The organism is Emergencia sp. (assembly GCF_048465375.1).
GTDB lineage: Bacteria > Bacillota > Clostridia > Peptostreptococcales > Anaerovoracaceae > Senimuribacter.
Map to the genome: position 1 here is coordinate 1 of NZ_DBFWLQ010000009.1, position 42,160 is coordinate 42,160.

Below are 42,160 nucleotides of genomic sequence, written 5' to 3' on the forward strand. Positions count from 1 at the left end.
AGCTACAAGAACACCAAGGCTCTGAAGAAGGGAACCAGATATTACTACAAGGTTCGTGGTGTCAGGACCATCGACGGAGACAAGGTATTCACCAAGTGGTCAACCAAAGCGATCAGAACTGCTAAATAACAGAAAAACGTATTAAATCAGGGAGCTGTTGCAACACAACAGCTCCTTTGTTTTGCTATAACATAGGAAATATCGTCCGAAGGGAGAATTCCTGTATGTTTCAAAGAACGTACTTTGCGAAAAGTCGCCCCTTGCGGGCGACATGTGGAAATAGGAATCTTTGATTCCTTCATGGCCCCTTTTGTTACCTTTGGGTTATGTTTCCGATGATAGGCTGCTTTCATTGATTTATTCTGATCAAGGTGATATAATGGGGGCATTGTTCTTCGGTTCTGCCGTAGGAAAGATTGAGCTATAGTTACAGATACTGAGGGGAAATATGATAAAAAAAGCACGGAAAACCAGCAGCGATAAAAAAAGAAAAAGTAAAGATTGGCAGATAAGTATCATCAGCACCTTGGTGCTGATGGTTTTTATGCTCATTTACCTCGCGATGACGATTTACAGTTCCAATAAGCTTTCAGAACAGATGGAGACCATCTCTGAGCACCCCTTTGAAGTGGTTATTTCAGCGGGAGACTTGGAGATGCAGGTCACGGAGATGCGGCTTCGCATGGAGCGTCTCACCTCCCATAGGGGTGAGGAAGATATACAGATGGTCGAAGGAACCATTCCCAAATTATATGGTAGTGCAGATAAGACCTTGAAGCGGGTCGAGGATTTGTATCTGGGAGATGCGGAAGATGTAGAAGAATTAAAAGAAACCCTGACGGAGCTGCAAAAGGAACAGAATGCTTGTATAGCATTTGCCTCATCAGAAACATCGACGGTCAATGCCATTGAGAAGTATGAACAGAAGAATCTATACCCCTTGTATGAACGGGCTGACAAGCAAATTACAAAGATTATCTCTGTGGCGGAAGAAAGAAAAGTACAATATGGCCAGCAGGCAAGCCATCTTCGGTCACAGACCTTAGTGGGTTCCCTTATTTTGGTCTTTCTGATGATCGGAGCTTTGCTGCTCACGCAGTATATCATGTATAAGCAGAGGCGGGAATTGGCCCGTAAAAGCGGCTTGTTTGACAACCTGTCGACGATTATCGATGATACTTTCATCATTCGAGATGCTGAAACGGAAGAACTGAGCTACGTAGCCCTCAACATTGAAAGGGTTTTGGGAACAAAAGTAACAAAAATGGAAGACATTTATTGGCGGCTGAAACCGGAGGAAGTAGAGGAAATCAGGTCTGTCGTTTTAAATCCGGACTTTCAATCGCCATATACGAAAACAGTTGAATTTGTCCGCCCTGATGGGGAAACACGCTGGATAACGGTAAGCGTATATCGGACAGAGAATCTGAAGCAGCCCTCATTGATCAGTTTTTTCTCTGATTGCACAGAAGATGTTAAATCGCGGGAGGCACTGCAGGATGCTTTGCTGGGAGCGGAGAAAGCTAACATAGCCAAAAGTGATTTCCTCTCTCGTATGAGTCATGAGATCCGCACGCCATTAAACGCAGTAATCGGTATGGCGTCTATTGCGGCCGCATCTATTAATGATTCTGACAAAGTGGAGGATTGTCTGACGAAAATCAATTTTTCATCAAAACACCTTTTATTGCTGATAAACGATATATTGGATATGTCAAAGATCGAAAGCAAAAAAATGGTACTCCACAATGAAACCTTTGACCTGTTTGAGACAGTGAATACCTTTATTTCAACCGTTTATCCTCAGGCGAAGGCGAAGAAAATTCAATTCTCTGAGACCATCGAGGACTTTGGAGCACAGAGGAGATACATTGGGGATCCGCTAAAGATTCAGCAGATTCTGCTGAATCTCAGTTCCAATGCCCTTAAATTCACGGCAGAGGGGGGAACCGTCAGTTTGCAAGTATCCCGCGTCGTTGCTAAGGCTAATACAGATGTGATAAGGTTTGTACTTTCAGATACTGGAATCGGAATGAATGAAGAGGAACTGAAAAATATCTTTAAACCCTTTGAACAAGCCAACCCATCTATTTCAGGCCGCTTTGGCGGTACAGGCCTGGGCATGTCCATCACAAAGAATTTGGTCGATCTGATGGACGGAAAAATTACCATAGAAAGTGAATCCGGAGTGGGTACAAGTTGCATTGTAGAACTTCCTTTCCAGCACAGTGAGGAGTCATATACAGAACCGGATTTTGCAGGCCAGAGTCTGCATGCTCTGATTGTTGACGATGAACAGGAAGTATGCGAACAGACAGCAGCTTTGCTGGATACCATCAAAATACAAGCAGAATGGGTGCTGACCGGGCAGGATGCAGTGCGGAATGTCACCTCAGCACACAGTAAAGACGAAGATTTTGATTTCTGCTTGATTGACTGGAAAATTCCAGATATGAACGGTATTGAGATAACCAGATGCATTCGTGAAAATGTGGGATGGGAACTGCCCATTGTAATGATTTCTGCCTATGATTACGAAGAAATAGAAGAGGAGGCGAGAACTGCCGGTGTCAATGGGTTTTTGACCAAACCCCTTTGCAGATCATCCGTATATGCTGCGATTAAAAATGCGCTGAACAAAGAGAAGCAGAACCAGTTAACGACCGGAAAAGAGGAAGGTCAGTTAAGCGGTAAGCGTATTCTGGTTGCAGAGGATAATCTCCTGAACCAAGAAGTGCTGACGACGTTATTAGAGATGAACGGCATGGAGACAGAGTGTGCTGAAAACGGCCAGCAGGCTCTCGATTCGTTCCTAGCTTCAGAGCCGGGATATTACGACGCCATTTTGATGGATGTGCAGATGCCGGTTATGGACGGACATCAGGCTGCAAAAGCCATTCGCCTATCTGCCCATTGTGATGCGCAGAAGGTGCCGATTATTGCTACTACGGCTAACGCCTTTAGTGATGATATATCAGCTGCATTGTCGGCAGGAATGAATGGTCATGTCAGCAAGCCGGTAGAAATCGGGCCATTATGTGATTTATTGACAGGATTACTCGCTGAGAAAAACTAAAATCGTAAGGAAGAACTCTCAATCGTTGACTAACCCTTGTAAAATGTGGTATCCTAAAAGATACAAACTACCTCGCCCCATTCGGCGCAGGAGACGAAAGGAATGATTTGAAAATGACAGAGAAAAAGGGTACTTATTACATTACCACCCCAATCTATTATCCAAGTTCCAACCTTCATATAGGACATACCTACTGTACCGTCATGGCGGATGCCATGGCCAGATTCAAGAGGCTATCAGGCTATGACGTCAGATTTTTGACGGGTACAGATGAACACGGACAGAAAATCCAGACCATAGCAGAAGAAAAAGGCGTAAGCCCGCAGGAATACGTGGATGGCGTCGTTGCCGGCATCAAAGATCTGTGGAAAACAATGGAAATCTCTTATGATGATTTCATCAGGACCACAGAGGATAGACACGTAGAGCGAGTACAGGCCATATTCAATAAAATGTACGAAAAAGGCGACATCTATAAGGGCGAATACGAAGGCATGTACTGTACCCCGTGTGAATCTTTCTGGACAGAGAGTCAGCTAGTAGATGGCTGCTGCCCGGACTGCGGCAGACCGGTGCAGAAGGCAAAGGAAGAAGCCTACTTCTTTAAACTCTCCAAATATCAGGACAAGCTGATTGACCTGTTGGAGAATACCAGTTTCCTGGAACCGGAGACGAGAAGGAATGAAATGCTGGGCTTTATCAGGCAGGGCCTTGATGATCTGTGCATCTCCAGGTCCACTTTCGACTGGGGAATACCGGTGCCAATCGACGAGAAACATGTAATCTACGTGTGGCTTGATGCCTTGACCAACTATATCACGGCGCTTGGTTATCCTGATGACCCTGCGTTATTTGAGAAATACTGGCCGGCTAACGTCCATCTGGTCGGCAAAGAAATCGTCAGATTCCACTCCATCATCTGGCCGGCTATGCTGATGTCCCTTGATATTCCAATCCCGAAGCACGTGCTGGGTCACGGCTGGCTGCTGTTGGAAGGCGGTAAAATGAGTAAATCAAAGGGCAATGTAGTTGATCCGGTTAAACTCATCGACAGGTATGGCATCGACGCCCTCAAATACTTCCTGCTCAGAGAGTACACCTTTGGACAGGACGGCGTATTCACCAACGAGGTGATGTTGAAGAGAATGAATTACGATCTGGCTAACGACTTGGGAAATCTGGTGTCGAGAACCACTTCCATGATTGAGAAATATTGCGGCGGCATTGTACCGGAATCCCACGGAGAGGATGATTTTGATAAAGACCTGAAGCAGATCGCTACTGGCGCAGCAGCAAAGGTAGAGGCGCAGATGGACAAATTCGCATTTAATATGGCCCTGGAGGAAATCTGGATCGTGGTCAGAAGAGCAAATAAATATATCGACGAAAAGGCACCTTGGATACTTGCCAAGGACGAAGAGAAGAAGGCGGATTTAGATACCTGCCTGCACAATCTGGCAGAATCCTTACGAATCATCTCGATTCTGATTCATCCGTTCATGCATACCACATCGGACAAGATCAGAAAACAGATGGGACTCTGGTATGCAGACGTCGTCTGGGAAGACGCCTTTGCATTTGACATGATGTACCAGGAACAGGTGAAGAAGGGCGAAGCCATCTTCCCGAGATTGGACATCGAAAAAGAACTCGAAGAACTGGATGCAATGCAGAAAGAAGGCCAGGAACCGGAAGAAGAGAACATTCCGTTGGAACTGAAGCCGGCAATCGAGTATGACGATTTTGACAAAATCGATTTTAGAGTCGGGCTGATTGAAAAAGCGGAGAAACACCCGAAGGCAGACAAGCTTCTGGTATTCCAGATCAAGATGGGTACCGAAAGACGGCAGATCATCTCTGGCGTAGCAGAAGACTTCAAACCGGAAGAGTTGGTCGGGAAGAAGGTTCTCATCGTAGCCAACCTGAAGCCAAGAAAGCTGAGAGGACTTGAATCCAAAGGCATGATTATGTTTGCGGAAAATGGTGACAGGTGTGAGATTATGACTACTGTTGCGGAAGACGGCGTTGTGGTCGACTAGTATATAGAATGCAATAAACTTACAGGGCCTGCTTTGTTCACAGGCTCTGTTTTTAAAAGGAGAAAAACATGTTATTTGACTCTCATACACATATCAATAACGAAAACTATACTGATGAACAGCGGGCAGCACTGATCAGCGAAATCGCCGCCTCCGACGTATCCTATGCCATGGATATCGGTTTTGATCTGGCTTCGTCCGTACAGGCGGTCAAAGACGCCGCCGAAAACGACTGGTGTTACGCTGTAGTCGGGTTTCACCCTCACGATGCCAAAAATCTGGATGACATGACTTTGGAACTGATCAGAGGGCTGGCGAAGAAAGACAAAGTGCAGGCTATCGGCGAGATCGGTCTCGATTACTATTACGATCATTCTGAGCGGGATGTGCAGCGTTATTGGTTCCGCAGGCAGATTCAGCTTGCCAACGAGCTGAAGATGCCTATCGTGATTCACACCAGGGAGGCCGACCAGGATACCATGGACATCCTCAAGGAAGAGGGCGCTTTTTCTGCAGAGAGGCAGAGCTGGTTCCCGAAGCGCAAAGGACCTGACGGCGCATTGCTGCCGGACAGCCGGGTTCTGCTTCACTGTTTTTCCAGCAGCAAAGAACTGGCAAAGCAGTATGTGAAGCTGGGTGCGACTCTGTCCATCTGCGGGCCGGTGACCTTTAAAAACAACAGAAAGACCCGTGAGGTGGTAGAAGAGATTCCCATTGAATTCCTTCTGGTGGAGACGGATGCACCCTATCTGACGCCGGAGCCGTTTCGCGGCAGACCCAACAAAGCGCCCTACGTGGAGTATACGGCGCGTAAGGTGGCGGAAATCAAGGGTATATCCTACGAAGAAACTGCTCGCATCACATGTGAGAATGGGAAATCCTTTTTCAATATAGGCAGATAAGCCTTATAATGGTGTAAGAAACAAAATAAAGGCGCGCCGGCGATCGGCGGCCTGACAAGGAGGTACGTATGTTAAAGAAAGACAAATTTGCTCTCGATAAAGAGGCCTGGTGCAACTTAAACCAGCCCGATTGCCAAGAGGAAGAGGCTGATATCGTGATCTTTGGAATTCCTTATGACAAGGGAGTCAGTTACAGGGGCGGCGCGGCAGAAGGACCTGACTGCCTGAGGCAGAATGCGTTCACATCGACGCCATATACCGAAAGACTGCAGTCAATAGAAGCGCTGAGAGTTCACGACGCGGGCAATTTTTGTGGAGAAGACAGAGATGAAATGTTTGCAGAAATTGAAGATTATGTGGCAGAGCTGGTTCGCAAAGGAGTCAGATTCTCCATGATCGGAGGCGATCATTCCGTCACGATTCCCGTGGAACGAGGCGTCAACAAAGCTCTCGACGAGGAGTTTGGCATCATCCATATCGATGCTCATTTTGATCTCTGCGACGCGCTGTACGGCGATCAGCTGTCTCACGGCTCTACAGAGAGAAGAGCGCTGGAGATGAAAAACATCAGCGGAACGGAGAACCTCTATTTTATCGGAATTCGTTCTATTGAACCAGATGAATATGAATTCAAGGCCAAAAACAATATGCAAGTGAAAACCGCCTACGACTGCTTCCGCGACAGTATTGAGTTCGTAGCTGCAGATTGTGTCGCAGCCATGAGCAAATTTGACAAGGTCTATCTGACCTTTGATATCGACGCGCTGGATCCGGGATATGCGGCAGGCACGGGAACGCCTCAGTTTGGGGGCCTTACGCCGAGGATGTGTCTGACGCTGTTAGAGACGCTGTTCCGCAGCCTCAATATTATCGGCTTCGACATCGTAGAGGTGGCGCCGGCGCTGGATCCGTCCCTGACCTCCATGTTTGCAGCGAGAAAACTGCTCACAGAAATGTGGGGCTTCTGGGCGGAAAAAATGGGAAAGCTAAAATAATCTCTTCCTTGTATTCCTCTGTAAAATCATGTATGATTGAAAGAGCGGGATTTTATAATTAAAGGATTTAGCATGGAAGATTACTTAGACGATTTATACTTGCTTTTTTCAGGGGGAGGGAGTTTCTTTCTTCTCCCCCTGTGTTGTGTAAAACAAGTGCGTGAAAGAACACCAGGACAGATAGTAACAGAAGAATTTAGTTTTTCAAGAAGACTTCATAAAGACGGATTGACAGAGAAATACCATGTCCTTCTCGGATTAGACGGAAAAGAGCTCTGCCTTGCGGCAGAGGAGGTACTGGGCATTGAGAGCTTGGATAAGTACCGCTTTACCATACTTGAGGAACCGGTTTTGAACGAGAGAAATCGTTACCTGAAGGCTGTGATTCAGAATTGGTCAGAGGCGTATTTTTTTGATGCCGCCTTTCTTTTGGAGCCTTCTTTTTTGTATTCAGAAATGGCGAAATTGGAGGCTGAAAATGAAATGGCAGACAGCTAGAAATGGCAATGAAATTTACGCGTTGGATAAAGAAAAACTTGTTGCGATGGTTCTGGATCCGCAGGTCAGTGAAATACCAGAGACAAAGGACAACATCAGAGGAATTTCCTTCTATCAGGATAAGGCAGTCGTCTTTTACCAGACTGAGGGGAACGGCTCAGGGCGTATCGGCGTTTTAATGGCTAATGAACCGAGTATTTTATATGGCATCATGGCAGAAGAAATTCTGGATGAAATAGAAGAATTGAGCAAAGAGGCGAAGGAAATTGCGCCCGGAATGTGGGTGATGAAGTGTGATTAGACTGAACGAAAGTGAATATACAGAAATTGTCAACTACATGCGGGACCACTTCGGCATCGACTTGAGCAAGAAAAAAGTCCTGATTGAGTGCAGGCTCGCAAAACCACTAAAAAATCATGGTGTAGAATCTTTTAAGGACTATATGGATTTGGTAAAGAAAGATAAAAGCGGACAGGCGGCGGTGGAAATGGTGGACTGTCTTACGACCAACTATACCTATTTCCTCAGGGAATCCATTCATTTTGACTTGCTGCAGGAGAAGATACTGCCGGATATCTTTGACAGGAACTGTCTTGACCTCTGCAACATCTGGTGTGCGGGTTGTTCTACAGGAGAAGAGTGTTATACGCTGGCGATGGCTATAGCGGATTATCTGGATCAAGGACGCGGTCCGCTGCCGAAAATCAATATCAAAGCGACGGATATTTCCAATGCGGTTCTTCGTAAGGCGGAGGAAGGAATTTACCCCATTCGGGAACTAGAGAGACTGCCAAAGCGGTGGAGAGAAAAATATTGTAACGAAGTGGGCGAAAAGAGTTTTCAAATCGACCGCCGTCTTCGCAGCTGGGTCAGCTTCCGAAAAGAAAACCTGATGCAGCCAGAGGGGGCGGTAAAGTACGATTTGATCTTCTGCCGCAATGTGATGATTTATTTTGACCGAGAAGCGAAGGGAAGACTGATAAAAAAATTCGAAAGCTGCTTGAAAGCAGGCGGCTATCTGATTCTGGGTCATGCAGAGCTTCTCTCACGAGGAGATACAAAACTAGAGCCGGTCTTTCCGGCGGTATATCAAAAGGAATAAAAGAATTAGGAGCGCATATGGACGAAAAAATTATGATTGTAGATGATGCCATGTTTATGAGAAGGGTCATACGAAAAACTTTAACGGAGATGGGTTACCAACATATCCTCGAGGCGCAGAATGGAGAAGAGGCCCTGGCACTGTTCAGAGACCATCAGTTGGATCTGGTCATATTGGATATCACCATGCCTGGAAAATCCGGCATAGAAGTGTTAGCGGAAATCCACGATGAGAATCCTACCTTGAAAGTCATCATGTGTTCGGCAATCGGGCAGGAGATGATGATACAGAAAGCGTTAGAAGCAGGTGCGGTGGATTTTATTGTAAAGCCATTTAAAAAGGAAGAGTTCTGTAAAGTGATTGATTACCACTTAGCTTAGGAATGAGAGGATGTCTTAGATGAAGAATTGGATAAAGAACCTGAAGATTGGAAAAAAATTGATGGCGGCCTTTACTGTTATCATTGTGTTATACAGTGCTACGGTGGTGATTGCAGGCATGAACATCAGAAGCTTGTCAGATAACATGAATGATTTATATAGCGGGCCTTTTGCAAATGTCGAAGTATCACAGGAGATTCGCTATGATTTGCAGTACAACAGGCACAGCCTTCTGCTTCTATCTACTACATCGGAAGCTGATGTAAAGACAAAGCTTGCTGATGTGAAGGAAAAAATTGCTGAAATTGAGGAGAACATGGAGAAACTGTCTACTGGTTACGTCAGCGGCAAGGATAAGGTTGAAGAACTGCTGGCAGAATATAAAAAACTGTCAGTGCCGCGGGATAAAATCATTGATTATTTACAGGAGGGCAACAAACGGGCAGCACTCGATGTGTGCCTCAATGAATATGAAGAACAGTCAGCTGTCATCACGAGTCTGCTGAAAGATGTCGTTGAAGTATCTTCTGACGATGCGGCAAACACTTTGGAAGGCACACAACAACAAAATACCCGCGTACTGATCGTATTGATTGTGGTTTCTGTCATCTGTATTTTCGGTACCATTGTTCTCTGTGCAGCCATTACGCGCAGCATTGTCAATCCAATCAAAGAGTTGAAAAATGCATCGGCTAGTATTGCCAATGGAGATCTGAGTATCGACCTCTCTTACACCAGCGAAAACGAACTGGGACAGCTCTGTGAGGATATTCGCAACACAGCGGCCGCGCTTTCTCTATATGTATCTGAAATACGAAAAGGTATGGAAGCCCTCGGCAACGGGAAACTGAATTACCGAAGCGAAGTGGAATTCGTAGGGGACTTTATCGCTGTAGGAAATACGATGAATGAAATCGGTTCGCTTTTACGAGATGCCCTGGGGCAGATTGCAGGCAGTGCGGAGCAGGTGTCCAGTGGAGCGGAACAGGTGTCCAGCGGCGCACAGGTTCTTGCCCAGGGAGCTTCAGAACAAGCCAGCTCTATCGAAGAACTGGCAGTGAGCATCAATGAAATTGCTGAAAACGCAAAAGACAGCGTAGAAAAATCTGAGAAATCCAGTGAACTGACAGAAAAGGTTTCCAAGAAAATTTATGACAGCAATGATCAGATGACCGTATTGACAGAATCCATTTATGAAATCAAGGAAAACTCAAAAGAAATCACAGGGATCTTAGAAGAGATTGAAAATATCGCCTTCCAGACCAACATCCTGGCTCTGAACGCCTCAGTTGAAGCGGCAAGAGCTGGAGAGGCCGGCAGAGGTTTTTCTGTCGTCGCCGGCGAAGTGAGAAGATTGGCAACCAAAACCACAGAAGCTGCGCAGATGACAGCGGAACTGATCGAGCGAAATGCCAGCGTGGTCAACAAAGGCATCACCATTGTAAATGGAACGGCGGAAAGCCTGACCAAGTCGGTGGAAGGTACGAAGAATGTGACGAAGATGGTTAATGAGATAGCTGAAACCTTTACACAGCAAGCAGACGCCATCGTACAGATTAGGAAAAACGTGGAACTGATCTCAGATATCGTGCAGGGCAATTCAGCGACGTCTCAGGAGAGCGCCGCCGCCAGTGAGGAACTTTCTGCCCAAGCCCAGCTTTTGAAGACATTAGTAGAGCAATTTGAAATATAAGGGAGTTACATATGAAAAGTTATGCGGATATGGACGAGACATCGGCAGATATATTAAAAGAACTAGGCAATATCGGTACAGGCAATGCGGTTACCTCGCTTTCACAGATGATGGGCACTCCCTTTGACATTTCTTCACCGTCGTTGCATCTGGCACAGGTACAGGAAATTTACACTCTGTTGGAACAATCCCAGGAAGTAGAAGCTGGAATTCTTGTAGAGATGAAAGGGGAGATAACAGGCCAGTTTCTGTTTCTGCTCAATGAGAGTTTTACCAATATCATATTAGACGAGATTCTGGGCGGCGGCGAAAGAAATATTTTGGAACTGGACGATTTGGAACGTTCACTGCTCAGCGAACTGGGCAACATCATGTGCGGCTCTTACATCAGAGCCCTTTCAGCCCTGATGGATATGGAAATCGATGTTTCTGTACCAGACATCTGTGTCGATATGGGCGGTGCTATACTCAGCGCCCCTCTGTCAAGGGTTATGAGTAAAAGTGCTGAAATCCTATTGATAGAGAATCAATTTCACATTGACCACCGCTCTTATTCCGGACGTATCTTGTTTTTTCCAGATCCCGAGTGTTTGGAGCCGATTTTGGAGAAGCTGGGGATTGAGATGTGATGGATAAAATATTGGTACAGATAGGAGACGGCAATACCGCATCGGCTGGTCAGACTTTGGTCAGCTATGCGCTAGGCTCATGTATTGGTGTCTGTCTTTATGACAACAAAGCGCAGATAGCGGGAATGGTTCACGCGGTGCTCCCTTCGAAAAATGACAGTCTCGAAATGAAGACGTCACAGCAGTATCGATATGCGGACCAGGGCATCAAGCGGCTGATAAGCCAGATGTGCGTCCATGGAGCAAAGAAATCACGGCTGACGGCAAAGCTGGTAGGTGGCGCCCAGATGTTTCAGACTATAAACTATGAATGGGATATTGGCAAGAAAAATGTAGAGATGGCCAAAAAAATTCTTGCCGCTGAAGGGATTCCTCTTTTGGCGGAAGATACCGGCAGTGATTATGGAAGAACGGTCTGGTTTACGGCGGAAGATGGCAGAGTAAAGGTGGAAGCGGCGAGACATGCTTCGATTATATTATGATGACGGAGGTACGAAATGGATGATAAGAAAAAGCAGATTGTAATGGTTGTAGACGATAGTCTTCTGATATGTAAGCAAGTAAAAATAGCACTGAAAGACGAACCATTTTTTATCTGCGAAGCGCATACCGGCAGTGAGGCGGAGGAGATGATCGGGCAATATCAGCCTGACTTGATTCTCCTCGACGTGGTTCTTCCGGATACAGACGGATATGAGCTGTTTCACAAGCTGAAAGAGCAGGATCAAAATGATGCGGTCATTCTGTTTCTGACCTCAAAAGCGACCGATGAAGACGTCGTAAAAGGCTTTACCATGGGAGCTTGTGATTATATTAAAAAACCATTTGTGCCAGCGGAACTGAAGTCCAGAGTCGTGACACATCTGCAGATGAAAAAACAAAAAGATGAACTGAATCAGCAGAACAGAGAACTGCGCACAAATATGGAAAAACTCAACTACATGGCCTTCCGAGATGGTCTGACGGGACTCTATAACCGCAGATATGTCATAAGTGAACTGGTGGAAGACATGCGCGATATCAAGAGAGAAGAATTGAAGAATGTGGTGATACTGACGGATATTGATGACTTCAAAAAAGTCAACGATACCTATGGACACGAGGTAGGGGATACCACCTTAGTCTGCATTGCGAATATTCTGGAAGGCGCCTGCCGTAAACATCGAGTCATTCGCTGGGGCGGAGAAGAATTTTTGATCATCCTGCTTGCGGTTACGGAAGAGGAGGCCTTTGAAATCAGTGAGCAGATCCGTAAAGAAGTCGAACAGTTCAAGTTTTTCCATGAAAACGGAGAATTTTCGTGTACCGTGACTTTGGGACTGCATGCATACCACGAATCAGAGGGTATAGAGAACAGCATTAATTTTGCGGACAAGGCTCTCTACGAAGGAAAGCGCAGAGGTAAGAACTGCAGTATCTGGTATGAAAAGATTTAATAAATGGAGAAATAGATGAGTTATTTTGATGAAGACGCCCGCGAAATGCTGGAAGTCTATTTGCTGGAAACCAGGCAGCTGACCGAACAGTTGAATAACTGTCTGATGGAGGCAGAGAAAAACAATCGGTTTGCGGAGGAAGACATTCATGGCATCTTCAGGGTCATGCACACCATTAAAAGTTCTTCTGCCATGATGGGACTTTCGCAGCTGTCCTCCCTCGCTCATAAGCTGGAGGACATCTTTGCTTATTACAGGGAAGAAATCGGAACCATTGAAAATCCAGAGCAGGGAATTTTTGACCTGATGTTTCTGGCTGCCGATCACATTTCAGCAGAGATGGAACGAATGGAGACAGAGGATTACGAACCTGCCGATATCAAGCAAATAGTGGAGCAGGCGGAGGCATATTGGGAAAAGTTCTGCTGCAGTCATGAAAAAGAAGAACTGCCAGAGGAACAAGCACCGGAACCGCAGAGCTGCAGTTATTTTGGCGATAAATCAGGAACTGTGGTCAACGTGATCTTTGAGCAGGGCTGTCGGCTGGAAAATGTCAGAGCCTTTATGTTGGTTAGACAAATCAGCGGATTGTGCTCTGAGTTGGAGACCTACCCTCCTGATTTGGAGCAGGCTGGCGTAAGCAGTGAAATCATTGGAAAACAAGGACTCTTTGTTCGTTTTATCAGTGAGCAGAGAGAAGAAGTCCTGGAGGTGATGGAAAAAGGTCTCTTTGTCAATCGCGTCATATTGATAGCGGACCAGGAAGAGGCGGAGGCTTCTGCGGAGGAGTCTGAGCCGCTAGAGGCACAGCCTAAAAAATTGCAAGAAGTGAAAGAGACAGAGTTCCTGGATGTAAAAGCGGAGAAGCTGGACAAAATGCAGAACCTTTCCTGTGAGATGGTCATTCAAATGTTGGTCTTAGATGAAGCGCTTAGAAAAAATGGACTGGAGGATCTCAGAGAGGGAACTGCCCGCCAGATCAGTCAGCTGATCAGCGAAATGGAGCGAACCACCATGGAAATGCGCATGCGGCCGATCAATCGAATCGTACCGAAGCTGCGCAGGATTCTCAGAGATATCTGCCGAGACGAGGGCAAAGAGGCGGAACTTATCGTAAACTGCGGCGATATAGAAGCGGATAAAAGTGTTGTAGAATCCTGCTCAGAGGCGTTGATGCATCTGATTCGCAATGCGGTAGATCATGGAATCGAGACTGCAGAGGTACGCCAGGCCTTAGGCAAGGAAAAGAAAGGCAGGATTGTATTTCAAGTGGAGAGTACTGTGGGGGAACTGGTGCTGACGCTCAGTGACGACGGCTGCGGGCTGGATGATGAGAAGATTCTCAATAAGGCTAAAGAGAGAGGCATGTTAGTAAAGCCGGAAGCGGAATACAGCAGTGAGGAAATCCACGAACTGATTCTGAAGCCTGGATTCACCACCAATGAAACGGTCAACGAGTATTCTGGCAGAGGGGTGGGTCTCGACGTGGTAAAGAACATCATGGAAGAAATTGGTGGACACCTGCATATTGAAAGTCAGCCAGGCGTTGGCAGCAAATTTACCCTGATAGCGCCGCTGACGTTATCCACTGTAGAGAGCGCCTGTTTTCAAATAGGAGACTACCATTTTTCGATGCCTGCCCGGTATGTATTCAATTTTATGGAATACAGAGAAAAGAAGCGGCAAATTCGTCAGATTGACGGGCGCTCCTATATTCTTTATGACGGCAGAATGGTCCCTCTGATCAATTTGCGCAAGGTCTGCGGAATAAAAGAAGAAATTCCTGATGATTCTATCGTAATCTATGTCAAGGACAACAGATTAGAGGGATGTCTGTTAGCCGACGTAATGCATGAACAAAAGCGAATCGTAGTCAAATCTCTGCCGAACCTTCTTGGGCGCGATTTTCGAAAAAACACCGGAATCGGCGGCTGCAGCATAATGGGCGACGGCGATATCTGCGCGGCCTTAGACCTGGAGAACCTCATTGTAAACTTTGAAAAGGAGGGGGCATATGAATAGCGAAAACAACAGAGAACTACTATGCATCGCTGGCCAGGAGAAGAACTATGCCCTGGAATTAAAATGGATTGCGGAAATCTATGCGGACGTGCATATTTCTTCGTTCCCATGCCTTCCTCCTCATTATCTAGGAATGTATAATTATAAAGGGCGCATTATTCCTGTCATCAGACTGGAGGAGGGCGAATGGAGAGTGCTCGTGATCGTCCGATGCGAAGAGAGCCTCTTTGCCATGGCGGCAGCGAGAGAACCGTTTATCATCAGTGGAGATGCATTAGAGGAAATCGAGTCTCTGCATCCGGAGTCATTGGCAGGTCTTTGGCTTGAAAAGACATTGTATCAGATGGAGGGCGCGTTAGTTTCGCTGCTGGATATCCCCGGTACGGTGGAGAAAATTTTGTCAGAAAATGAAAATGTATAGGATGAAGCTGTTATGACTAGAAGATCTGGTCATAGCAGTTTTTTTATTGTAAAGACAAAGAAAAAACTTGACAAGAGAACGATTGTTAGCTAAAATGTAAAAAAGAGAACAAATGTTAGCTAAACGGAGAGGGGGCTTAGAATTTGAAGCGAAACACAAAAGAAGCTATTTTACTTGCGGCACTGCACCTTTTTGCGGACAAAGGCTATGACGGCGTCAGTGTGCGCGATATTGCAGAAGCAGTCGGCATCAGACAGAGCTCACTGTATAAACACTATGAGAGCAAACAGGATATCTTTGACCATATCTTGATTCAGATGGAAGTGCAGTATCAGCAGATGACACAGGAAGTGCGCGCACCACAGGGTGACATGGCGGCTGTAGCATCGGCATACGAGAGGATTACGACAGAAGAATTGAAAGCAATTGCCAGAGGCATGTTCTTTTACTGGACCGAAAGCGACTACGCCTCCCAGTTTCGTAAGATGCTCATGATTGAACAGTATAAGAGTGAAGCGAAGAGCCGCCTCTATCACGAATACCTGACAGAAGGCCCTTTGAAATACATGACGGAGTTATTCCGTTTGCTGATTGAAAGAGAATGTTTCATACAGGAAGACGAAGCGTTTCTGGCTTTAGAGTTTTATTCGCCCATCTTCTTTCTGATGAACAAGTATGACAGTGGGGCGAAAAGAGATGTGCTGATTACACAGTTGGACCAACATATTGAACACTTTGCGGACCATTATAGAAAGGATTAGCGATGACAGTACAAAAACCATTTCACTTAGAAGAATATTTGACAGCGGGGGTTGAGAACATCGTAAAGGGTGCAATCAAAGCTACACTGCGGGATCCTCAGGAGAGTGCCTTTATGGTCTCCTTTGCTGCGGCAAGCAAGAAGGCGGCCGGTCGGCGCGGGCAGTGGGCAGAGAAGGGCGAACATATTCCTCCCTTTCTCATCGCCAGCATCACCAGTGCCTGTAATTTGCACTGCAGCGGATGCTACGCCAGAAGCAATGAAAGCTGTATAGATGAACTGCCGAGCTGTCAGCTCACAGCGGAAGAATGGCTGAATATTTTCCAGGAAGCAAAAGAGCTGGGGATCAACTTCATCCTTTTAGCCGGCGGAGAACCTTTTTTACGGAGAGATATCATTGAAGCAGCGGCAAAAGTACCGGAAGTCCTTTTCCCGATTTTTACCAACGGTACGCTGCTGGATGAAATCTATCTGCAGCTTTTCCAGCAGCACAGAAACCTCATCCCCATTTTCAGTATCGAAGGAGACCAGAATATAACAGATCAGAGAAGAGGGAAGGGTACCTACGATAGGCTGCTTGCAGCCATGGAGCAGATGAAACGACGCCATCTGCTCTTCGGCACTTCTGTTACGGTGACCACCGCAAATAAAGAAACTGTGACCTCACCTGCTTTTCTGAGCAGATTAACGGGACTTGGCTGTAAGACGGTCATTTATGTGGAATATGTGCCAGTGACAGAAGAGAGCAGGAATCTGGCTTTTGGAGATGATGAACGGAACTGGTTTGAAGAGCAGCTGGCAGATGTGAGAGGGCGGCATCCAGAGATGGTGTTTATCTCCTTCCCCGGAGATGAGAAAAGTTCCGGCGGCTGTCTGGCAGCGGGCAGGGGATTCTTCCACATCAATTCCCACGGCGGTGCGGAGCCCTGTCCTTTTTCACCGTACTCTGACATCAATGTCAAAGATACTTCTTTGAAAGAGGCTCTCCATTCCAGATTGTTCACCGTTCTTCACCAGCAGGACTTATTGACAGCAGATCATCAGGGCGGATGCGTCTTGTTTGAGAAGAGGGAAGAAGTGGAACGACTCCTGGCCCAGTAAGTTTCTCCTCTTTCGACACCTGCCTTCGACAGCAACCCCCATGTTGCCTATGATAGAATATGTGAAAATCAAAGGGAACAAAGGGGAAGAAATATGGAATTTGTAGGGAATCAGATTAATTTCAAAACCGTGTTAGCCACTTTGACAGTGGCTTTCTTTATTGGTCGGATCAATCTGTTCGAAGGAACCTTTCCGCAGGCGGTGGCGCTGATTACCGTCATGGTGGCGGTATCAACTGTATACATATATTTAGTGCCGGTCATTGCCATCGCGATGCTGACTTATGGGGGAGTCATCTTAAATCTCTATGGCGATATGATGGCTATGATTTTTTGCGGGATATTTTTCCTGTTTTTTCATAATCATAGATTTACAATAAATCAGAGGACATCAGTAGCAGTGGCGGCAATCATCGTGTGCAATTGTGCTTATTACGCCTATGGACATTTGATCTATCTCTTGAGCATTGAAACGATGATCAAAGAGGCGATAGCCGTCATCGTCTATATCCGTGTGTTCAACACCATCGCGAGGATTCTCTTTGTGGGTAAGAATCCGATGCAGATTGCAGAAGAAAAAGTTGGACTAGCCTACGAGATTTTTGCGATATCGCTGATAGGGGCCATCGGTGCACAACAGGTGGTCTTTCCCCTGTGGTTACTGGTTATCGTGGTGATTCAGTATTGCAAGGGAATTCAGCCAGCCATGGCCGCAGCCGGCATTGCGGCTGTTTTCTGGCAGTGCCAGCACGTGGATCATGGAGAACTCTTCATCGCCCTCTTTGCGGGGATGCTCACCGGCTGGTTTTTGGCCTCACTGATTGACGGAAAATACCGAAAAACGATGTTAGCGCTGACGATTTTTGCCACCATTGCCGTATCAGCCAGCGATCAAATTTATGGGGCCGCGGCTGTGATGGCTTTATTTATCGCTGTACCCAGCAGCATCATCACCAGGTTGTGGTGCATCGGTGAAGAACGGTTTTGCCAGCAGTCGGCTACGGGGGCAGACCTGAAACTAGAAGCCATTAAGCGGGATTTGATGAAAAAGCGGGAGGTCTTTCTCAGTCTGAGCAAGCTGTACAGTGCGGGGATGGATAATAAGCAGATTGTCTCTTACCAATTTGACGGCATGGCCAGGACGGTCAGCGAGCTGATGACGGATTTAGACGGTCGAGGAGCATCATCAGCTGAAAAAAACGCGCCTCAGATTTTGGTGGGCAGTGCATCTTATGCTTTCGAGGCGGTGTCAGGGGACAGTTGTCTTTCTTTCTCCTTCGGTAAAAATAAACAGGCTCTGATTATCAGTGATGGTATGGGGAAGGGCAGTCGGGCGGCCACAGAAAGCAAGCTGGTGGTTACGACGCTTTCCAAGCTGCTGGCGGCAGGCTTTGATGTGGACATCGCCATGAAAACAGTCAATGCGATTCTGATGACGGGAAACAGCGCGGAGATGTTCGCTACAGTGGATTTAGCCATTATAGATAAGGTGACCGGCAGAGCGCAGATTTTTAAGATGGGCGCTGCATCCACCTTTGTAAAACATAATGGCAGTGTATCTATGTTGAAACGGCCTGCGCCGCCGGTGGGGATTGTCGACGGACTGAAGCTGGAATACATCGACGTGAGACTGAAGCGGGGTGACCTGCTGATTATGGTCTCGGATGGTGTTACTGACTGCGACCGCCGCGACCCGGACGGCCTCTGGCTGAGAGAACGTCTGACAGAACTTGGCAGCCGCGACCCGGATACGGTGGCGGAATTAATCGTCAACAAAGCGGCGGAAAAATATGGAATTAGGGAACGGGACGATCTGACCGTCATGGTGGCAGCTATTTAAGCTGCCGCTTTTTTCTTGTCCAATGTTGCTGAGTTTGGTAAAGGACAGTTTACCGTGGTCTTTCTTCTTGTTTACCTTGACAAGAACGTAAATGTCGTAGTAGAATAAAATTACAATTGAATGTAGGAAGGTCCCCGAACAGGGGTTAAAAGAGAAGCAAGTGAGAGACTTGCACGGTCACGCCGCTGTGAAGACGTAGCCACATCTCAACAATGTCACTGGGAAACTGGGAAGGCGCAGATGTGAGTGTTTGATGTCTAAGTCAGAAGAACTACCTGAATACAGCCAATTTGCACAAGGTTACGAACGATGGCCGGGTGTGAACACGCATGGAAACCCAGAAGCAGTGTCATTGCTGATGGATTCCAGCGAGACGCCTGTCTGTTTCGGACAAGCGTTTTTTTAATGGTCCTGCCCCAATTTTCACAGAAAATTGAAGGGAAGTCCTTATTCTTTAACGCGCCAGCCTGTGGCTGGCTAAGCGTTAGTCGTAAAATGCGTGAATTTTTGTTTATTCATGAAAGGAGAAAAAATGACAAAAAGGCAAAAACTGACTTTATCAATTGTTTCAGCGCTCTCTGTTGCATTCGGACTCGTGCCGACGGCAAGTGCGATGCACATTATGGAGGGTTATTTACCAGCGACGCACTCTCTGGTATGGGGGATTATCTGTGTTCCCTTTGTGGTATGGGGGTTTATTTCCATCAAGAAAACCCTCAGTGAAAATAGAAAAGCAATTACTGTTCTGGCCATGGCTGGAGCATTCATATTCGTTATATCGTCACTGAAGATTCCCTCTGTTACAGGAAGCTGTTCTCACATGACGGGAACGGGTCTCGGCGCGATTTTGTTCGGACCTGCTTCTGTCAGCATCCTGGGAATTATCGTATTGTTATTCCAGGCGATTCTGCTCGCCCACGGTGGTTTGACTACATTGGGAGCAAATACTTTTTCCATGGCCATTGCAGGACCATTCGTTTCCTTTGGCGTGTATAAGCTCTGTGAGAAGTTAAAGGTCAACAAGATGGTTTCTGTATTTTTAGCGGCAATGATCGGTGACATCTTTACATATTGTGTAACAAGCATTCAGCTTGCTGTCGCTTATCCGTCCGAAGTAGGTGGTGTCATGGCTTCTGCCGTGAAGTTCCTGGGCGTGTTTGCCCCGACACAGCTGCCACTGGCAATCGTTGAAGGAATTTTGACCGTGGTCATCGTCATCGGCTTGGAATCTTTTGCAAAACCTGAGCTGAGATCCATCGGATTCATAAAGGAGGGCAGATAATCATGGAGAAGAAGACTAAGAGCAGAAAAGGACTGGTCATCGTCCTGCTGGTTATCGCCATACTCATCGCTGTCATCCCTTTTTTTGCACTGAAGGGCGCGGAATTCGGCGGTTCTGACGATGCAGGAAGCCAGATGGTGGCGGAAATTCAGGGCAGTGAATATACGCCTTGGTTCGAACCGATTTTGGAACAGTATCTAGGGGGAGAAATTCCCGGTGAAATTGAAAGTCTGATATTCTGTCTGCAGACAGGTATCGGCGTGGGGATTGTGGCCTTTATCATGGGCCGTTTCTACGAGAGACATAAATGGAAAAAGGATGAAGAGGTAGAAAACAGTGATAGTCATTGATAAGCTCTGCTACTTATCAAAAATCAGATATGTTAACCCAGCTGAAAAGTTTGCCTTCGCGGTGCTGACTCTCATATTCTGTATTGTCAGTCGTTCCATCGTGATGGGACTTTTCATCATGGTTCTTAACAGCTTTCTGACCATAAAAATCGGCGGAATCTCAGCCAGGAGGTACGGCAATCTCATGCTGGTACCTCTGGCTTTTCTGCTTCTCAGTACGGCCGCCATTATCGTCAACGTATCAAAGCATCCTCTGGACGCCTTTGCCCTGCAGATTGGCAGTTGGTTCCTGACCGGCAGCTGGGATTCTGTCTTACACGGTCTTCAGCTGATTGTGACAGCCTTAGCGGCAGTTTCCTGCCTCTATTTCCTGTCGCTGAATACGACCATGACGGACATTCTGTCTGTCTTGCGAAAGATGCACTGCCCGGCTCTGCTTTTGGAACTGATGCTCTTGATTTACCGATACATCTTTGTCCTGCTGGATGTAGCTTACTACATTTCCACATCCCAGAATGCCAGGTTGGGACACAAGGATCTTCGTACATCGATCAAATCTTTCGGCGGCATGGTGCAGGCTCTTTTCATCCGAGCCATGAAACGCTCAAGAAACCTCTACGATGCTATGGAGGCAAGGTGCTACAGTGGAGAAATCAAAGTGCTGGAGGAAAATCACGACGTCAGCAAGAGAAACATCATAATGATTGCAGTATTTGAACTCGTTCTTTTAGGGTTCACCGTATTTATAAAATTGCAAGGATAGGAGTTCTGATGAAAGATATCATCATCAAAGCAGAGGAGTTATACTTTTCCTACGACGACGAAAAGAGCTATTCTCTCAACGGTATGAGTTTGGAAATTGAGAGAGGGAAAAAGGTAGCCTTTATGGGGGCTAACGGAGCAGGGAAATCCACTTTTTTTCTATGTCTCAACGGCATTCACAGGCCTGCCGGCGGAACCCTGTATATTGATGGAGAAGCTGTTGATTACAGTAAGAAGGGCCTTTTGAACCTGAGGAGCAAAGTAGGCATCGTCTTTCAGGACCCGGACAATCAGCTCTTTTCTGCATCAGTATTTCAGGAAATCTCTTTTGGTGCTTTGAACGTCGGCATGAGTGAAATGGACGCCAAGGAGGCGGTGGAACAGGTGATTGAGACCCTGGAAATTACGCCTTTTATGGAGAAACCGACCCATTCTCTCTCCGGCGGTCAGAAAAAGCAAGTGTCCATTGCAGACGTCCTGGTCATGAATCCAGAAGTGATCATTCTGGACGAACCGGCTTCCTCTTTGGATCCAAAGCATACGGTCATTGTCAACAAAATAGTAGACATGTTGGTTGACCAGGGTATTACCGTGCTGATGTCCACCCACAATGTAGACTATGCTTTAGAGTGGGCAGAAGAAATCGTTCTGATTCACGATGGAAAGACACTGATGCAGGGAGCGCCTGTAGATGTGTTCTCAAATAGTGAGGTCTTGGAAAAGACCAATCTGAAGAAACCGGCAGCCATCGAACTCTTTGAAAGTCTGACGGCAAAAGGGGTTCTGCCGGCTGATCTGCCAGTTCCCAGAAGCCTCTCGGAACTGGAATCCTATATCGCAAGCCTTTAACCAATGTTATAAACTAAGACACTAAGAGACCGCGCTGGAGACAGTGCGGTTTTGCTTTAGGGCGAGTTGACCTATTGTGTTGAAAAATACATAAGTTCAGCGTATAATCGAAAGTAATATTAATTGAGAAGGTGAAAACAATGAAACGAATAGTTGCGGTATTATTATCTTTGGCCATGGTTCTCTGTTATCTGCCAACATCGGTTTTTGCGGCAGATGGCGAAACAGATGGCGGCGGACAGACTGAGGTGGAAAAAACTGATATTTCAACATTAACTTTAGGTTACTATCCGAAGTCCATCACCTATGATGGAACAGCCCATAACCTCAGTACGCTTTATCTTGAAGAATCAAACCCTCATAAGTCTTTGACAAAGGACAGAGACTTTACCGTAGAAGTGAGGGACAACATAAACGTCGGAGATATGGTGGTGATTTTAAGGGGGATTGGAGCGTATTGCGGAGAAGTTCAGTTGATTATCCCTATTTTGCCTAAGGACATAAAAGGCTGCTTTTATGATGTAGATAAGTATACAGAGGAAGGGCATAAGCCTAATATCAGGCTTTCCTTTGGCAGTACATCATTAGTAGAAAACGTAGATTACCAAGTGACAGACTATACGGAGAAAGAGGACAAAGGCGTTGTAAACGTGAAAGGGATCGGAAACTATACAGGCACTACAAGTATCAATTATACCGTAGGCAGAGATATAGGCCGAGCTGACGTCACACTGTATCAAGAAGATGAGTTTATCTACACCGGTCGTTACCAATTTCCGTCTGTAAAAGTGACCTACAATGGAGAACGGCTGAGAGAGAGTTACGACTACAGGACTACATACAAAAACCATAAGGAAGTGGGAACTGCTACGATTACAATTACTGGTATCGGTAAGTTTCATGGAGAGAAAGATATTCACTTTACCATCAAGGGGAAAGAGCAGAAAGTCACCCCCGCCCAGGCAACTTATGACGCGTATATCAGAAGTCAGCCGTTCAAGATTGAAGCAGAGGCTACGGGGGACGGAACAGGCTTCTCTTACACATCCAATAATCCCGGAGTTGCCACTGTAGACGCAGAAGGGATGGTTCACGCCCATAGTGAAGGCGCTGCGGTAATTACACTGAGAACTGTCGGCATGAAAGGGTTTGCAGAAGCTACCGCACAGGTAACTGTCAACGTAAAACGCAGCAGTATTGATTTTGGAACCATTTTGGCGGAAGAAAAAGGCCTGTCAGCCTCAATTAGCAAGCTGACTTTAGAAAAGATCGTGTCAGCATCTGTTTTCATCGGCGAAAGGGAATATCCTTGTAAAATTGAAGATAACGGGCAGCAGGCGTTGCTCAAAGCAACGTATCCTGAACAGAAAAAAGGGCAGGAAATCACAATCGTAGTAAAAGATGATCTCGGCAAAGAAATTACAAAGACTGTAAAAGTAAAAAATGCGGTGATTGAACTCAGCGTCAATAAAATCTACGATAAAAGTATTTCAATCAAGGGAAAGACGTATCCGGGGATGACTGTAAAAACGGTACTAAATGGTAAGCGCTATCAGACTAAGGCGGGGAACAGCGGTGCTTTTTCTCTCAAAATTCCAAAACAGAAAATAGGCAAAAGTATCAAGATTACTGTTGTCAGCGAAAATGGAAGTACAAAATCCATAAATAAGAAGGTTTATAAGAGGACAGGCAGCAGTGTCGCCAGCAAATATTATGTCCTGCGGACTTCAAAATACGTCTATGTTCGCTGCAGGGGCGCATCGCAGGGTGATGTGATAAAAGTAAAAATTAATGGTAAGATATATAAGAAAAAAATTGGAAAGACAAACGGGAGCCCAACTGTAAAAATTTATACTGGCAAGCATACAACTGGCGCTGCCGTCTATATGTACTTGTATAATTCGTATAATCAGAAGATTTGCTCTAGAAAAGATAAGGTGTATTTTGGCAACAAGCTCTATGTTGGAATGACAAGCAGTCAGGCGCTGCAGACTACATGGGGCAAGCCGATCGCAAGATATCAATATACGGGTTATCAGCTTTGGCTGTACCAAAGCGGTGATACTGTAGTATATGCCTGCATCAGAGGCGGAAAGGTGATAGAGATCGGTTATGTTTATTAACTGCAATAAAATCTTTTAAAACGCTTCTGTTTGTGGTATACTTACACTGTTATGATTAGAGAAACAGTGTTAAACACGATCAGGGAACATCATTTAATCGAAAAAAATCAGCACATCGTCATCGGCCTCTCGGGTGGTCCTGATTCGGTGTGCCTTTTTCATGTCTTATTGGACTTGGCGAAAGAGTGGGAGCTGACCCTTCATCCCGTTCACATCAATCACAGGTTCAGGCCGGGGGCGGCAGAAGCAGATCAGTCCTATGTGGAGCGGATTGCACAGGAAGCGGGCTGCCTGTGCCGAACTTTTGTCTATGACTGCAGCAAAATTGCCGCCGAAGAGAAAATTACCTCCGAAGAGGCTGGCCGCAAGGTTCGTTATCAGTCTTTTGCAGAGGTAGCTGCAGAGATAGCCGCGAAGGGCGTCCGGCGAGATAACATAAAAATCGCCGTGGCACAAAACGCCGACGACCAGGTGGAAACGATTTTGTTCCGCATCTTGCGAGGCGTGGGAACGGACGGGCTGTCAGGCATCAGTTACAGGCGTTTTGACGAGCAGGAAAATGAAATCATTCGTCCGCTGCTTGACGTATGCAAAGAAGACATTCTGACCTACTGCCGAGAACACGACCTGCACCCCTGCATTGATCAGACCAATTTAGCACCAATTTATACGAGAAATAAAATCCGTCTCAACTTGATTCCTTATCTGGAAAAGGAATATAACACGAATATAAAGGATACAATGATTAGAATGGGGAAGACTGCCGCTGTAGATAAAGATTATCTTTGGCAGCAGGCTGCCGATGCTTTTGATGGGCTGGCCAAGGAGGCTGACGCGACCAGTGTCTTGATGGACGGGGAGAAACTTCGCGGCCTGCACCGAGCTGTACGCCAGCGAGTGTTTGCCAAAGCTTTTCACAGCATCGGATTGACAGAAGATATGACCTTCACCCATTTCGATGGCTGCGAGAGTATCGCCTTTCATCAGGGGCCGTCGGCACGCCTTGACCTGCCGAGAGGATATTATCTGACAAAGGTGTATGATGATGTCAAGGCTGCTAGAGGAGCGCCCCTGGCGAACAGTGATATCAAAGTTACCATTCTCTCTAAAGGGGAATATGAGGAACAGAAGCTGCCTAAAGACAGTCATGCCGTCTTTGACTATGATTTGCTCAGGGAACACTTCGGTGACGATGCGGCAGCGCGAATCACCTTGCGGACTCGAAAGGCCGGCGATTTTATTGCTATCGGAGAGACGAGAACAAAGAAACTGCAGGACTATCTGGTGGATCGAAAAGTGCCCAAGGACGAGAGAAACAGCGTCCAGTTTGCGGCAGTGGGCCGTGAAATCCTCTGGATTCTGCCTTATCAGGGCAGAGGACGGTATTCTGCCCACTATAAACTGTGTGAAGATACAAAAAAGGTGATTTGTATTGAAATAAATTGTTGAATATGATAAAATTATAGGACTGTTTTGTTAAGGGAGAACAAATTTATAATACGAGAATTTGAGAATATAGATATGGGAGGAGACAACGAAATTGAAAAAATTCGCAAAGAATATCAGTATTTACTTAGTGATTTTTGCGCTGGTGTTAGCAGCGGCCTTTTTCTATAATGGCAGTGGCGGCGCAGAGTACAAACAGGTGAAGTTTTCCACGCTGGCCAACTACTTGGAACAGGAGAAGATCACCGAAATCGAGATTGAAGACACAAAGATTACGGGAAAAATAGGGAAAGACAAGTACGTCTACGCTTATGCGCCGTATATCACAGAAATCAGCTGGCTGGAGGAAACCTATATTTTCCCGCAGATGCAGGAGAAAAACCTGGCCGTAAAGACGCCAAAACCGTCTTCTGGTTCCACCATCCTCAGTCTGCTGCCGACGTTGATCATGGTGGTAGCCCTGGGCTTTTTGTTCTATCTGATGATGAACCAGGGGGGCAATGGCAAAGCATTTTCCTTTGGAAAAAGCAAGGCGCGGCTATATAAGGGAGAGGGCAAGAAGATCACCTTTGATGAAGTAGCCGGATTAGACGAGGAAAAGGAAGAACTTTCTGAGGTCGTAGATTTCCTGAAAGATCCGCGGAAATACAAAGAAGTAGGTGCCAGAATACCGAAGGGCATATTGCTGGTCGGTCCTCCGGGAACTGGAAAGACTTACGTTTCTAAAGCCACTGCCGGAGAAGCTGGCGTACCGTTTTTCACCATCAGTGGTTCTGACTTTGTTGAGATGTTTGTCGGTGTCGGTGCATCCAGAGTGAGAGATTTATTCGACCAGGCCAAAAAAAATTCCCCATGTATCGTTTTCATCGATGAAATTGACGCGGTGGGACGAAAAAGAGGTGCAGGCCTGGGCGGAGGAAACGACGAAAGAGAACAGACCCTCAACCAGCTGCTGGTAGAGATGGACGGATTCGGAGAGAATTCTGGCATCATCATTCTGGCGGCAACCAACAGACCGGACGTATTGGACCCGGCTCTGCTGAGACCGGGCAGATTTGACAGACAAGTTGTAATCGGCATTCCGGATATCAAGGGCAGAGAAGAAATCATCAAAGTCCATTCGAAAAATAAGCCGTTGTCTGATGAAGTTTCACCGAAGATTTTGGCGAGAAGAACGCCGGGATTTACACCGGCTGACATAGAGAACCTGCTCAACGAAGCGGCACTGATTACGGCCAGAAGAAATGGACGAAAGATCAGAATGGCGGAAATCGAAGAAGCAGCGACCAAGGTTATGGCAGGACCTGCCAAGAAGAGCAGGGTTATCAGTCCGGAAGAGCGTAAACTGACAGCGTACCATGAAGCAGGCCACGCCATCGTCATGAGAAGTCTGCCGGATTCGGATCCTGTGCACCAGATTACCATCATCCCGAGAGGCAATGCCGGTGGATTCACCATGTCCCTGCCAGAAAGAGACAAGGGCTTTGAGACGAAGAACGGTATGCTTAACAGCATCAAACACCTGCTGGGCGGACGTGTAGCAGAACAGTTGACGCTGGACGATATCAGCACTGGCGCAAGCAATGATATCATGAGAGCGACAGAGATTGCCAGAGCGATGGTTACCAAATACGGGTTCAGCGATAAAATCGGACCTGTCAATTACAGTGAGTCTGATGAAGTATTCCTGGGCAAGGACTTCTCCACGAGAAAGAATTACTCAGAAGGAATTGCTACAGAAATCGATCATGAAGTAAAATCCATCATAGAAGAAGCTTACGAAGTAACATCTCGCATTCTGACTGACAATATGGATAAACTGGAGCGAGTGGCGCAGGCACTGCTCGAAGTAGAGACTCTCGATGGCGAGCAGTTCGAGGCGCTGTACACGGGAGAGGTCGACGCCCAGGGACTGGCAGAGCTGGTAAGAGAAAAAGAAGAAGAAATTCAGAGAGTCAACGCAGAAGAAGCAGCAGAATTTGAACGTATCCGCAAGGAGGAAGAAGAAAGACTGGCTGCTGAACTTGCTAAATATGATACTGACTACATGGATGAAGACGAGAATCCATCTGATTCCGATGGCGACACTGAAAGCGGAGAAGGGAAAGAAGCTATAGGTGAAGACCGTTCCGAAGAGGAGACAGCAAAGCTGCTGCCAGAAAAAGAGGAACACAAGGAAGAAGAATAGAGGTAATATATGAAAATAACTGTAAATGATTGTTTGAGTTTGGAGGCATTCAGCCCCAGCATTCTGGCAGCAGGAAAGCGAAACATTGGCAACAGGGTCCGTTCCGTCTCGGTAATGGACGCTGCCAACGTGGAAACTGCCATAAAAAATAATGGGGTAAGAGAGCAGATTGTTCTTACATCATTTTACGGAATGACAGGCAAAGAAAAAATGCAGTGTGAAGTTGTCAAAGGCTTGGCTAAGGAGGGCGTCAGCGCTTTAGTCGTTTTTCATGTGGAAAAGGGGCTGACTGGTGCGGACAGCGAGGTGATAGAAACCGCTGAGCAGGTGGGGCTCCCTTTCATCGTCATACCGAAAAACAACAAGGCAGAGTATTCCGATGCCATTGAACAGATTATGGACAAACTGCTCTACGGTGATAATTTCAAGAACAGCTTGATTAACAACACCATCTATCATCTGCTCAATTTTGAAAAACATAAGACCTTTCAGGCGGCCTTGCGTGAGGCTGCCGTCAGCAACGATTTCCAGGTCGTCCTTCTCTCGAAAGATTTTAACCCGATCTTGTCCATCGAGACCAGACAGAAAACCACCATTGCCGATGCGATCAGAATGGGTAAAGAGCGGGATGTTGAAAAGGCGGGTATCTATACCTTCATCGATGTCAACGGCGTTCTGACTTACTGGGGACCGATTACAATTAATAAGGAGAAGTATTTTCTCTTTATCGTTGATAACGAAGACAACTATTCAGCAGGAGAGATCACCAAGCTGGCCGAAATCATCGAACTGGCGATGGGCATGTGGAAATATACGCCGGAAAGGGATGTGCGTGCCGAACTGATCAAGGCTTTGATCAGGGGCAATAAATCCCTGGCCTATTCTCTGAAAGACGAGATGGAAATTAAGGCGGATAACATTCTCAGTGTTTTTTATGCCAAGGGGATTGAAACCAATCAGGGAAATGCGGTTATCAGTGAATTTGAAAAGAAAGAAAACATCGAAGTGCTTAGAATCACCGAAGGAGAAGAAACCTACGGCATGATTCTTAAAAACGGCGAAAAGCCGGAGGATGAAGAAACAACGCAGAAGTCCAGCTGCCTGGTGCTCTTTGACAAGTTGAAAGAGGGCAGCAAGACGGTGCGGATTTTCCACGCCACAGGACTCGATGGTATCGAAGGTGCAGGAGATGCGTTCAGACTGATCAGCGAGACCTGGACCTTTGTTGAAAGCGTTTTCCCGTACAAGAGAGTATTTACAAAATATGAACTGGCTCTTGTTTCCAATTGTATCAATCTGCAGGTTCAGGGCGGCTATCTGAAAAAGAACTACATGGATCTTCTGGAGCCGTTCAGAAAAGAAATGGGAGAGAATAAGGCAAAACAACTGCTGGAGACTCTGGAGACTTTTGTTCTCGATGCGGGCATGAACAGTGGAAAGACCTCGGAATTCATGGGGATTCATACCAACACTGTACAGTACAGATTGAAGAGAATTAATGAAGTCCTGGGCGCTGAAATCACCGGAAATCGTGTCATACCGGGATTGACTATGGCTCTGGCTCTCAAGAGGCTTGACAGGGTTGTGAAATAACAGAATGGAGAAAAATAATGCTTTTAGCTTTTGACGTTGGAAACAGCAACATCGTACTTGGCGTATTCAAAGACGGAAAGCTCGTTACCAACTGGAGAATTGAAACAGATAACAACAAAAGTGCCGATGAGTATGGAATGATTGTAACGCAGCTCTTTCAGTATGAAGGACTCAAGACATCGGACGTAAAAGACATCATCATTTCAACCGTTGTACCATCCGTCCTCTACACCCTGCAGCACTTGGCTATGAAGTATTTCAAGAAGCGCGCCATCACTGTGGAATCGGGTGTCAAGACAGGATTGGTAGTGAAGTATGACAATCCCAAGCAGGTAGGCGCTGACAGAATTGTCAATGCCGTGGCGGCATACCACAAATACGGCGGCCCTCTGATCATCATCGACTTTGGAACGGCAACGACCTTCTGTGCGGTGACGGAGAAGGCTGAGTACTTAGGCGGATCCATCGCTCCAGGACTTAAGATTGCATCGGAGGCTCTGTTCGAGAAGACTTCGAAGCTGCCAAAGGTAGAATTAGAGGAGCCGGGTCAGACCATCTGTAAGAACACCATTCAGAGCATGCAGTCCGGGTTGGTTTACGGACACATGGGCATGGTAGATTATATCGTAAAGAAAATGAAGAAAGAGCTGGAAGCCCTCACAGAATCGGGCAAACCGGTCACCGTGGTTGCCACTGGCGGTCTTTCCACCCTCATCGACGATGGCGTCGATTGTATTGACCACGTCGACAAAATGTTGACACTGGAAGGACTGGAAATCATCTACCAGAAAAATAAGAAACCGACAAAACCGTGCAAAGAAAAAAAGGAACAGATATAAAATGAAAAAAGCCTTAAAAATAGGAAATATTGAACTTGATAATCCTTTTCTTCTGGCTCCACTAGCAGGAATTACAGACGCTCCCACTCGCAGAATCTGCCGCGAGATGGGAGCGGCTTTGGTCTATTCGGAAATGGTCAGCGGCAAAGGGCTGTATTACGGCGATAAGAAGACGGATCAACTGCTGTTTCTCTACGAAGAAGAGAAACCGGTGGCCTATCAGGTCTTCGGCAGCGAACCGGAAATCATGGCATTTACAGCCCGTGCCTTGGAAGAACGGGAAAATGCCATCTTAGATATCAACATGGGCTGCCCTGTACCGAAGATTGTAAAGAACGGGGAAGGCTCAGCCTTGCTGAAACGGCTGGATCTGGTTTATGACTTGATTTCTGCCATGGTCAGCAATACGACAAAACCGGTAACTGCGAAAATACGCATCGGTTTTGACAAATCTTGTATAAATGCCGTGGAGACGGCAAAAGCTATTGAGGAAGCGGGCGCAGCGGCTGTTGCTGTTCACGGCAGGACAAGAGAACAGTATTACAGTGGCAAAGCGGACTGGACACAGATCGCGGCCGTAAAAAATGCGGTCAGCATTCCTGTCATTGGCAATGGAGATGTGACTGACGGCGATTCCGCCTTGGCCATGATGAAAGAAACAGGCTGTGATTTTGTGATGATTGGCCGCGGTGCCTTGGGAAATCCATGGATCTTTCAGGAAGTTCTGGCTGCCTGGAAAGGTGAACCGAGGCCAAATCCGCCGAACATTGCCGAAAAAAAACAAATGATGCTGCGTCATTTTTATGATATGATGGAATTAAAGGGCGAATACGCCGCAGTCCGCGAAATGCGTAAATTTGTGGGCTGGTATCTCAAGGGCATCCCCGGCAGCGCAGCGCTGCGAGGAAAAATCAACCAAATTGATGATGCCGGGGAGCTAACTACTGCGATAGGAGAACTTTAAGATGAAAATCAAAAAGATATTGGTATGTCTATTTATCGTATGCACGATGGTCATGTCTTTTACGATGACAGCCTCTGCAAACATTGTGGACGACCTTAAGAAAGAACCCAACGCTATGGCGCTTGTCACCATAGATAATGAAGATTGCACAGAAATATCGAATTTAAAAGACTTGAGTGTGCGGATTACCGCACCTGGCACCAACATCAATATCACCATTCCCGTTGAAGAAGTGAAGGAGGATGGGGAGACCCTAGGTCTTTGGCTGGGTTATCCGAAGGATCGGATCAGCGATGCCATCATGAAGGAACTGGCGGAAGTGCAAGGGAAAATAGATTTAGGAACCTATGAAAAGGATCCGGAAAAATTTCTAACAGATGTAGACAACATCTTGTCAAAGTTTCATGTGGAGATTATCGGCCTTCCGGAGAATCATTATTCTGTTGTCAGCAGTTCCATCATTCTCACAAACGATATTTTTCAGCAGATTGTGGACATGTTTAAGGAAATAATCAAAGCGGAAGTCGGCGACTTTGATAGTTTTACTGACTTAATTGATCGTCTGCTGAAGGAGCAGGGTTATACTATGGAAGAGTTTTTGGCAGAACTGGAACCTGAAGATGCAGCGGCTGTCAAGAATCTGATTGAAAACCTGGACCCTCTGCTGGATTATATCACCAGCTCGGAATACTCTGGCTTACTCATTGCAGGTGCAGAGTTGGCCTGTGAGTGTCCATCCATAGATTACTTCCAGATTATTCACAGGTATTATGAACGTGCCGACGGAAAGCTGAAGCTTCTGGGCACCGTTTACGAGGGCAGCTACGATGATTACTACGAAGAGAAATTTTTACAGGGCTATGCTGGTGATATCATCAACGCCAAGGATTTTATAAACTGTAAATATGACGGAAAACTATTTGAATATATGGGCAGTTATGACTCCTATGTGCTCTACGATGACTACAAATGGTCCGACTATAAACTGGATTCGTTTACATTGGGAGATTGGGAGACAGATGGACTGGTGCTTCGTTATGTGATTGACAGCGGCAAAACCGCTGCCTCTGCAGAAAGTGCCGCCGGTGACCCGGACAAAGGCTCCGCATTGCCTGATACGGGCGATCGGTCGTCTCTGGGCATGTATATCGTGCTGTTATTCACAGCCCTGGGTGCGTCAGGTGCCATTGCAGGGTATCATAGGAAGAAGTAGGCCCGATAGAAAGATTCGGGATTGAAGGATAAAGAAAAAGAGAGTATACTTATAGGTAGAAAAATTGAAAAGAGCAAACTTGTCGAAAGGCAGGGACGCAAAGCTATAGGGCCTGTTCCAGAAGGATGGCTGCCAGTTGCCAATGTACTATCAGATTGTATATTTATGATTTGGGACAGGCGTTGGCCTGTCTCTTTTTAATGAACCGAAATAAAGCATGAGGAGAAAACGATAATATGAAGAAGTTTTTAGCAATGTTGCTCACTGTGGGTCTGGTAATCTCTATGATCCCGGGCATTGCATTTGCAGAAGAAGAGCAGGCAGAGGCGGTAGCTCAGATTGGAGAGGAAAAGTACTCTACACTTCAAGAGGCATTTAGCGTTGCAAAAGATGGATCAAAGATCATTTTGCTTGCAGACGTGAATGAAGAAATCACGATCGATCATAAGAGTCATTATAATATCACTTTGGATTTGAGCGGATTTTCCCTGGGGAGGGGGTACCCTATTAAGAATGTCACCAGTTATTTGACCATTCAGGACAGTAGTGTAGGACAGACAGGACAAGTAGATGCTTCAATTGAGCTTGACGGCGGCAATACCACTTGGAAAAGTTCGAAGCTCACAATATTGAGCGGAACTTTCACGGGAGACATCGTTGCAGGCAATAAGGGTACGCTTTATGTTAAAGGCGGGACGGTTGACGGTGCGATTATAAAAAACTCGGGCACAGTGGTGTGCACTGGTGGCTTATTTAAAGTGAAACCGGGAAATGATATGTTGGAAATAGGATATCTGGCCAGCGAAGAACCGATAGATGGCTATTACCAAGTGGAATCGGATAAAGCCGCGCAGATTGGAAATACCACTTATAATACGCTGAAACAAGCTTTGACAAAGGCGAAAGATGGAGATACTGTGCGTCTCTTGAAGGATCAAATAAATATACGAAGTATAAACTATTATGAGATAGATAAGTCTATAATATTAGACCTGAATGGTAAGACAATTTCGACGTCAAGTAATAAGACAATTTATGTTAATAAATATGGTGAAACAAAAAATATAACGATCAAAAACGGAACCATACGCAACACAAACACGTCGGGAGAACCGTCTATGGGAATTGTAGCGGAGCAGAGAGTCAATCTGACCTTGGAGAATGTGATGTTAGAAGCAGTCGGTTCTAATAGTTACGGTATTTTTATAAATCCCCAAAATAATGCTGTGCAGCCAACGATTACCGTCAAGGGCGATCAGACGAAAATTTCGGGTAACATAGCAGGTATTGCTGTGAACGGTTATAGCAAGGATGTAGGTGCGACGACTCTAATTGTGGAAGGCGGAACCATTGAAGGAGGAAGGTATGGTGTAGCAGGCAATGGAGAGCAACACAATACGAACATCACGGTAAATGGCGGAACGATTAATGGGGGCTCTTGCGGTATTTTCAATCCGCAGGATGGCAAGCTGAATATTTCTGGCGGAACCATTGCAGGTGCTACAGGGGTTGAACTGCGGGCAGGGGAACTGAACGTTACAGGCAATCCTGTGATTACTGCTACGGGCGCGTACACGTCTAACAGCAATGATTCAGGTTCTACCAGCACCGGCGTCGGCATTGCAGTAGCGCAGCATACAACCAAGCTGCCGATTTCGGTGAATATTTCCGGCGGAACTATCAAGGGCGTAAGGGCACTGGATGAAAAAAATCCAGAGAAGAATCCAGAAGAAAGTATCTCGAAGGTAAGCATAGAGGTTACAGATGGCAGCTTTGTGGGCGATGTATGTGCAGTAGATGTTTCAAAATTCATCTCTGGTGGGATATACTCCGCTGATTCAACCGGTTTTGTTGATGATAACAGCTATGCGTACAAAATGAACGCAAAATATATCGTTGCGTCAGAGGGATATCAGGCTGCAAACTGGGTATTTGAAAAAGATGTAGCTAATGACAAGCTTTATATTGGCACCTATCATCCCCCATATATTCCACCTGCTCCAGTTGATCCGATAACCAACACCGGTTCTGCTTCATCTGAATCGGCCACAACCAATGCAGATATTAGTAAGGATCCGGCTTCTACAACAGAGCAGAAAACAGAAATTATGGACGACAAAACTGAAGTGACAACGACAACGATCAAGATTGCGCCGGACACGGCAGAGAAGCTTGCGCAGAGGGCAATTCAACACAGTTCTGCCCATATCATCATTGATGCGACCACGGGCAAGGCGGGAAATACTGCTGCGGGTAACAAGACAGAAGTTGTTCTTCCGGCGACCACGATTTTGACCCTGGCCGAAAACACAGCAGCAGATGTTGTGATAAAATCAGATATAGCTGAGATTACTCTGGATGCAAAAGCAGTCAACGCGGTTGCTGCGCAGACAAGTGGGGAGATAGCCGCAAATGATACAGTAATCGTGGTTGCCCAAAAGGTCAAGGACGAAAGCAATGAGATGAGATTTGATTTGAAAGTCGTGACGCCAAATGGCTCAGTTTTGGATTTTGATGGAGGCGATGTATTGGTAAAGGTTCAATTGAACGATCAATTGAAAACAAAGGAATATTTGACCTGCCTATATATTGATGATTTTGGCTGGTTCAGCAGAGTGGAAGGTGCGAGGAACGCAGATGGTGCCTATACATTTGTGACGGGACACTTCTCTGCCTATGCCATTATGGAGGAAAGAGATGCTGATAAACTCATTAAAAAGCAGGTATCGTTAACAAAAGGCGTACAAAATACGACAATCAAACTTACATCTACTCTTGTAACAAAAGGGATTAAGTTGAAATGGAAAAAGTCAAAAGGGTTCAAAGTAGATAAATATCAGGTATATCGTGCAGCAAAGAAGAATGGAAAATATAGCAAGATTTATCTGACTAAGAAAGGCACGACTACTTCTGTGGTGAACGGGAAGAACTTAAAGAAAGGGAAAAGGTATTTCTACAAGGTGAGAGGCGTGCGAACAATAGCAGGAAAGACCTTTTACACCAAGTGGTCAAATAGAACCTATAGGATTTATAGATAATATTAAAATGCGGAAATAAGAATTAAGGCACTTTACACTATTGATAATAGCGGAGAGTGCCTTTTTTAATGACCGACTCCATGTCCTACGATGCTTTTGTACTTTTTGGGGTAGTTTCATTGATTCTGCACAAAAATATCGCATAATAAGAAGGTAAAGCAGATGAAAACCGCAGTGAATATCGTGAAATAGAGGAAAATTCTCTGATAGATGTAGAATTATATAGGTTCTAAAGGCTAACTTCACAACGGCAGAGCATTCCTTAATGCTTTTCCTAATAGATTTTGTGCAGATTTTAAAAAAAGAGGCAAAAAGCACAAAACTATCGTGACAATTCTTTTTGTAGTTGCATTTGCATAGATGTTCATGTAAAATAATGTAAATAATAGAATAAATTAGAAAGGATGCTGCCAGAAATGCTAAATAGTAAGGATTACGCAGTCAGAGATCTGGCTTTACAAAAGAAGATACGCAATATCTTTGTACAGCAGTTACGAGGGCTGCCACAGGGAGGGCTGGCGACGAATAAAGTGAATGGAAAAGTTTATTATTACCACGTCATCAATGGAGAAAAGTGTTATCTCGGTACTGGAGACAATCCCATAGTCCAAAAACTCCAAAAAAAGCATTTCATTGAGACGTCCATCAAACGGATCGATAAGAACTGCAGGCTCATGAATCGGCTCATAACAGGGTACGCCAGTGTCGACCCGGAGGATATCATGGAAGCTTCGCCCCGTGCCTATCAGTTGCTGCCAAAGTCCTGCTTCGCTATGGTTGGAATCAACAATCAGAGGGGGTGGGGCTATGAATCCTACGAACGGTACATGGGCTATCCGGAGCAGCTCAACAATAAAACCCTGAAAGGAGATTTTGTTCGATCAAAATCAGAAGCGATCATCGCCAATATGCTATTTGTAAAAAAGATCGAGTACCACTACGAAGAAGAGCTTGTGCTGGGAGAATACACCTTTGCACCGGACTTTAAAATTGCAGTGAAGAGCCAACGGAAATGTAAACTGTTGGAACACTTTGGCCTGATTGGCGATAAAGACTACAGGGATACCTGCATGTGGAAAATTCGAACTTATCTGGAGTTTGGCTATCGGCCATATGAAGACATCCTTTTCACCTATGATGATAAGGACGGCCATATCAATACGGTGGATATCGACAAGGTCATCGAATCATTTTGCAGATAAAGAACTGGATATCCGTTCTCCCAACTGCGGCTGCCGCTTAACCTCGACTGGCTCTGACCGCTTCGGACAGCCGTTCGATGCCTTCTGTCAGTTCATCCGGACTCACATTGCCATAGCAGAGCCTTACCAGGTTATCTCCCTTACTCCTGAAAGGAAAGAACAAATTGCCGGGCATGTAGGACACGCCAAGCTCGTGGGCTTTGCAGAGCAGTCTCTTCGGATTGATGTTCTCATTGATACGGCACCAAAGAGAAGTGCCGCCCTTTGGCACAGTGAATCTGTAGTCGATGTCTTCCGTTTCTGCTAACGCCTTGCAGAGGAGATCACGGTTTTGTCTGCCGAACTGACAGATCCGCTCAATGGAATCATAGATATAGCCTCGGCTGATAAACTGGCTTGCGATGTATTGATTGAGGGGGCTTAAAAATATCTGTGTATTTTCCATAATCGTGGAAAGTTTTCTGGTAATCTTTTCGGGCGCGACCATGTAAGCAGTCCGGATGCCTGGACAGATGGTCGCAATGAAAGAATTGATATAGATGACATTTCCTATAGTATCAAGGGCCTTCAGAGAAGGAACAGGGTTTCCTTCGTAGCGGATGACAGAATCGCAGTCCTCTTCAATGATGGGAATGTCGTACTTGTAGGAAAGTTCCAATAGTTCATAACGCCGCGACAGACTGAGTACGCTGGACGTAGGAAAGTGAAAGGTAGGGATGGTGTAGATCAGTTTTGGACGATATTTGACAATCAGTCCTTCCAGGTATCGCGTTTCCATACCTTCTTCGTCCATCGGTATGGTGATGACGTTGATATCCATGAACTGAAAGGCCTGCAGCATGTCAGGAGAAATGGGCTCTTCGGCGATGATCGTATCGTGGGATGATAAAAAAATCTTGGCCGCAAATTGAATGGCTTCATAGGTTTCTGAAACCACTTGGATTTCCTTTGATGATACGTGGATGTTTCGTCGTTTCAAAAGTCCTTGGATGCTGGCGATCAGCTCCGGCAGCCCTTGAGCCGGCGAAAAGCCGTACCAGTCGAACCCATCGACGCCGCTGAGTTCTTTTACGATTTCGTTCAGCTGGTCTCTGGGGTAGAGTTCCTTTGAAATAATATCTGCTGCCAGGGAGATAATCTTTTGCTCGGATTTTGCCAATCCATCATTATAAAACAGTTCACTGAACAGAGTATCCATCTGCAGGTACTCGTCTTTGAGCATAAAGCTCAGGGCGCCAGGGTATTTGCGGCTGGAAAAGCCTGTAACCTTCTTGTATTCCTCTTGCTGGCTGTAGGTGACAAAATAACCTCTGGGTGACACGGAGGACGTGATGAGTTCTTCTTTAATCAGTTCTTCATAAGACCTGATAATCGTGTTTCTGTGGACACCCGTTTCTTTAGCCAGTTCTCGCTCTGGAGGCAGCTTGAATCCGCTGACCAGCTCACCGGAAAGAATTTGTTTCTTTATGATGTTTTTAATCTGCATATATATGGGCGTGCCCATCTGCCTGTCGATGTGAATATTCATTTTCCACTATCCTCTTCATTCCTAACCTTCTTTGGACTTATTATAATCTTTCAGAGCACTTTCGTAAAGTAAAATTTGGACTAGAGACAAAGGTACCATTTGGCACTTTATCGACAGAGAAAGACGGAGTATGATAAGAAAAAAGAAAATTCGGAAAAAGAATGGAGGATCATCATGATTGTGATACGCAATTGCAGATTGGTAAAAGAATTAACAGAGGGTTTTGATGGCACCTTTGGAGATGTATATATCGAGAAAAATAAAATTGCGGACATCAAGGAACCGGGAAGCTGTCACTTATGTGATGATGATTTGACAGAGGTGGACGGCAGGGGTAGAACGCTGATCCCGGGTCTTTTTGAAATGCATGCCCATCTGTACGGCTTTATCTATAATCCTTATGAACTGCAATGCGCTACAGAAGGGAAAATCGTATTCGGTGCACTGGACTTTGCGGGCGAATACCTGAAACAGGGGTTTACTACCATCAGAGACTGCGGAAGTTCTTATAACTGTGCGGCATCAGTGAGGGACGCCATCAAAGCTGGCATCGTCAAAGGGCCGAGAATTGTATCCTGCGGACTGATTATCACACCGACAGAAACAGGAAACGACACCTTCAGTGATCTGTATCTGGAAGCCGACGGGCCGGAGGAGATGAGGAAGGCCTGCCGAAAAGAACTGCAGAAGGGAAATGATTTTATCAAGCTGATGGTCAGCGGCGCTTTTATGAACGAAGGGGCCGACCCGGGAATCCAGGTGCTGGAACCTGAGGAAATCGAAGCAGCCGTGTCGGCAGCCGCACGGAAGGGAACTTACGTCTGTGCCCACTGCCACGGAACGGACTCCATCAAAGCAGCTATTACTGCGGGAGTACGCACGGTAGAACACGGAACCTTTATCGACGATGAGGGTATCGAAATGCTAAAAAACAACGCGAATACGTTTCTCACACCGACAGGAGCGGTTGGACTGTACTGTCTGGACGAATCGAATCCGGACGTATCCGTTGAGCTGCTGGAACTGAGCAAAGAAGCTGCAGAAATCGAAATTGCCAACATCAACAAGGCTTATCACGCAGGACTGAAGCTTGGTTTTGGCTCCGACATCGACTTAGTCGCCCTGCGGAAACATCCAGGATATGAGTTTATCGCCAGAAAAGAGTACTACACTTTTGATGACCTGGATATCCTGCTGCAAGCTACTAAGAACAGCGCCGAGATCATGGGCTTTGGAGACTGCCTGGGAACGGTCAAAAAGGGCAAGCTGGCTGATTTGGTCTTGGTTGATGGAAACCCCGATGAGGATATTTATGTGATGACAAAGCCGCCGGTCCACGTAATGAAGGACGGCGAGATACTCGTGTAAGAAAGGAAGTTCACAATGGATAAGAATATCTCGATAAGGAAAAAACTATTTCTCGCCTGTATGGTGACATTTTCCAGCATCGTACTGCTGATTCCCTACCTGGCTTACGACTTTTATAATCAATTTCTCAATACTTACGGTGTCACCGATACGCAAATGGGGTGGCTCCTGACTGCTTATGCCGCATCTGCTGTACCAAGCTACTTCATCGGCGGCTGGATTGCTGATATCATCAATCCGAAGAAGCTTGTCATCGCATCCTGTGTGACGACGGCTCTGGTATCCTTCGCTGTAGCCATGTGCAGCTCTTTCCTAATGCTGGCATTGCTGTTCTTTTGCTTCGGCATTACAGCCATTACACTCAACTGGAGCGCCTATTTGAAAATCGTCAAAATGCTGGGAGGCGATGACGAACAGGGCAGGCTCTTTGCTATGACTGATATCGCATATTCTATCATGTCCCTGGTGCTGCAATACGTAGTTTTGGCAATTATCACGTACGCCCTGGCTGATAATCCCAATGGCTTTAAAATCGCCTATGTCATTTATGGCGTACTGAGTATTTTGGTCGCTGCAGCGATCTTCTTCCTGATACCGAACATGGAGTATGAGAAAGAGGGCAAAGGAATCAAGGAGGATCTCCGCCTTTTAGGACATGCGGCCAAACTGCCGATTACCTGGTATCTGGCAATCTTTACTCTAGGTTATTTTCTGATCAGATCAGTGATCCCATATCTCAATCCATATCTGACGGATGCTTATGATCAAAGCATTCCGTTTGCACAGGCTTTTACGGCTGCAATCAGAACGGGTGCGCTGATGATCTTTTCACCTATCGGCGGGATGCTCAGGGACCGCATGGGACAATCCGCCAGCAAGCTGATCAATCGCTTTTCCCTAGGCTGCATTTTCTTCTCCCTGGTCATGATGTTCATTCCGCAGGGAAAGCAGTACGCCGTCTGGATTATGGCGGTAGCGGTTCTGGTACTGATTTGTAACGCGATGATGTCTAATTTCCTCTACACCTTGGTTACGACAGCGGCAGTTCCTGTATTATATGTAGGAAGTGTCTATGGTATCGCATCTGCCATCGGTTATTCTTCAGATTTGTGGCTCTATATCGTCTGCGGTAACTGGCTGGATTCCATGGGAAATGACGGATACAAGTATATCTGGCTGGTAGGGGCAATTGGCGGACTGATGATGCTGGCTATGGGTATCGCCGTGGCGAAGAGATATGGAAGTGGTCGTGAGACGGAAACGGACAAAGGGGAGCAGGCCGCATAGCTTTCTGCTCCTGCCCGCACTCCGCGGCTATGTTGAATTTGCGATTCCGCCTGGTCAAAGAAAGGCGGCTGCATAGTAAAATAAAGCTTGAAGAATCCATATGGTGCAGTGCTGTGTGGATTTTTTTCTAGAGACAGAAGTTTATAGTAGTGTCTATTTTTCAAAAATGATATAATAAAACCGTCAGGAATATATGTAAAAATCTTACAGCACATATATTCAACTGCGTTTTGAAAACCTTTTAGTAAGATGGAGTGAAATGGAATGATTATTTTAACTAAAAAATAAGATTAGGAGCATTAGATAATATAGAACCGGAGACATATTTTGATGATCTTTTTATGACAAAGGCAGTCGTCGATCTTGATAAGGAATTGCTAGCAGTCAATGCAGAGTTTCATTCTGATTTGGAACAGATGCTTTTGGAAGAAGGTTCAAATCAAAGTTCGTTATATGGCATCAATATATATTATGATAGTGGAGAAATAGAATTTGATTCCTTGATCAACCCGCCAAGAAATCAAGAAGCAGGTTATCCGAGAGTAGGTCGCTACGTAGCCGACTCGGCTGCCAGAGAAAAAAGAAGGAGTTGTTAGAAAATGGATAGAACTTTAACTTGGTTTACAATGCCTGTAGGTATACAGCTTGCGAATATTGGGAGTGAAGTAAACAGAGCGATTCAGTGGAGAAGGCGAGGGAATGAACAGCGCGCTGCCAATTTCTGCAATCAGGCTATAGAATTTTTGGAGTTGATAAAGGAAGACCCTAAAAATAAATATAGAAAAAATGAGCTGGACTTTTGCATTGAAGAGCTTAAAGACTATTTTTTAGGGGAAAACATTTGGCAGACAACTGATGAAGCATTAATGAAGTATTACGATTCCTTTATTTGCGAAGACTGATAAACTGAGAATTTCTGAAGAAGAATTTTATTGACAGTGTGGAAGGAACATTAACTAATATAAAATAGCAGACGCTAATAGATAAATTTGGGAGAGAACTGATGGCGAATAAATTATGAAAAAAGTTACCAGTTTGATGTTTTTTATGATTGTTAAAAGAGGGAAGTTACAAGAAAGTTACAAGTCTCTTTTTCTTGAAACTTGACTTCTCCCAAAGAAAAAGAGAGCCATTTCTGACTCTCCATATCTTCTAAGTATTGAATTTCTAACGCTTAGGCTTAGCCGAAGTATCTCTTTAGAAGTCCTGCGAATGCAGCACCATGTCTTGCTTC

The 42,160-nt window shown here is 45.8% G+C and carries 35 protein-coding genes and 2 riboswitches; of the genes, 34 read left to right on the plus strand and 1 reads right to left on the minus strand.

Annotation, left to right across the window (positions count from 1 at the left end; all coding sequences use genetic code 11):
* Nucleotides 1-448: 448 nt before the first annotated feature.
* The 30 genes from ACMQ5W_RS08295 (at nucleotide 449) to ACMQ5W_RS08440 (ending at nucleotide 36,743) form a co-directional block, all read left to right on the plus strand.
* Nucleotides 449-3,076 (plus strand): response regulator, encoded by a 2,628-nt coding sequence (locus tag ACMQ5W_RS08295; protein WP_419024767.1) that lies wholly within the window; start codon nucleotides 449-451, stop codon nucleotides 3,074-3,076.
* A 113-nt stretch (nucleotides 3,077-3,189) separates the two neighbouring features.
* Entirely contained in the window at nucleotides 3,190-5,115 is a 1,926-nt protein-coding gene (gene metG, locus ACMQ5W_RS08300; protein ID WP_148493529.1) for a methionine--tRNA ligase, read from the plus strand.
* A 68-nt stretch (nucleotides 5,116-5,183) separates the two neighbouring features.
* Nucleotides 5,184-6,017, plus strand: coding sequence for a TatD family hydrolase (locus ACMQ5W_RS08305; RefSeq protein ID WP_419024768.1), 834 nt, complete (start codon nucleotides 5,184-5,186; stop codon nucleotides 6,015-6,017).
* Between the two features lie 68 nt (nucleotides 6,018-6,085).
* Nucleotides 6,086-7,012 (plus strand): agmatinase, encoded by a 927-nt coding sequence (gene speB / locus ACMQ5W_RS08310; protein WP_419024769.1) that lies wholly within the window; start codon nucleotides 6,086-6,088, stop codon nucleotides 7,010-7,012.
* A gap of 156 nt (nucleotides 7,013-7,168) precedes the next feature.
* Nucleotides 7,169-7,510 carry a hypothetical protein gene (locus ACMQ5W_RS08315; protein ID WP_419024770.1) on the plus strand — a complete coding sequence of 114 codons (342 nt, stop codon included), beginning with the start codon at nucleotides 7,169-7,171 and terminating at the stop codon, nucleotides 7,508-7,510.
* The gene (locus ACMQ5W_RS08320; protein WP_419024771.1) at nucleotides 7,491-7,811 is read left to right on the plus strand and encodes a hypothetical protein; all 321 of its coding nucleotides are present in this window, start codon (nucleotides 7,491-7,493) and stop codon (nucleotides 7,809-7,811) included. The genes ACMQ5W_RS08315 and ACMQ5W_RS08320 overlap by 20 nt, the downstream gene beginning before the upstream one ends.
* On the plus strand, nucleotides 7,804-8,613 hold the full coding sequence (locus ACMQ5W_RS08325) for a CheR family methyltransferase (RefSeq protein ID WP_419024772.1): 810 nt from the start codon (nucleotides 7,804-7,806) through the stop codon (nucleotides 8,611-8,613). Before ACMQ5W_RS08320 ends, ACMQ5W_RS08325 begins: the two co-directional genes overlap by 8 nt.
* A gap of 17 nt (nucleotides 8,614-8,630) precedes the next feature.
* Nucleotides 8,631-8,993, plus strand: coding sequence for a response regulator (locus ACMQ5W_RS08330; protein WP_419024773.1), 363 nt, complete (start codon nucleotides 8,631-8,633; stop codon nucleotides 8,991-8,993).
* A 19-nt stretch (nucleotides 8,994-9,012) separates the two neighbouring features.
* Nucleotides 9,013-10,686, plus strand: a complete 1,674-nt coding sequence (locus ACMQ5W_RS08335) for a methyl-accepting chemotaxis protein (RefSeq protein WP_419024774.1) — start codon at nucleotides 9,013-9,015, stop codon at nucleotides 10,684-10,686.
* 11 nt (nucleotides 10,687-10,697) lie between these two features.
* Nucleotides 10,698-11,315, plus strand: a complete 618-nt coding sequence (locus ACMQ5W_RS08340) for a chemotaxis protein CheC (RefSeq protein WP_419024775.1) — start codon at nucleotides 10,698-10,700, stop codon at nucleotides 11,313-11,315.
* Nucleotides 11,315-11,797 (plus strand): chemotaxis protein CheD, encoded by a 483-nt coding sequence (locus ACMQ5W_RS08345; protein ID WP_419024794.1) that lies wholly within the window; start codon nucleotides 11,315-11,317, stop codon nucleotides 11,795-11,797. The genes ACMQ5W_RS08340 and ACMQ5W_RS08345 overlap by 1 nt, the downstream gene beginning before the upstream one ends.
* A gap of 15 nt (nucleotides 11,798-11,812) precedes the next feature.
* Complete coding sequence (locus tag ACMQ5W_RS08350; RefSeq protein WP_419024776.1) at nucleotides 11,813-12,751, plus strand: diguanylate cyclase; 939 nt, start codon at nucleotides 11,813-11,815, stop codon at nucleotides 12,749-12,751.
* Nucleotides 12,752-12,766: 15 nt separating this feature from the next.
* A complete protein-coding gene (locus ACMQ5W_RS08355; RefSeq protein WP_419024777.1) occupies nucleotides 12,767-14,773 on the plus strand; it encodes an ATP-binding protein in 2,007 nt (668 codons plus the stop codon).
* The gene (locus tag ACMQ5W_RS08360; protein WP_148493517.1) at nucleotides 14,766-15,194 is read left to right on the plus strand and encodes a chemotaxis protein CheW; all 429 of its coding nucleotides are present in this window, start codon (nucleotides 14,766-14,768) and stop codon (nucleotides 15,192-15,194) included. The genes ACMQ5W_RS08355 and ACMQ5W_RS08360 overlap by 8 nt, the downstream gene beginning before the upstream one ends.
* 143 nt (nucleotides 15,195-15,337) lie before the next feature.
* Entirely contained in the window at nucleotides 15,338-15,955 is a 618-nt protein-coding gene (locus ACMQ5W_RS08365; RefSeq protein WP_419024778.1) for a TetR/AcrR family transcriptional regulator, read from the plus strand.
* A 2-nt stretch (nucleotides 15,956-15,957) separates the two neighbouring features.
* Entirely contained in the window at nucleotides 15,958-17,055 is a 1,098-nt protein-coding gene (locus ACMQ5W_RS08370) for a radical SAM protein (protein WP_419024779.1), read from the plus strand.
* A gap of 93 nt (nucleotides 17,056-17,148) precedes the next feature.
* Nucleotides 17,149-18,894, plus strand: a complete 1,746-nt coding sequence (locus tag ACMQ5W_RS08375) for a SpoIIE family protein phosphatase (RefSeq protein ID WP_419024780.1) — start codon at nucleotides 17,149-17,151, stop codon at nucleotides 18,892-18,894.
* A gap of 111 nt (nucleotides 18,895-19,005) precedes the next feature.
* Nucleotides 19,006-19,188: riboswitch (cobalamin riboswitch) on the plus strand.
* Between the two features lie 238 nt (nucleotides 19,189-19,426).
* Complete coding sequence (locus tag ACMQ5W_RS08380) at nucleotides 19,427-20,176, plus strand: energy-coupling factor ABC transporter permease (protein WP_148493513.1); 750 nt, start codon at nucleotides 19,427-19,429, stop codon at nucleotides 20,174-20,176.
* 2 nt (nucleotides 20,177-20,178) lie between these two features.
* On the plus strand, nucleotides 20,179-20,526 hold the full coding sequence (locus tag ACMQ5W_RS08385) for an energy-coupling factor ABC transporter substrate-binding protein (protein WP_419024781.1): 348 nt from the start codon (nucleotides 20,179-20,181) through the stop codon (nucleotides 20,524-20,526).
* Nucleotides 20,513-21,289 (plus strand): cobalt ECF transporter T component CbiQ, encoded by a 777-nt coding sequence (gene cbiQ, locus ACMQ5W_RS08390; RefSeq protein WP_419024782.1) that lies wholly within the window; start codon nucleotides 20,513-20,515, stop codon nucleotides 21,287-21,289. The genes ACMQ5W_RS08385 and cbiQ overlap by 14 nt, the downstream gene beginning before the upstream one ends.
* Before the next feature lie 8 nt (nucleotides 21,290-21,297).
* Nucleotides 21,298-22,137 carry an energy-coupling factor ABC transporter ATP-binding protein gene (locus tag ACMQ5W_RS08395; RefSeq protein ID WP_419024783.1) on the plus strand — a complete coding sequence of 280 codons (840 nt, stop codon included), beginning with the start codon at nucleotides 21,298-21,300 and terminating at the stop codon, nucleotides 22,135-22,137.
* Nucleotides 22,138-22,277: 140 nt separating this feature from the next.
* On the plus strand, nucleotides 22,278-24,260 hold the full coding sequence (locus tag ACMQ5W_RS08400; protein ID WP_419024784.1) for an Ig-like domain-containing protein: 1,983 nt from the start codon (nucleotides 22,278-22,280) through the stop codon (nucleotides 24,258-24,260).
* 66 nt (nucleotides 24,261-24,326) lie between these two features.
* Nucleotides 24,327-25,709, plus strand: coding sequence for a tRNA lysidine(34) synthetase TilS (gene tilS, locus ACMQ5W_RS08405; protein WP_419024785.1), 1,383 nt, complete (start codon nucleotides 24,327-24,329; stop codon nucleotides 25,707-25,709).
* 91 nt (nucleotides 25,710-25,800) lie between these two features.
* Nucleotides 25,801-27,894, plus strand: a complete 2,094-nt coding sequence (gene ftsH, locus ACMQ5W_RS08410; RefSeq protein WP_148493508.1) for an ATP-dependent zinc metalloprotease FtsH — start codon at nucleotides 25,801-25,803, stop codon at nucleotides 27,892-27,894.
* A gap of 9 nt (nucleotides 27,895-27,903) precedes the next feature.
* Nucleotides 27,904-29,487, plus strand: a complete 1,584-nt coding sequence (locus ACMQ5W_RS08415) for a PucR family transcriptional regulator (protein WP_148493507.1) — start codon at nucleotides 27,904-27,906, stop codon at nucleotides 29,485-29,487.
* Nucleotides 29,488-29,504: 17 nt separating this feature from the next.
* Entirely contained in the window at nucleotides 29,505-30,326 is an 822-nt protein-coding gene (locus tag ACMQ5W_RS08420) for a type III pantothenate kinase (protein ID WP_148493506.1), read from the plus strand.
* Nucleotide 30,327: 1 nt separating this feature from the next.
* Nucleotides 30,328-31,290: a tRNA dihydrouridine synthase DusB gene (dusB, locus tag ACMQ5W_RS08425; protein WP_419024786.1), complete on the plus strand. Its 963-nt coding sequence runs from the start codon at nucleotides 30,328-30,330 to the stop codon at nucleotides 31,288-31,290.
* 1 nt (nucleotide 31,291) lies between these two features.
* Nucleotides 31,292-32,503: a hypothetical protein gene (locus ACMQ5W_RS08430; RefSeq protein WP_419024787.1), complete on the plus strand. Its 1,212-nt coding sequence runs from the start codon at nucleotides 31,292-31,294 to the stop codon at nucleotides 32,501-32,503.
* Nucleotides 32,504-32,565: 62 nt separating this feature from the next.
* Nucleotides 32,566-32,647: riboswitch (cyclic di-GMP riboswitch) on the plus strand.
* A gap of 92 nt (nucleotides 32,648-32,739) precedes the next feature.
* Nucleotides 32,740-35,541 carry a hypothetical protein gene (locus ACMQ5W_RS08435; protein WP_419024788.1) on the plus strand — a complete coding sequence of 934 codons (2,802 nt, stop codon included), beginning with the start codon at nucleotides 32,740-32,742 and terminating at the stop codon, nucleotides 35,539-35,541.
* Nucleotides 35,542-35,957: 416 nt separating this feature from the next.
* On the plus strand, nucleotides 35,958-36,743 hold the full coding sequence (locus ACMQ5W_RS08440) for a hypothetical protein (RefSeq protein WP_419024789.1): 786 nt from the start codon (nucleotides 35,958-35,960) through the stop codon (nucleotides 36,741-36,743).
* A gap of 37 nt (nucleotides 36,744-36,780) precedes the next feature.
* On the opposite strand, the gene ACMQ5W_RS08445 is transcribed toward ACMQ5W_RS08440, so the two are convergent.
* Nucleotides 36,781-38,271: a PLP-dependent aminotransferase family protein gene (locus ACMQ5W_RS08445; protein ID WP_419024790.1), complete on the minus strand. Its 1,491-nt coding sequence runs from the start codon at nucleotides 38,269-38,271 to the stop codon at nucleotides 36,781-36,783.
* Between the two features lie 174 nt (nucleotides 38,272-38,445).
* Between ACMQ5W_RS08445 and ACMQ5W_RS08450 the strand changes: the two genes are divergently transcribed.
* From ACMQ5W_RS08450 to ACMQ5W_RS08465, 4 genes are all read left to right on the plus strand, one after another.
* Entirely contained in the window at nucleotides 38,446-39,639 is a 1,194-nt protein-coding gene (locus ACMQ5W_RS08450) for an amidohydrolase family protein (RefSeq protein ID WP_419024791.1), read from the plus strand.
* Between the two features lie 15 nt (nucleotides 39,640-39,654).
* Nucleotides 39,655-40,926, plus strand: coding sequence for an MFS transporter (locus tag ACMQ5W_RS08455; protein WP_148493500.1), 1,272 nt, complete (start codon nucleotides 39,655-39,657; stop codon nucleotides 40,924-40,926).
* 341 nt (nucleotides 40,927-41,267) lie between these two features.
* A complete protein-coding gene (locus ACMQ5W_RS08460) occupies nucleotides 41,268-41,522 on the plus strand; it encodes a DUF5674 family protein (protein ID WP_419024792.1) in 255 nt (84 codons plus the stop codon).
* Nucleotides 41,523-41,525: 3 nt separating this feature from the next.
* The gene (locus ACMQ5W_RS08465) at nucleotides 41,526-41,828 is read left to right on the plus strand and encodes a hypothetical protein (RefSeq protein ID WP_419024793.1); all 303 of its coding nucleotides are present in this window, start codon (nucleotides 41,526-41,528) and stop codon (nucleotides 41,826-41,828) included.
* The last annotated feature ends 332 nt before the right edge of the window (nucleotides 41,829-42,160 follow it).

Coding starts and splice junctions, on each gene's coding strand:
- ACMQ5W_RS08295 (WP_419024767.1), top strand. CDS start 449: ATGATAAAAAAAGCACGGAAAACCAGCAGCGATAAAAAAAGAAAAAGT.
- metG (WP_148493529.1), top strand. CDS start 3,190: ATGACAGAGAAAAAGGGTACTTATTACATTACCACCCCAATCTATTAT.
- ACMQ5W_RS08305 (WP_419024768.1), top strand. CDS start 5,184: ATGTTATTTGACTCTCATACACATATCAATAACGAAAACTATACTGAT.
- speB (WP_419024769.1), top strand. CDS start 6,086: ATGTTAAAGAAAGACAAATTTGCTCTCGATAAAGAGGCCTGGTGCAAC.
- ACMQ5W_RS08320 (WP_419024771.1), top strand. CDS start 7,491: ATGAAATGGCAGACAGCTAGAAATGGCAATGAAATTTACGCGTTGGAT.
- ACMQ5W_RS08330 (WP_419024773.1), top strand. CDS start 8,631: ATGGACGAAAAAATTATGATTGTAGATGATGCCATGTTTATGAGAAGG.
- ACMQ5W_RS08335 (WP_419024774.1), top strand. CDS start 9,013: ATGAAGAATTGGATAAAGAACCTGAAGATTGGAAAAAAATTGATGGCG.
- ACMQ5W_RS08340 (WP_419024775.1), top strand. CDS start 10,698: ATGAAAAGTTATGCGGATATGGACGAGACATCGGCAGATATATTAAAA.
- ACMQ5W_RS08345 (WP_419024794.1), top strand. CDS start 11,315: ATGGATAAAATATTGGTACAGATAGGAGACGGCAATACCGCATCGGCT.
- ACMQ5W_RS08350 (WP_419024776.1), top strand. CDS start 11,813: ATGGATGATAAGAAAAAGCAGATTGTAATGGTTGTAGACGATAGTCTT.
- ACMQ5W_RS08355 (WP_419024777.1), top strand. CDS start 12,767: ATGAGTTATTTTGATGAAGACGCCCGCGAAATGCTGGAAGTCTATTTG.
- ACMQ5W_RS08360 (WP_148493517.1), top strand. CDS start 14,766: ATGAATAGCGAAAACAACAGAGAACTACTATGCATCGCTGGCCAGGAG.
- ACMQ5W_RS08370 (WP_419024779.1), top strand. CDS start 15,958: ATGACAGTACAAAAACCATTTCACTTAGAAGAATATTTGACAGCGGGG.
- ACMQ5W_RS08375 (WP_419024780.1), top strand. CDS start 17,149: ATGGAATTTGTAGGGAATCAGATTAATTTCAAAACCGTGTTAGCCACT.
- ACMQ5W_RS08380 (WP_148493513.1), top strand. CDS start 19,427: ATGACAAAAAGGCAAAAACTGACTTTATCAATTGTTTCAGCGCTCTCT.
- ACMQ5W_RS08385 (WP_419024781.1), top strand. CDS start 20,179: ATGGAGAAGAAGACTAAGAGCAGAAAAGGACTGGTCATCGTCCTGCTG.
- ACMQ5W_RS08395 (WP_419024783.1), top strand. CDS start 21,298: ATGAAAGATATCATCATCAAAGCAGAGGAGTTATACTTTTCCTACGAC.
- ACMQ5W_RS08400 (WP_419024784.1), top strand. CDS start 22,278: ATGAAACGAATAGTTGCGGTATTATTATCTTTGGCCATGGTTCTCTGT.
- ACMQ5W_RS08415 (WP_148493507.1), top strand. CDS start 27,904: ATGAAAATAACTGTAAATGATTGTTTGAGTTTGGAGGCATTCAGCCCC.
- ACMQ5W_RS08420 (WP_148493506.1), top strand. CDS start 29,505: ATGCTTTTAGCTTTTGACGTTGGAAACAGCAACATCGTACTTGGCGTA.
- dusB (WP_419024786.1), top strand. CDS start 30,328: ATGAAAAAAGCCTTAAAAATAGGAAATATTGAACTTGATAATCCTTTT.
- ACMQ5W_RS08430 (WP_419024787.1), top strand. CDS start 31,292: ATGAAAATCAAAAAGATATTGGTATGTCTATTTATCGTATGCACGATG.
- ACMQ5W_RS08435 (WP_419024788.1), top strand. CDS start 32,740: ATGAAGAAGTTTTTAGCAATGTTGCTCACTGTGGGTCTGGTAATCTCT.
- ACMQ5W_RS08440 (WP_419024789.1), top strand. CDS start 35,958: ATGCTAAATAGTAAGGATTACGCAGTCAGAGATCTGGCTTTACAAAAG.
- ACMQ5W_RS08445 (WP_419024790.1), bottom strand. CDS start 38,271: ATGAATATTCACATCGACAGGCAGATGGGCACGCCCATATATATGCAG.
- ACMQ5W_RS08450 (WP_419024791.1), top strand. CDS start 38,446: ATGATTGTGATACGCAATTGCAGATTGGTAAAAGAATTAACAGAGGGT.
- ACMQ5W_RS08455 (WP_148493500.1), top strand. CDS start 39,655: ATGGATAAGAATATCTCGATAAGGAAAAAACTATTTCTCGCCTGTATG.
- ACMQ5W_RS08460 (WP_419024792.1), top strand. CDS start 41,268: ATGACAAAGGCAGTCGTCGATCTTGATAAGGAATTGCTAGCAGTCAAT.
- ACMQ5W_RS08465 (WP_419024793.1), top strand. CDS start 41,526: ATGGATAGAACTTTAACTTGGTTTACAATGCCTGTAGGTATACAGCTT.